General features: G+C 48.1%; 57 protein-coding genes (2 of these 57 running past the window's edge). 20 read left to right on the top strand and 37 right to left on the bottom strand.

From position 1 onward, the window contains the following. Positions 1-302, top strand: partial view of an O-acetylserine/cysteine exporter gene (gene eamA / locus ACLJPQ_RS08735; RefSeq protein ID WP_000987750.1) — the 3' end only. It extends 601 nt beyond the left edge of the window; the window shows 302 of its 903 coding nt (coding positions 602-903); the start codon falls outside the window, past its left edge; its stop codon occupies positions 300-302. Between the two features lie 118 nt (positions 303-420). Here eamA and marB read toward each other — a convergent pair whose 3' ends face one another. Genes marB through marR form a run of 3 tightly spaced genes read right to left on the bottom strand, consistent with a single transcriptional unit; the run spans position 421 to position 1,502 of the window. Further along, the gene (gene marB / locus ACLJPQ_RS08730; RefSeq protein ID WP_000783049.1) at positions 421-636 is read right to left on the bottom strand and encodes a multiple antibiotic resistance protein MarB; all 216 of its coding nucleotides are present in this window, start codon (positions 634-636) and stop codon (positions 421-423) included. A 28-nt stretch (positions 637-664) separates the two neighbouring features. Further along, on the bottom strand, positions 665-1,048 hold the full coding sequence (gene marA / locus ACLJPQ_RS08725; RefSeq protein ID WP_000091194.1) for an MDR efflux pump AcrAB transcriptional activator MarA: 384 nt from the start codon (positions 1,046-1,048) through the stop codon (positions 665-667). Between the two features lie 19 nt (positions 1,049-1,067). Further along, a complete protein-coding gene (gene marR / locus ACLJPQ_RS08720) occupies positions 1,068-1,502 on the bottom strand; it encodes a multiple antibiotic resistance transcriptional regulator MarR (protein ID WP_000843434.1) in 435 nt (144 codons plus the stop codon). A 258-nt stretch (positions 1,503-1,760) separates the two neighbouring features. Here marR and ACLJPQ_RS08715 point away from each other — a divergent pair, with 258 nt between their 5' ends. Beyond that, positions 1,761-2,426, top strand: a complete 666-nt coding sequence (locus tag ACLJPQ_RS08715; protein WP_000968968.1) for a MarC family NAAT transporter — start codon at positions 1,761-1,763, stop codon at positions 2,424-2,426. A gap of 46 nt (positions 2,427-2,472) precedes the next feature. On the opposite strand, the gene ACLJPQ_RS08710 is transcribed toward ACLJPQ_RS08715, so the two are convergent. After that, on the bottom strand, positions 2,473-3,663 hold the full coding sequence (locus tag ACLJPQ_RS08710; protein ID WP_000154621.1) for a sugar transporter: 1,191 nt from the start codon (positions 3,661-3,663) through the stop codon (positions 2,473-2,475). Between the two features lie 115 nt (positions 3,664-3,778). Further along, entirely contained in the window at positions 3,779-4,651 is an 873-nt protein-coding gene (ptrR, locus tag ACLJPQ_RS08705; protein WP_000366539.1) for a putrescine utilization regulator PtrR, read from the bottom strand. A gap of 102 nt (positions 4,652-4,753) precedes the next feature. Between ptrR and sad the strand changes: the two genes are divergently transcribed. The 4 genes from sad to ACLJPQ_RS08685 all read left to right on the top strand — a co-directional run bounded on the left by sad (position 4,754) and on the right by ACLJPQ_RS08685 (position 8,670). Beyond that, a complete protein-coding gene (sad, locus tag ACLJPQ_RS08700) occupies positions 4,754-6,142 on the top strand; it encodes a succinate-semialdehyde dehydrogenase (RefSeq protein ID WP_000178413.1) in 1,389 nt (462 codons plus the stop codon). 72 nt (positions 6,143-6,214) lie between these two features. After that, positions 6,215-7,141, top strand: a complete 927-nt coding sequence (gene glsB, locus ACLJPQ_RS08695) for a glutaminase B (protein ID WP_000090081.1) — start codon at positions 6,215-6,217, stop codon at positions 7,139-7,141. Next, complete coding sequence (locus ACLJPQ_RS08690) at positions 7,141-7,500, top strand: DUF4186 domain-containing protein (RefSeq protein ID WP_000992449.1); 360 nt, start codon at positions 7,141-7,143, stop codon at positions 7,498-7,500. The genes glsB and ACLJPQ_RS08690 overlap by 1 nt, the downstream gene beginning before the upstream one ends. A gap of 255 nt (positions 7,501-7,755) precedes the next feature. Then, positions 7,756-8,670 (top strand): bestrophin family protein, encoded by a 915-nt coding sequence (locus tag ACLJPQ_RS08685; RefSeq protein WP_277751937.1) that lies wholly within the window; start codon positions 7,756-7,758, stop codon positions 8,668-8,670. 55 nt (positions 8,671-8,725) lie between these two features. Here the strand turns inward: ACLJPQ_RS08685 and ACLJPQ_RS08680 are convergent, their stop codons facing one another. Then, positions 8,726-9,268 (bottom strand): YybH family protein, encoded by a 543-nt coding sequence (locus tag ACLJPQ_RS08680; RefSeq protein ID WP_000513122.1) that lies wholly within the window; start codon positions 9,266-9,268, stop codon positions 8,726-8,728. A gap of 716 nt (positions 9,269-9,984) precedes the next feature. Between ACLJPQ_RS08680 and ompC the strand changes: the two genes are divergently transcribed. Next, the gene (gene ompC, locus ACLJPQ_RS08675) at positions 9,985-11,103 is read left to right on the top strand and encodes a porin OmpC (protein WP_000758335.1); all 1,119 of its coding nucleotides are present in this window, start codon (positions 9,985-9,987) and stop codon (positions 11,101-11,103) included. A 140-nt stretch (positions 11,104-11,243) separates the two neighbouring features. Here the strand turns inward: ompC and hypA are convergent, their stop codons facing one another. The 9 genes from hypA to ACLJPQ_RS08630 are packed head-to-tail and all read right to left on the bottom strand — an operon-like array spanning position 11,244 to position 18,474. Further along, the gene (hypA, locus tag ACLJPQ_RS08670; protein WP_000544772.1) at positions 11,244-11,585 is read right to left on the bottom strand and encodes a hydrogenase maturation nickel metallochaperone HypA; all 342 of its coding nucleotides are present in this window, start codon (positions 11,583-11,585) and stop codon (positions 11,244-11,246) included. A 12-nt stretch (positions 11,586-11,597) separates the two neighbouring features. Further along, positions 11,598-12,485 (bottom strand): ATP/GTP-binding protein, encoded by an 888-nt coding sequence (locus ACLJPQ_RS08665; RefSeq protein WP_079897879.1) that lies wholly within the window; start codon positions 12,483-12,485, stop codon positions 11,598-11,600. Beyond that, positions 12,473-13,534: a hydrogenase expression/formation C-terminal domain-containing protein gene (locus ACLJPQ_RS08660; protein WP_076726549.1), complete on the bottom strand. Its 1,062-nt coding sequence runs from the start codon at positions 13,532-13,534 to the stop codon at positions 12,473-12,475. The genes ACLJPQ_RS08665 and ACLJPQ_RS08660 overlap by 13 nt, the downstream gene beginning before the upstream one ends. Before the next feature lie 17 nt (positions 13,535-13,551). Next, on the bottom strand, positions 13,552-13,962 hold the full coding sequence (locus ACLJPQ_RS08655) for a hydrogenase (protein WP_079897880.1): 411 nt from the start codon (positions 13,960-13,962) through the stop codon (positions 13,552-13,554). After that, positions 13,959-14,258 carry a HypC/HybG/HupF family hydrogenase formation chaperone gene (gene hypC / locus ACLJPQ_RS08650; protein ID WP_000334910.1) on the bottom strand — a complete coding sequence of 100 codons (300 nt, stop codon included), beginning with the start codon at positions 14,256-14,258 and terminating at the stop codon, positions 13,959-13,961. Before hypC ends, ACLJPQ_RS08655 begins: the two co-directional genes overlap by 4 nt. Next, a complete protein-coding gene (gene hybD, locus ACLJPQ_RS08645; RefSeq protein ID WP_000852663.1) occupies positions 14,258-14,866 on the bottom strand; it encodes a HyaD/HybD family hydrogenase maturation endopeptidase in 609 nt (202 codons plus the stop codon). The genes hypC and hybD overlap by 1 nt, the downstream gene beginning before the upstream one ends. Before the next feature lie 5 nt (positions 14,867-14,871). Continuing rightward, the gene (gene cybH / locus ACLJPQ_RS08640) at positions 14,872-15,615 is read right to left on the bottom strand and encodes a Ni/Fe-hydrogenase, b-type cytochrome subunit (RefSeq protein ID WP_000924456.1); all 744 of its coding nucleotides are present in this window, start codon (positions 15,613-15,615) and stop codon (positions 14,872-14,874) included. Beyond that, a complete protein-coding gene (locus ACLJPQ_RS08635) occupies positions 15,566-17,368 on the bottom strand; it encodes a nickel-dependent hydrogenase large subunit (RefSeq protein ID WP_000331200.1) in 1,803 nt (600 codons plus the stop codon). Before ACLJPQ_RS08635 ends, cybH begins: the two co-directional genes overlap by 50 nt. A gap of 2 nt (positions 17,369-17,370) precedes the next feature. Continuing rightward, entirely contained in the window at positions 17,371-18,474 is a 1,104-nt protein-coding gene (locus ACLJPQ_RS08630; protein ID WP_001194448.1) for a hydrogenase small subunit, read from the bottom strand. A gap of 428 nt (positions 18,475-18,902) precedes the next feature. On the opposite strand from ACLJPQ_RS08630, the gene ACLJPQ_RS08625 reads away from it, so the two are divergent. Both ACLJPQ_RS08625 and ACLJPQ_RS08620 read left to right on the top strand, forming a co-directional pair. After that, positions 18,903-19,994 carry a choloylglycine hydrolase family protein gene (locus tag ACLJPQ_RS08625; RefSeq protein WP_080184701.1) on the top strand — a complete coding sequence of 364 codons (1,092 nt, stop codon included), beginning with the start codon at positions 18,903-18,905 and terminating at the stop codon, positions 19,992-19,994. Positions 19,995-20,039: 45 nt separating this feature from the next. Next, a complete protein-coding gene (locus ACLJPQ_RS08620) occupies positions 20,040-20,831 on the top strand; it encodes a FadR/GntR family transcriptional regulator (RefSeq protein WP_000388417.1) in 792 nt (263 codons plus the stop codon). 58 nt (positions 20,832-20,889) lie between these two features. Here ACLJPQ_RS08620 and ACLJPQ_RS08615 read toward each other — a convergent pair whose 3' ends face one another. The 5 genes from ACLJPQ_RS08615 to ACLJPQ_RS08595 form a co-directional block, all read right to left on the bottom strand. Beyond that, positions 20,890-21,915 carry a zinc-binding alcohol dehydrogenase family protein gene (locus tag ACLJPQ_RS08615; protein WP_017441360.1) on the bottom strand — a complete coding sequence of 342 codons (1,026 nt, stop codon included), beginning with the start codon at positions 21,913-21,915 and terminating at the stop codon, positions 20,890-20,892. Further along, on the bottom strand, positions 21,890-23,176 hold the full coding sequence (locus ACLJPQ_RS08610; protein WP_000824240.1) for an MFS transporter: 1,287 nt from the start codon (positions 23,174-23,176) through the stop codon (positions 21,890-21,892). Before ACLJPQ_RS08610 ends, ACLJPQ_RS08615 begins: the two co-directional genes overlap by 26 nt. 176 nt (positions 23,177-23,352) lie before the next feature. Then, on the bottom strand, positions 23,353-24,909 hold the full coding sequence (locus ACLJPQ_RS08605) for a PhoPQ-activated pathogenicity-related family protein (RefSeq protein WP_080184702.1): 1,557 nt from the start codon (positions 24,907-24,909) through the stop codon (positions 23,353-23,355). 69 nt (positions 24,910-24,978) lie between these two features. After that, positions 24,979-26,220, bottom strand: a complete 1,242-nt coding sequence (locus ACLJPQ_RS08600; RefSeq protein WP_001728241.1) for an MFS transporter — start codon at positions 26,218-26,220, stop codon at positions 24,979-24,981. Continuing rightward, positions 26,210-27,718, bottom strand: a complete 1,509-nt coding sequence (locus tag ACLJPQ_RS08595) for an FAD-dependent oxidoreductase (RefSeq protein ID WP_080184703.1) — start codon at positions 27,716-27,718, stop codon at positions 26,210-26,212. Before ACLJPQ_RS08595 ends, ACLJPQ_RS08600 begins: the two co-directional genes overlap by 11 nt. A gap of 44 nt (positions 27,719-27,762) precedes the next feature. On the opposite strand from ACLJPQ_RS08595, the gene ACLJPQ_RS08590 reads away from it, so the two are divergent. After that, entirely contained in the window at positions 27,763-28,251 is a 489-nt protein-coding gene (locus ACLJPQ_RS08590) for a MarR family winged helix-turn-helix transcriptional regulator (RefSeq protein WP_001293634.1), read from the top strand. Positions 28,252-28,443: 192 nt separating this feature from the next. After that, positions 28,444-29,523, top strand: coding sequence for an S-adenosylmethionine:tRNA ribosyltransferase-isomerase (locus tag ACLJPQ_RS08585; protein ID WP_080184704.1), 1,080 nt, complete (start codon positions 28,444-28,446; stop codon positions 29,521-29,523). Positions 29,524-29,574: 51 nt separating this feature from the next. Here ACLJPQ_RS08585 and ACLJPQ_RS08580 read toward each other — a convergent pair whose 3' ends face one another. From ACLJPQ_RS08580 to ACLJPQ_RS08560, 5 genes are all read right to left on the bottom strand, one after another. Further along, positions 29,575-29,964, bottom strand: a complete 390-nt coding sequence (locus tag ACLJPQ_RS08580) for a RidA family protein (protein ID WP_000194089.1) — start codon at positions 29,962-29,964, stop codon at positions 29,575-29,577. A 170-nt stretch (positions 29,965-30,134) separates the two neighbouring features. After that, a complete protein-coding gene (locus ACLJPQ_RS08575; protein WP_000221343.1) occupies positions 30,135-30,419 on the bottom strand; it encodes a type II toxin-antitoxin system RelE family toxin in 285 nt (94 codons plus the stop codon). Beyond that, the gene (locus ACLJPQ_RS08570; RefSeq protein WP_000885426.1) at positions 30,409-30,657 is read right to left on the bottom strand and encodes a type II toxin-antitoxin system Phd/YefM family antitoxin; all 249 of its coding nucleotides are present in this window, start codon (positions 30,655-30,657) and stop codon (positions 30,409-30,411) included. Before ACLJPQ_RS08570 ends, ACLJPQ_RS08575 begins: the two co-directional genes overlap by 11 nt. A 412-nt stretch (positions 30,658-31,069) precedes the next feature. Then, positions 31,070-31,423, bottom strand: a complete 354-nt coding sequence (locus ACLJPQ_RS08565; RefSeq protein ID WP_000418733.1) for a hypothetical protein — start codon at positions 31,421-31,423, stop codon at positions 31,070-31,072. A 2-nt stretch (positions 31,424-31,425) separates the two neighbouring features. After that, complete coding sequence (locus ACLJPQ_RS08560; RefSeq protein WP_001044696.1) at positions 31,426-31,815, bottom strand: hypothetical protein; 390 nt, start codon at positions 31,813-31,815, stop codon at positions 31,426-31,428. 887 nt (positions 31,816-32,702) lie between these two features. Here ACLJPQ_RS08560 and ACLJPQ_RS08555 point away from each other — a divergent pair. Then, the gene (locus tag ACLJPQ_RS08555) at positions 32,703-33,035 is read left to right on the top strand and encodes a DUF1493 family protein (RefSeq protein WP_000253156.1); all 333 of its coding nucleotides are present in this window, start codon (positions 32,703-32,705) and stop codon (positions 33,033-33,035) included. 338 nt (positions 33,036-33,373) lie between these two features. Here ACLJPQ_RS08555 and ACLJPQ_RS08550 read toward each other — a convergent pair whose 3' ends face one another. The 4 genes from ACLJPQ_RS08550 to ACLJPQ_RS08535 form a co-directional block, all read right to left on the bottom strand. Next, positions 33,374-34,303: a hypothetical protein gene (locus ACLJPQ_RS08550; protein WP_001518895.1), complete on the bottom strand. Its 930-nt coding sequence runs from the start codon at positions 34,301-34,303 to the stop codon at positions 33,374-33,376. Positions 34,304-34,566: 263 nt separating this feature from the next. Further along, on the bottom strand, positions 34,567-34,830 hold the full coding sequence (locus tag ACLJPQ_RS08545) for a hypothetical protein (RefSeq protein ID WP_129589477.1): 264 nt from the start codon (positions 34,828-34,830) through the stop codon (positions 34,567-34,569). A 309-nt stretch (positions 34,831-35,139) separates the two neighbouring features. Beyond that, positions 35,140-35,475: a hypothetical protein gene (locus tag ACLJPQ_RS08540; protein WP_001519747.1), complete on the bottom strand. Its 336-nt coding sequence runs from the start codon at positions 35,473-35,475 to the stop codon at positions 35,140-35,142. Then, a complete protein-coding gene (locus tag ACLJPQ_RS08535) occupies positions 35,472-35,867 on the bottom strand; it encodes a hypothetical protein (RefSeq protein ID WP_227490246.1) in 396 nt (131 codons plus the stop codon). Before ACLJPQ_RS08535 ends, ACLJPQ_RS08540 begins: the two co-directional genes overlap by 4 nt. Positions 35,868-36,443: 576 nt before the next feature. Between ACLJPQ_RS08535 and tolA the strand changes: the two genes are divergently transcribed. Next, positions 36,444-37,295, top strand: coding sequence for a cell envelope integrity protein TolA (tolA, locus tag ACLJPQ_RS08530; protein WP_000777465.1), 852 nt, complete (start codon positions 36,444-36,446; stop codon positions 37,293-37,295). Between the two features lie 1,292 nt (positions 37,296-38,587). On the opposite strand, the gene ACLJPQ_RS08525 is transcribed toward tolA, so the two are convergent. Further along, positions 38,588-38,776, bottom strand: coding sequence for a DUF29 family protein (locus ACLJPQ_RS08525; RefSeq protein ID WP_001276021.1), 189 nt, complete (start codon positions 38,774-38,776; stop codon positions 38,588-38,590). 401 nt (positions 38,777-39,177) lie between these two features. Here ACLJPQ_RS08525 and ACLJPQ_RS08520 point away from each other — a divergent pair, with 401 nt between their 5' ends. Together ACLJPQ_RS08520 and ACLJPQ_RS08515 are read left to right on the top strand one after the other, a co-directional pair. Beyond that, complete coding sequence (locus ACLJPQ_RS08520; RefSeq protein WP_001176641.1) at positions 39,178-40,086, top strand: LysR family transcriptional regulator; 909 nt, start codon at positions 39,178-39,180, stop codon at positions 40,084-40,086. Positions 40,087-40,259: 173 nt separating this feature from the next. Continuing rightward, entirely contained in the window at positions 40,260-41,240 is a 981-nt protein-coding gene (locus ACLJPQ_RS08515) for an NAD(P)H-dependent flavin oxidoreductase (RefSeq protein WP_017441349.1), read from the top strand. 265 nt (positions 41,241-41,505) lie between these two features. Here ACLJPQ_RS08515 and ACLJPQ_RS08510 read toward each other — a convergent pair whose 3' ends face one another. Beyond that, complete coding sequence (locus tag ACLJPQ_RS08510; RefSeq protein WP_080184705.1) at positions 41,506-42,972, bottom strand: hypothetical protein; 1,467 nt, start codon at positions 42,970-42,972, stop codon at positions 41,506-41,508. A 257-nt stretch (positions 42,973-43,229) separates the two neighbouring features. On the opposite strand from ACLJPQ_RS08510, the gene ACLJPQ_RS08505 reads away from it, so the two are divergent. The 3 genes from ACLJPQ_RS08505 to ACLJPQ_RS08495 all read left to right on the top strand — a co-directional run bounded on the left by ACLJPQ_RS08505 (position 43,230) and on the right by ACLJPQ_RS08495 (position 47,047). Next, a complete protein-coding gene (locus ACLJPQ_RS08505) occupies positions 43,230-44,237 on the top strand; it encodes a LacI family DNA-binding transcriptional regulator (RefSeq protein WP_000201071.1) in 1,008 nt (335 codons plus the stop codon). 143 nt (positions 44,238-44,380) lie between these two features. Continuing rightward, complete coding sequence (gene nhaC / locus ACLJPQ_RS08500) at positions 44,381-45,832, top strand: Na+/H+ antiporter NhaC (protein WP_001276629.1); 1,452 nt, start codon at positions 44,381-44,383, stop codon at positions 45,830-45,832. 12 nt (positions 45,833-45,844) lie between these two features. Continuing rightward, positions 45,845-47,047, top strand: coding sequence for a MalY/PatB family protein (locus ACLJPQ_RS08495; protein WP_000347156.1), 1,203 nt, complete (start codon positions 45,845-45,847; stop codon positions 47,045-47,047). Between the two features lie 112 nt (positions 47,048-47,159). Here the strand turns inward: ACLJPQ_RS08495 and glgX are convergent, their stop codons facing one another. The 6 genes from glgX to ACLJPQ_RS08465 all read right to left on the bottom strand — a co-directional run bounded on the left by glgX (position 47,160) and on the right by ACLJPQ_RS08465 (position 55,770). After that, the gene (gene glgX / locus ACLJPQ_RS08490) at positions 47,160-49,235 is read right to left on the bottom strand and encodes a glycogen debranching protein GlgX (protein WP_001527713.1); all 2,076 of its coding nucleotides are present in this window, start codon (positions 49,233-49,235) and stop codon (positions 47,160-47,162) included. A 56-nt stretch (positions 49,236-49,291) separates the two neighbouring features. Beyond that, on the bottom strand, positions 49,292-51,820 hold the full coding sequence (gene treY / locus ACLJPQ_RS08485) for a malto-oligosyltrehalose synthase (protein WP_042947267.1): 2,529 nt from the start codon (positions 51,818-51,820) through the stop codon (positions 49,292-49,294). Beyond that, positions 51,817-53,601, bottom strand: a complete 1,785-nt coding sequence (gene treZ, locus ACLJPQ_RS08480; RefSeq protein WP_000095546.1) for a malto-oligosyltrehalose trehalohydrolase — start codon at positions 53,599-53,601, stop codon at positions 51,817-51,819. Before treZ ends, treY begins: the two co-directional genes overlap by 4 nt. Before the next feature lie 128 nt (positions 53,602-53,729). Then, positions 53,730-54,515: an OBAP family protein gene (locus ACLJPQ_RS08475; RefSeq protein ID WP_080184706.1), complete on the bottom strand. Its 786-nt coding sequence runs from the start codon at positions 54,513-54,515 to the stop codon at positions 53,730-53,732. A 142-nt stretch (positions 54,516-54,657) separates the two neighbouring features. Next, on the bottom strand, positions 54,658-54,987 hold the full coding sequence (gene hdeB / locus ACLJPQ_RS08470; protein ID WP_001032161.1) for an acid-activated periplasmic chaperone HdeB: 330 nt from the start codon (positions 54,985-54,987) through the stop codon (positions 54,658-54,660). A gap of 351 nt (positions 54,988-55,338) precedes the next feature. Next, positions 55,339-55,770, bottom strand: a complete 432-nt coding sequence (locus ACLJPQ_RS08465) for an OsmC family protein (RefSeq protein ID WP_000152297.1) — start codon at positions 55,768-55,770, stop codon at positions 55,339-55,341. Between the two features lie 511 nt (positions 55,771-56,281). Between ACLJPQ_RS08465 and bdm the strand changes: the two genes are divergently transcribed. Beyond that, a complete protein-coding gene (gene bdm, locus ACLJPQ_RS08460; RefSeq protein WP_000495700.1) occupies positions 56,282-56,497 on the top strand; it encodes a biofilm-dependent modulation protein in 216 nt (71 codons plus the stop codon). Positions 56,498-56,591: 94 nt separating this feature from the next. Next, on the top strand, positions 56,592-56,701 hold the 5' portion of the coding sequence (gene sra, locus ACLJPQ_RS08455; protein WP_000841559.1) for a stationary-phase-induced ribosome-associated protein. It continues 34 nt past the right edge of the window; only the first 110 of its 144 coding nucleotides appear in the window; its start codon is at positions 56,592-56,594; the stop codon falls past the right edge of the window.

The raw sequence follows: 56,701 nt of genomic DNA, 5'->3' as shown, positions 1-56,701 counted from the left end.
ATCACATTACGCAAAGCCTTATTACCATCGATATGACGACGATATTGTCGCTGCTGTATCTGGCTTTTGTCGCCACTATACTTGGCTACGGCATCTGGGGCGCGTTACTGGGGCGCTATGAGACCTGGCGCGTGGCGCCGTTATCATTGCTGGTGCCGGTAGTCGGGCTGGCGAGTGCCGCGGTGTTACTCGGGGAAACGTTGACCGGGATGCAGCTTGCGGGCGCAGTACTGATTATGGCTGGACTTTATATCAATGTGTTTGGATTTCGTGTGCGCCGTACTGCGCGCGTCAGGGGATGAGGCATTATGTTACTAAGAAGACAAACGCTAATTTCAGACCATGCCGCGAGGTAATAGCGGCGGACTTGTCATCGCCAGACGGTACTAAAAAAATGCCCCGCAAAACGGGGCAAAGAGGTTAAAGGTGTTGGTCGTTATAATAGGGCACGCCTAATTCATCTGACTTATCGCTGTTCACGCTCACGGGGTGAAGGTCATTTGGCGGATCGCCCACACAGGGCAGAAGCATCACATCGCGGCTATTTTGCGCCACAGGTAACAAAGTTTGTTCTGCAATGCCATATCCGGAGGCGATAAGTAACAGACCCGGCAGGGCGGGAAACAGCATTTTCATGGTGCTCTTCGCGTGGCGCATAAACAAACTAGTAGTTGCCATGGTTCAGCGGCAGCATATACCGTGATTCGCCATGCATATTGGTGATCCGGTATTTGTGTGGCGGCACATCAAAATAGTTTTTGAACGTCCGGGTCAATGTTTGCTGTGACTCAAAGCCATAGCGTTCCGCCAGATAGAGAATGGGCTCGTTGCTCTCTTTTAATTTTTGCGCGATTTCCGTCATTTTACGGCTGCGGATGTATTGACCTAATGAATGACCGGTCTCTTTTTTAAACATCCGTTGCAGGTGCCATTTGGAATATCCTGAACGCTCAGACACTTTTTCCAGTGAGAGCGGCGACTCCAGGTTATCCTCGATCCAGTCCAAAATGCTATGAATAGTAATAGCGTCAGTGTTGCGTCTGGACATCGTCATACCTCTTTTTTGTCTACGGCAGAATTTTCTTGAGCAAATACTCAAGCGTTGCCACTTCGTCCGCCGTTAAGTTTTTTGTTAATTCCTGATGCAGGTCTTGCCCTGGTCGTTGATGACATTGCTCACAAATTGCCGCGCCGTCCGGCGTTAGCTTCACCAGTACGCCGCGTTTGTCATTAGGATTCGGCAGTCTTTCGATCCAGCCTTTGCACAGCAGGCGGTCGAGCATCCGCGTCAATGCGCCGAGATCGACAGACAGCACTTTTTTAAGTTCAACCGGGGTAATACATCCCGCGCAGCGTATCGAGCACAGCACTTTAAACTGTGTTGCGGTGATATCCAGCGGGGATAAATAGTTATTTAACAGGCGATCTTTTTTTTGATTTACCATGTAGATCAAGCGACCCAGCGGAATGATTTCATTGAACAGATCACTGGTGCTTTTCAAAATGGTTGCCCCGGCAAGTAATTAATTTCGTCAGATACTATTGCCCAGGCAAGTATAAGTCAACTAAATGAATTGACCGATGCCACGATTTGCTAAAAGGCGTCCGGAGTATTGTGTTGTGATAACTTGTAACTAATTGATAATTACAGGTTATATGTTGTAGAGGATATTAATTTGCACACTGGCGAAATGGCGCGCCTGGGCAATTTCACTTTATACTTCCGGTTCATGAAACGCTGATGGGTAAGAGATAGTATTATGATGGATTTGTTTAAAGCGATTGGATTGGGGCTGGTCGTACTGCTCCCGTTAGCCAATCCGCTAACCACCGTGGCGCTGTTTCTTGGCCTTGCGGGCAATATGAATAGTGCGGAACGCAACCGGCAGTCCTATATGGCTTCGGTTTATGTCTTCGCTATTATGATGGTGGCGTACTATGCCGGGCAGTTAGTCATGAACACCTTCGGTATTTCGATTCCAGGGCTACGGATCGCCGGGGGGTTAATCGTGGCGTTTATCGGCTTCAGAATGCTTTTCCCGCAGCAGAAGGCGCATGAGTCGCCGGAAGCGAAAAGCAAATCGGAGGAGCTGGCAGACGAACCGACGGCCAATATTGCGTTTGTTCCACTGGCTATGCCAAGCACCGCAGGACCGGGGACCATCGCAATGATCATCAGTTCCGCTTCCACGGTGCGTCATGGCGGCGAGTTTCCCGACTGGGTCATTATGGTCGCGCCGCCGATTATTTTTCTTGCCGTGGCGGTGATCCTGTGGGGATGCTTACGCAGTTCTGGCGCTATTATGCGGCTGGTGGGGAAAGGGGGGATTGAAGCGATCTCCCGCTTAATGGGATTCCTGCTGGTGTGTATGGGCGTGCAATTTATTATCAACGGCGTGTTGGAAATTATTAAAACGTACCACTAAGGCGCATTTTCGTCTGCCGGAAACCTGTTCCCGGCAGACGAATGTCTTAATGCGGTTGTTCTTCCAGCGTCACTGGCCATTTGCGGAATATGAGCACAGCCCATACCAGCGCGGCACAGGCGGGTATAGCGCCAATATAGCCGATGGCCGACATTGACCAGTGCAAACTCACCTGATTGCCTACCAGCGCGCCAGCGCCAATACCAATATTAAAGATGCCTGAAAATAGCGCCATTGCGACATCGGTCGCGTCCGGGGCCAGCGCCAGTACTTTCACCTGCATACCGAGCCCTATCACCATAATCGCGATGCCCCAGAAAATGCTCAGTATGGCCAGATGCGCTTCGCTCTCCGCCGCAGGCAGCAGCAGAAGCAGACAGACAACCAGCAGGGCAATAGCGATACTGACGAGCGACGAGGCATGGCGATTACCCAGTTTACCAAACACGAGGCTGCCGATGATCCCGGCGCCGCCGAGGATCAGTAACAGGACGGTAGCAAAATTCGCACTGAGCCCGGCGACATTCTGAACGAACGGTTCAATATAGCTATAAGCGGTGTAATGCGCAGTCACCACAACGACGGTCAGTACATAGAGGCTCATCAGCGCCGGACGCCGGAATAGCAAAGGTAAACTTTTTAGTGAGCCGGAATGCTCGCTCGGCAATTTCGGTAGAAGCTTAATCAGACATAGCAGCGTAATTAATGCGCCCATGCCGATGGCAAAAAAGGTGGTGCGCCAGCCAAAATACTGACCAACAACGCGACCTATCGGCAGCCCAAGCACCATGGCCAACGCGGTGCCGGTCGCTATCAGACTTAATGCCTGAGCGCGTTTCCCGGCAGGGGCCAGGCGGATCGCCAGCGAGGCGGTTATCGACCAGAAAATAGCGTGGGCGAAAGCGATGCCAATACGGCTAATGACCAGCACGGTAAAGTTCCATGCCAGAAAGGAGAGCACATGGCTGGCAATAAACAAAACAAACAGACAAATGAGTAGCTTACGGCGCTCCATTTGACTGGTAAGAAGCATAAAAGGCAGCGACATGACGGCAACTACCCAGGCGTAAATGGTTAGCATGATGCCGACCTGCGCGGTTTGCATATGAAAGCTTTCAGCAATGTCTGATAGCAAACCAACCGGCACAAATTCTGTGGTATTGAAAATAAAAGCGGCAATAGCAAGCGTAACTACCCGTAGCCACGCGACCTTGCGGGAAACTGGATTGATTGTCATAAAAATATTTCGGGTTAGTTGCGAGAAGGTGAGACCGCGATCTTAAAACGTTTACTGGCGAAAAGACAATCATTTTGTGACCTGCTTCTCATTTACTTCGCAGGCCGTTTCGTCTTCAGTCGACGCTCGCCAGTTGGGCGTTAAGTAACTCGATAAAGGCCTCAAGCTGACGCGTCATCGCCCCGCGCCGCCACATTAGCCAGGTGTTAAGCCAGCGCCACTTCTCCGCCAACGGCCAGGCTTCCACCTGATGATGTCCTGGCATACTGTTGAGCATACTTGCTGGCATCAGCGCAATACCTGCGCCGGCAATTACGCACGCCAACATTCCATGATATGACTCCATTTCGTGAATCGTACCGGGGGTCGCGCCATCGGCATGAAACCAGCTTTCGAAATGCCGTCGGTAAGAACAGTTGGCGCGAAAAGCATAGATGTTATAACCATTCACCTCGCTGGCCCGCGAAACGACGGAATGGCCGTGTGGCGCGACGATCATCATCTCTTCCTGGTAAGCCGGTATACCTTCCAGCCCCGGATGCATTAGCGGGCCATCAATAAAGGCGGCGTTCAGCTTTCCTTCGAGCACGCCATCCAGCATGGCGCCGGAAGGACCGGTCGTTAACGCGAACTGAATTTTAGGGTAACGCTGGTTATAACCCGCCAGCAGCGCGGGGATACGTACGGCGGCAGTACTTTCTAACGCGCCGAGTGAAAACAGTCCTTGCGGTTCCTCTCCGGCAACCACCATGCGGGCTTCATCAACCAGCGCCAGGATCTGCTGGCTGTAACGTAAAAAGTTATGCCCGGCTGGTGACAGCCTGAGTCGCTGGTTTTCGCGAATAAACAGAGAGACGCCCAGGTCGGCTTCAAGCTGACGGATACGCGTGGTCAGGTTGGACGGAACGCGGTGCACTTTTGCCGCCGCCTGCGTAATGCTGCCCGTCAGAGCGACAGCGTTAAACATTTCCAGTTGCGTCAGGTCCATGGTTTTCTCAATTCGTGAATAGTCTGGTTAATATTATTCATTTTTCAGAAAGGGTAAAGGGCGTCATGATGGTACAACTCCCCTGATAACGAGAGAAAGAACATGACCATGATGACTGCAACACAGGCGTTATCCGTGAATCCTGCGACCGGCCAGACGCTGGCGGCAATGCCCTGGGCTAACGCGCAAGAGATTGAACATGCGCTGAGTCTGGCGGCGAGCGGTTTCAAAAAGTGGAAAATGACATCGGTAGCGCAACGGGCGCAAACATTACGCGATATTGGTCAGGCGCTTCGCGCTCATGCAGAAGAGATGGCGCAATGTATTACGCGTGAAATGGGTAAACCCATAAAGCAGGCGCGTGCGGAAGTGACGAAATCCGCCGCGTTATGCGACTGGTATGCGGAACATGGCCCGGCAATGCTGAATCCTGAGCCTACGCTGGTAGAAAATCAGCAGGCGGTGATTGAATACCGTCCGCTGGGCGTCATCCTGGCGATAATGCCGTGGAATTTTCCTTTATGGCAGGTGTTACGCGGGGCAGTGCCGATACTGTTGGCGGGGAATAGCTACTTGTTAAAACATGCGCCCAATGTCACGGGGTGCGCGCAGATGATAGCCCGAATCTTGACGGAAGCCGGTACTCCCGCTGGCGTCTATGGATGGGTGAACGCCAATAATGAGGGCGTGAGTCAGATGATTAACGATCCGCGAATCGCGGCGGTGACGGTGACCGGTAGCGTGCGCGCCGGCGCGGCGATTGGCGCTCAGGCTGGGGCGGCGCTGAAAAAGTGCGTACTGGAACTGGGTGGCTCGGATCCGTTTATTGTACTCAATGATGCCGATCTCGAACTGGCGGTAAAAGCCGCAGTTGCCGGACGCTATCAAAACACCGGACAAGTCTGCGCCGCCGCCAAACGTTTTATTGTCGAAGAGGGCATTGCGCAGGCGTTTACCGATCGTTTTGTGGCGGCTGCCGCAGCATTAAAGATGGGTGATCCTCTGGTTGAAGAGAATGACCTGGGGCCGATGGCGCGCTTTGATTTGCGTGATGAACTCCATCAACAGGTGCAGGCTTCCGTCGCCGAAGGCGCACGGCTACTGTTGGGCGGGGAGAAAATCGCCGGGGAGGGCAACTATTATGCCGCGACCGTTTTGGCGGATGTCACACCTGACATGACGGCATTTCGTCAGGAACTTTTTGGGCCTGTTGCCGCCATTACCGTTGCAAGAGATGCGGCGCACGCCCTCGCGCTGGCGAATGACAGTGAGTTTGGCCTGTCGGCGACGATCTTTACCGCCGACGATACGCTGGCCGCGGAGATGGCGGCGCGTCTTGAGTGCGGCGGGGTATTCATTAATGGGTACAGCGCCAGCGATGCGCGTGTGGCATTCGGCGGGGTGAAGAAAAGCGGCTTCGGTCGCGAGCTTTCGCACTTTGGTTTACACGAATTTTGTAATGTGCAGACCGTCTGGAAGAACCGCGTCTAATCGCCCTGACGTCGCGTGGCGCCCTCTGCTATACTCGCAGGCCTTTTCAGACCTGCGAGCAAGGAGCATGTTGTGGCCAGGGCCATGGATAATGCAATTTTAGAGACGATTTTACAGCGCGTTCGCCCCCTCATTGGCCAGGGCAAAGTCGCTGACTATATTCCGGCATTAGCGTCCGTCGAAGGTTCAAAGCTGGGGATAGCGATTTGTACCGTGGACGGGCAGCATTATCAGGCGGGCGATGCGCACGAACGCTTCTCTATTCAGTCTATTTCGAAAGTGCTCAGTCTGGTGGTGGCGATGCGTCATTATCCGGAAGAGGAGATCTGGCAGCGCGTCGGAAAAGATCCTTCCGGCTCGCCGTTCAATTCGTTGGTTCAGTTAGAGATGGAACAAGGCATCCCACGTAATCCATTTATTAATGCGGGCGCGCTGGTGGTATGCGACATGTTGCAAGGGCGGCTTAGCGCGCCGCGTCAGCGGATGCTGGAAGTTGTGCGCGCGCTTTGCGGCGTATCGGATATTACGTATGACGCTACGGTCGCGCGCTCTGAATTTGAGCATTCCGCCCGTAACGCCGCGATTGCCTGGCTGATGAAATCATTCGGTAATTTTCATCATGATGTGCCTACCGTGTTGCAAAATTACTTTCACTACTGTGCGTTGAAAATGAGCTGCATGGAACTGGCGAGGACGTTTGTCTTTCTGGCGAATCAGGGCGAGGCGTTTCATCTCGACGAGCCGGTAGTTACCCCCATGCAGGCCCGACAGATTAATGCGCTAATGGCGACCAGCGGTATGTATCAGAATGCCGGAGAGTTTGCCTGGCGGGTGGGATTGCCCGCTAAATCCGGCGTGGGCGGCGGTATTGTCGCCATAGTGCCGCATGAAATGGCGATTGCCGTCTGGAGTCCGGAGCTGGATCCTGCGGGAAACTCTCTGGCAGGTATCGCCGCGCTTGAGCAATTAACACAAACGTTAGGACGTTCGGTATACTGATGAATGCGCTTGAACCGCTCTTTGCCCGCCTGGCGCGATCGACATTTCGTTCGCGTTTTCGTCTCGGGATAAAAGAAAGACAATATTGCTGGGATAAAGGCGCGGAGGTGATTGATAAACACGCCGCCGATTTTATCGCCCAGCGACTGGCGCCAGCTCACCCGGCGAATGATGGTAAGCAAACGCCGATGCGGGGCCATCCGGTATTTATCGCGCAACATGCGACGGCAACCTGCTGTCGCGGGTGCCTGGCGAAGTGGCACCAGATACCTCAGGGAGAACCGCTGAGCGAAGCGCAGCAACAGTATATTGTCAGCGTTATCCATTACTGGCTGGTCATACAAATGAATCAGCGGTAGAGCAGCGCGTCGTTGCTGACGCTTTCCCCGATAAATCACCCTATACCACTGATAGCAGCCGTTGACCGTCATATATCTCATGTGCTGAAGTGTCTTTTTAGTTACAACATACATTTGGTTGTTTTTTTTCAACGCCTGTCAGCACTGTGCAAAAAAATGCTCTACAGGGCAGGGGAGCCGTGTATCACCAGAAGCTTGCAACCTTGATCTGGATCACGTTTAATGACAGTGCTTTTTTACCTGCTGAAGATAATCATGATCGTTAGACCACAACAGCACTGGATTCGCCTGATATTTGTCTGGCATGGTTCCGTGTTATCTAAAATCTTTTCACGACTGCTCCTTAACTTTCTTCTTTCTATCGCCGTTATTATCATGCTGCCCTGGTACACAATGCTGGGTATTAAGTTTACCCTTGCGCCGTTTAGCATACTGGGCGTCGCTATCGCCATTTTTCTTGGGTTTCGCAATAATGCCTGTTATGCGCGTTACGTCGAAGCGCGACATTTGTGGGGGCAGTTGATGATCGCTTCACGCTCAATACTGCGTGAGGTGAAAACAACCTTACCTGATGAACGCGGTATCGAGGATTTTGTTCGGTTACAAATCGCTTTTGCCCACTGTTTGCGTATGACATTGCGTCGACAGCTTCAAACGCAAGTTTTGGGCAACTATCTTGACCAGGGCGCGTTACAGAAAGTTGTCGCTTCCCATTCCCCCGCTAACCGTATCTTATTGCTGATGGGAGAGTGGCTGGCGATTCGCCGCCGCAGCGGAAAGCTTTCCGATATTTTATTTCATAGCCTCAACAACCGTTTAAATGATATGTCGTCAGTGTTGGCCGGCTGTGAACGCATCGCCAACACGCCGGTGCCTTTTGCCTATACGTTAATTTTGCATCGTACGGTTTATCTTTTCTGCATTATGTTGCCATTTGCACTGGTGGTTGATCTGCACTATATGACACCGTTTATTTCGGTGCTTATTTCTTATACGTTTATAGCGCTGGATGCGTTGGCGGAAGAGTTGGAAGATCCGTTCGGTACTGAAAATAATGATTTACCGCTGGATGCGATATGCAATGCGATAGAAATCGATTTACTGCAAATGAATGATGAAAGGGATATTCCGGCAAAACGGATACCGGATAAGCACTATCAACTGACCTGAGATCGTCTTAACTGGCGCAGAATGTTCATCTGCGCCATAACCTGAAGAGCAAAGCTTAATAGCCTTCTCCAACGCCGGTTTTGGCTGGACCGGAGTAGTGGACATGAACGATTCGCCATCCTGTGTTTGGTATCTTCGCCCACACCTGGCTTTCGCGGCCTGTCGTGTGTTGAGTCTGCCCATTATCACGGCGTACCGCGGTAAAATGCCAGTCGAACTCTGCAACGGCGGCATTGCCATACACATGAATAGCAGGGGGAGCGTCCAGTTTTAATGTGCGTTTACTGAAAGTTTTACCCATAGTGGTGCCATAAAAATTTTCAGCGATCTGCGACCATCCGCGTTCGTGACCGCGTGGATGAATAAAACTGGTTTCCGGTGAAACATAAAAAAGCTGTTTGCCTAACGTTGGGTCTGCCTTATCTATTGAATAAAGGTAACGGTTAATGCCTTCTGTAATTTCTTGTTTAACGGTCGACGTAGCTTCATTTTGTGCGGCGGTTGGCGTTGCCGCTGATGCCGATGACGCCATCAGAGTTAACGTTATCGCGGCGGCCGAAAACAATAGTGACGTTTTTTGCATAATAGTTATACCCATATGGTCTGTTTTTGAGACGCTTTATCTTTCCTGTTACGTTCACTTTTATACTAAAGGAGCATGGCTCACGAACAATAAAAAACATCCTTCTATAAAACTACCCCGAAAAGGGAGTAGTGCAATTAAGAATATCGTATTTGTTTGTAACGACATGACTCAAAATATCAACATTTAGAGTTTCAGTATTGTTGTTGTCCATTGACTTAATTTTATGTTTATTACCGCTGGTAAATAGTTAATCTTATGAATAGTGATATGCAAATGACCGTTTGCGCTATGTGATAATTAACCATAGTAAAAATACACGAAGCGAAGAAGTGCTATTTCAGTAGTACTGATATTTTCATAACGCTAATTTAGAAATAAATGTAAACGTAACAAATTATACACAAAAATAAGAAGGACAGTGGCCTCAACTGACTTGATTATGATTCCGTCTTAACGAATGTCAGCCGAGTGTTCAGTGCCATTCTCGCCCTGGCATCCCCGACCGTAAGCCAGTTCTCTACTGGTAACCCCCTTGTTATTACAGCAGAAAACAGGGCATATCATTTATGTAGTCATGCTTAACTTGCATTTTAACATCACTAATATATAGCAAGCTAATATTACACTTTGAAACTTAACGCGCGGTAATTGTTAGTGATATTGTCCTGGACAGTTCCGCGAGCAGGTTTTGCGGAAAGTCCAAAAATAAGACAAATAAGGCATATAAAATGAAAAAAGTAGTGGTGTTATCTGCGGTAGCCGCAGCCGTAATGATGGCTGGAGCCGCCAACGCAGCAGAAATCTATAACAAGGATGGCAATAAACTGGATTTGTATGGCAAGGTCGACGGCCTACATTATTTTTCCAGTAATCATAGTACGGATGGCGATCAATCTTATATCCGTATGGGTATTAAAGGCGAGACTCAAATTACCGATCAACTAACCGGTTTTGGACAGTGGGAGTATCAGGTCAACGCCAATCGTCCGGAAGATGGTGACTCCAGCGGTTCCCCGCAAAGCTGGACGCGTCTCGGTTTTGCTGGTTTGGCATTTGCCGATATGGGGTCTGTTGATTATGGTCGTAACTATGGCGTGTTATACGACATTGGTTCATGGACTGACGTACTGCCTGAATTTGGTAATGATTCGTATGAAGCTTCCGATAATTTTATGACCGGACGCGCGAATGGCGTTCTGACTTATCGCAATAATGATTTCTTTGGTCTGGTTGATGGTCTGAATATTGCGTTGCAGTATCAGGGTAAAAATGACGGCCTGTCGAAAGAAGGCGATCCTTTAAGTAATAATGCCAGAAAAAGTATCGCATACCAGAATGGCGATGGTTTCGGGGCATCAGCGACATATGATTTGGGCATGGGGGTGAGCCTGGGGGCAGCCTATACCAGTTCCAAACGCACGCTTGATCAGATGACGCAAGATAAATACGACAATGGCGACCGCGCTGAAGCCTGGACTGGCGGCGTGAAGTATGATGCCAATAATATTTACCTGGCGGCAAACTACACCCGTACTTATGATATGACCTATATGGGCGATACATTGGGCGGCTTTGCACATAAAACCGATAACTGGGAAATGGTAGGACAATATCAATTTGATAATGGCTTACGCCCATCACTGGCGTTCCTGCAATCCAGAGCCAATGATGTTGATGGACTGGGTTCGTTCGACCTTGTGAAATATATTGATGTGGGTTCCTACTACTACTTCAATAAAAATATGTCCGCGTATGTTGACTACAAAATCAATCTGCTAAAAGATGGTAACCCATCGAATCCTAATACAGACAACACCGTGGCGCTCGGCTTAGTCTACGAGTTTTGATAAAACTTGCTGATTAAGACAGTTTAGGGATACCCTCCTTTTCCCAAAACTGTGTCACTGCTTAACCTTTATTATTGTTAATTTATTCTTTTATTATTTCAGGACGCTTCTGGCGTCCTTTTTTATTGACTATTCGTTGACTATTCGACTTCGATCTCGCGAATGCGCATTCTGCTACTGTCATCTATCTGCACTTTGCCTGAATGACAAAATGGACAACAGAGTGTGGATGTTTGAGAGGTGAAGGGTTGATTACAGGACAGACACCAACCTTGCGCCGGTGCGATAGTAATGTGGAAACGCGCATTGTCAGCAAGGGTATGACGAGCGGCGACGTCCAGGCCAAAATGCAGCGCCGGCACCTCAACACAGGCCATAACGCCAATCTCCAGCCAGACTTGCTTTACCTTGCTGAACTGGTGATTTACTGCCTGTTCCTCCAGCAATTCGATAATATTTTGCGCCAGGGCTAATTCATGCATGGGCCAGCTCCTTCATTCAACAATATTTACGGCGACACAAGGATCAATTACCTGTAACTGTTGCGACCACAATGAGAGTGGAATAGTGGCCAGTTCGCGAGCAATGACGCCGTCAGATTGGGCGTGACGTGTGGTAGGCGAGATAATACGGTAATCAAGAATATTGCCTGACGTCGTCAGTCTGGCCTGATGAACTAACCATCCTCGCGCGGTTTCCACTACCGCTATTTTCCATTCGCCATCATCAAAACGATTCCAGCGCAGGGTAGGAAGGGCGCTCAAACTTCGGGCGAGCGTAATGCAGCGGGCCAGCAGACGTAGCGCAGTCGTTTTTCCGCTAAGACAACAGGCTGACAGTAGCGGATATTCGATAGCCAGAGGCGAGACATCCAGGGGACCAGGGGTTATTAACGTATGGTCCGGGGACGACGCCATCGGTAGTGTTGGTGTAATGATATTCTGTACTGCCGCCAGCCAGCGGGCGGTTTCAGAACGCTCTTGCAAAAACCAGGCTTCCCAGCCCTTTACGCCACCGGCAAGCCAAGTCTGAGGATCATCGTCAAAAAAGATTGTGCTTGCCAGCGGGGATAACTCTCCGCGACGTAACAACGCCCATTCTTCAGCGGTTGCCTGTCGGTGGCTAAACAGGGGGAGCCAGTCGGTCAACGCACGACGGAGCGTTTCTCGCGCCAGCTCTTGTTGTGCGGCCTGCATATCTGGCTTCTCTTCAGGAAACAACAGTAAAGCCGCCGCTACGCTGTGCGCCTGAGCGCACAACGTAAACAAACGTGAAATAAGCGTTTTTGCGTACACCGGTGTTGCGCCCTGTAACAAACGACCGATCGGCGCCTCCTGCCAGATAATCCGTAGCGGGTGAGAATAGACGGTCAATCTTTGCACGAATTATTACCTTCATCGATCACCATAAACCCGGACTTACTGGTTTCGCAAACCGGACAGCACCAGTAATCAGGTAACTGGCTGAAGGGCACGCCGGGTGGAATTTGCCATACATCATCGCCCAGCGCAGGGTCGTAAACCCACCAACATACTTTGCACTCCATGCGCACCACTGGCTCATTTTCTGTGACCGGGTATTCTTTCAACCATTCCAACGTATTTTTTAGCCCCGCGTAGGCATCTTCGATATCGTCGATGCCTGCAACGGCGATATCAGGAATGTCCGCTATCTCAATCATATCTTGCAGTAATGTGTTCATATCATTGAAATAATTGACCCGCCATACGCCGGGAAAATGCGTGCTTACAATCCGGCATTTACCATATCCGCGTGAAAAAATAGCGCTACAGCCTTCGCCTAAAAAATGATCCAGATACTCGCGATCGGCATCGTTTACTGGCAACAGCGTTAAGTTAATGATATGCGGCTCTTTTACCGGCTGTTTTACGCGCTCGGCTATTTCATGCGCGATAAAGGCGCCATTCATCAATCCCGCCGGTTGTGGCGGCAATTCTGGTGTAATCGGCGGCTGCGGATGCGTCTGCCAGATGCTCTCCGGGATCGGGCCAATGATAATTTCATCGGCAACCCGTTGCTGGTCAGCGTTATATTCACGCACACGCCAGACGCCCGTAAAAACCGTCTCCTGAATACGCTGTTCTTTTCCATCGGGTAATAGTACCCGGGCGGATATTTCACCTTCGCCGAGCAGTTGATCCAACAAACCGCTATTCTGTTGCTCAGTGGCACTCAGCTTATAGCTCAGGGGAAAGGGGAGCGTTGCCACCGGGTTATCCATATCGCGAATAAGCGTAGTCAGGATGTGTCTGGCAACACGAAGCTCAGCGGGCAGCGCCTGTTCCGGTAAAACCGGCGTCAGTGGGAGATTAATGCCGGCGGGGATAGGAAGAAAGTTAAAGTCTTCCTCTTCTGGCTGCGAGCCTGGCCCGGCAATATTAACGACTGGAATAGTTCTGGAATGATTCACGTGTGTTACCTTTCATTCTATTGCGTGATAACGGGAATATCCTGACGATAGCCCGGTGTGGTCAGCAATGCGGCCACCCGCTGAGAGTATTCTTGCCAGCTATATAATCCCGCCAGACTGCCGACAAAACGGTGCTGGCGAAAGAAAAGCAGCGCCGGATATTTCAGAATGCGATACTCCCGGGCGATCAGTTCACTCTGTTCGCTATCCGCAAATGCCGCGGTATAAGACGTCGCCGGAAATTGCTTGAGGAGCTCCGGGATGATGACCCAACTGTCGGCGACTTCCGGATGTTTGTTGGGGTCGCTTTGCAGCAAAACCAGCACAGTCGGATGCGCATTAATCAACGACGGGAGCGTTTGTGCATCGGTAACCAGAAAGCCTTTATCCGCCAGTGGACAAACAGAATTTTGGGGTGAGATAGTCATTTTTTTAAATGCTCCGGTAATTCAGGCGTGCGAGACAATAAATCGGCAAAACCGGTCAGCGGATCGCTTTGCGTGAGCATGGCCTGTTCCAGCGAGTCCAGCGCCGCCAGTACCTCAACGGCTTCCGTTTCGTCCATTTCTCGTCGTGCTGCGCCGCCAAATGTCAGCAGCCATGCGCCTGCTAAGGGGGGAGCCACAAGCCGAATATCAACGTCGATAAGCTCGCCGTGTCGGTCGCGGCATTTGGCGAACCACTGACCGGGTGAAATAACCTGCACAGGAACGCCGATACACATTATGATTTCTCTCTCTGTAGCACCCGAATATCGCCGACCCGGCAAGCGCTTTGCGCATCTGGCCGTTCATCTTCGTAGCGTTCCATACACAGGCTGTAATGATTGAGTCTTTCAGTGGGCAAGGCCGCTGAAGAGGCGGTGATACCCCATTGCGCCAGCACTTCCTGCGCGAGACAGACCGCAGGCATCAGTTGCGCCTTTACCTGCGGCGTAAGACTCCCGCCATAGTCATCCAGACATTCCGGCTGCACGCCAATCAGCACAATCTCCGATAACTGGCCGCCGGTTAATTGCAGCAATGCCAGCACTTCAGAAAAACTGGTCTGATGTAAACTGAGTTTTTTCGCCGTCAGATAGGCGGGAACCTGTTCATCACGAAACATCGCCAGCGAACCTGGCGCCATACCAAAATCGATAGCATCCATGATTAACAGTTTTTCGGTTTGTTGCAGCCAGGGCAGCAGCGCCAGCCCCTGCGTACCGCCATCAACAACGTCAACTTTCTCGTTATCGGCATACTGTTCAAACAGCTTTTCCGCCGCTCTGACGCCGAACCCTTCATCTGCCCAAAGCAGGTTGCCAAGCCCTAAGATTGTTACTTCTGCCATTGTTATCACCTGAACCAGCGCCAGCCGCTTATCATGACTGAAATCACGCTTTGTCGGCTCATAATGTCTTCGCGGATAGCGGTATAAACATGCGCAATGACGAAGGCGATAATGAACCACATGCCCAGCCGGTGCCAGAAATGCAGCGCGAGGCTATCATTGCCAGTCAGGCGAATCATCCAGCCAAACCATTGATACGCCCAACTGTCTGTTCCAAGCCCTTCGCCATAGAGCGCAAAGCCGCTACACACCATCAGTACGGACATCCAGAAATAGAACATTACCGCCAGTCCCGCTACCGGATTATGTCCATAGTAACGATGGGCCTCTTTTTCGAGGAAAAAATACCAGCGGATTTCGCTGATGACGCCTTTGCGCCAGGCGCGGCGCCAGAACGGAACCAGAAACATCTCCCTGGCGTACTCATTGCCGACACATGCCCAGTAAATACGAAACAGCAGCGCGACAGTAAAAATATACGCCGTGGTAAAATGGATCAGTCGTATCCAGCCCATCCAAAACATAAAGGTCGCTTCACCTTGAATCGATGGCAGGGGGCGGCCAATGAAATATCCTGTAACAGCCAGGACGACAATGGATAACGCCGTGATCCAGTGCCATAAACGGACCGGCGCTTCATAGATATAGTACCCCTGGCTGGTTATTTCTTTGAGATGCATTGAGACCTCCGAATCGTCGTCATCGTACCTGAACCCTGACCAGCTCCCCTCCATGATTATCAATAACATGGGTGGAGCAGGCCAGGCAGGGATCGAAGCTGTGCAGAGTACGTAAAATCTCCAATGGTTGATCGGGAACGGCGAGTTTAGTCCCCATTAACGCCGCTTCGTACGCGCCAATTTGACCTTTATCGTCACGTGGCCCGGCATTCCAGGTTGTCGGTACCACACATTGATAGCTGTCGATTTTCTGATTTTCAATTTTTATCCAGTGCCCCAGCGCGCCACGCGGCGCCTCGCTGAAACCAACGCCTTTTGCCGATGTAGGCCAGGTATCGGGTTCCCAGAGCGTGACGTTTGCCGTCGCCGTATCGCCGGACTTGAGGTTACGCATCAGACGATCGAAGAAATATTGCAGCGTATTGCCTGCCCATACGGATTCCAGCGCACGCGCGGCAGTACGTCCTAATGTAGAAAAGAGCGCTTCTTTAGGCAGCTTTAATACACTCAGCAGTTGATCCACGGGCTCTTTAAATTCCGGTTTATTTTGATGATATCCAATCAGATAACGCGCCAGCGGACCTACCTCCATCGCATGTCCCTTCCAGCGCGGCGATTTAATCCATGAATATTTAGCGGACTCATCCACCTGTTCGATAAAGGTTTTTGTGCCTTTATAGTGTTCGCCCATGACCAGTTGCGGTTCGGTCAGACCATCCCACGGATGCAGGCCCTTATCGTTATTGCCGTTACCATAGGTATACCAGGAGTGAGTGACAAACTCCTGAATCTCATCGGGGGCGGTTAAATCGACAGGATGAATTTCGTCGAAACGACCGTTAATGATAGCCCCACGCGGAAGCAGAAGATTACTGGCGGAATAATCGTTAGGGTTATCCGGAAACTCGCCATAAGCCAGCAGGTTCATGCTCGATAACCCGCCGCCGATTTTTGCCCAGTCTTTGTAATAACTGGCAATCAGCAAGACGTCCGGAAGATAAACCTGTTCGCAGAACTGGCGAGCTTTTTGGATGATGGAACTGACAAGGTTCAGGCGTTCCATATTCACTGCGCCGACCGCGCCCGTTTCGTCAAGGTTGATGGCGCAAGGAACGCCGCCCACCAGCCAGTTAGGATGCGGGTTTTTACCACCGAAAACGGTGTGAATTTTTACGATCTCTTTTTGAAAATCGAGCGCTTCAAGATAGTGGGCGACCGCCAGCAAATTGGCTTCCGGCGGAAGTTTCATCGCCGGGTGTCCCCAGTAGCCATTACGGAAAGGGCCAAGTTGACCGGACTCGATAAACCGCTTCAGTCGATTTTGCAAATCGCGGAAATATCCCGGCGAGGATAGCGGCCATGCGGAAAGGCTTTGCGCGATGGCGGAGGTCTGATGCGGGTCGGCTTTCAGGGCCGCAACCACATCAACCCAGTCCAGCGCGTGCAGATGATAAAAATGCACCAGGTGATCGTGAACGTGTAGCGTAGCCTGCATCATATTACGGATACAGTTTGCGTTGTCCGGAATCGCGATTCCCAGCGCATTTTCTACGGCACGGATTGAGGTCAGAGCGTGTGTACCGGTGCAGACGCCGCAAATGCGTTCAACGAATGCCCAGGCGTCTCGCGGATCGCGACCTTTCAGGATAACCTCCAGGCCGCGCCACATGGTGCCGGTCGACACGGCGTTAGTAATGACATTATTACTGTCGATATTCACTTCGCAGCGCATATGCCCTTCGATGCGAGTAACCGGATCGACCACAATTCGCCGTCCGCTATTGTCCAGCGTAAAACCCTGAGTCTGATAAGGATATGCCATAATTATTTTTTCTCTTCCGGAGCGTTTTCTGATGACGTGTTGTTTTTATTGCGGGCATGTTTTATGGCGCTCACCGTGGCGTGAGCGATGGCGGCAGCGCCCGCGACGCCAGCAACGCCCAGTCCGATTTTATCGGCGGTAGCCTCAATGCCGGTTTGCGGAATGCCCGTTGCCCGGCTGTAAAAAGAACCGTAATCCCAGAATCCATCTTCCGAACATCCGAGGCATCCATGACCCGACTGGATAGGAAAAGACACGCCATCATTCCAGCGAACGGTTGAACAGGCGTTATAGGTGGTCGGGCCTTTACAGCCCATCTTGTACAGGCAATACCCTTTTCTGGCGCCTTCGTCATCCCACGCTTCCACAAACTGACCGGCATCGAAATGCGCGCGTCGGTAGCATTTGTCATGAATTCGCTGGCCATAAAACATTTTTGGTCGTCCAAGACGATCAAGGGGAGGGATGCGATCAAATGCCAGCATATAGGTGATAACGGCGGACATCACTTCAGGTATAGGCGGGCAGCCAGGCACTTTAATAATGGGTTTATCGGTAATTAATTTGTGAACCGGCGTGGCTTTAGTTGGGTTGGGACGGGCTGCCTGCACGCAGCCCCATGATGCGCAGGACCCCCAGGCGATAATCGCTTTAGCATCCGCGCTGACGCGTTTTAACTTCTCCAGGAACGGCTCGCCAGCCAGTATGCAAAACATCCCATCTTCATTCAGCGGCGCGTTACCTTCCACAGCAACGATATAATTTCCTTTGTACTCACGCATCACATCCGCCAACGCCTGCTCGGCTTGTTGCCCTGCGGCGGCCATAATGGTGTCGTCATAATCCAGGGAAATGAGCGACAAAATGGCATCTTTTGCCAACGGGTGCGCAGAGCGAATGAAAGATTCGGTACAGCAGGTACATTCAAGACCATGCAGCCATATCACTGGCGTACGCGGTTTATTCTCCAGGGCATAAGCTATTTGAGGAATCATCGAACTGCTCAGGCCTAAAGACGTTGCGGTAAGGCTGCAAAACTTGAGGAAGCTACGCCTTGTCACGCCGTGTCTACGCATAACTTGATAAAATGTATCTTGTGTTTGCATAACGTTTATCCCAAACCACTATAGTTAGTGTGGGCATCATATGTTGCATTTCTTGTCTTTCTCAACGTCTTTTAGTAGCAATTATGTTTCTAATTCGTAACAACTGATTACATGTGTGCTACTCACATTACTCAAAAACATAAATTAATTTAATGTTATTGGTGATGTGGAGTAAATATAGCGTTGTGATGGCATCTCTTAATGTTGATAAGAAACCGTGTTTTTTATTTATAACATGATGGGATTTTTTAAAATGGTCACACGGATAACGCGTTTTCATGTTAGTTCGCTGTGTTTAACTCTCCTTTAAACCCGTCAGTTAAATTTATTAGCTTGTAAAATAAGATCACAATTAATTACGTGCTGCATAACCATTGATAGGTTTAATTTAATATATTCGTCCAATCCATTTTACAAACAAGGAGAGCATGATGAAAAAAAGTAAAGCAATGTTATTTATCGCTCCGGCGCTGTTTTCATACGCCCTGGCTGCACAGGCCTGCACAACCCTTGCTATTCAGGATAAACAAGGCGATATTTTTCATGGGCGTACGCTGGAATATATGCAGGATTTAGCCTCATGGTTAACGTATTACCCGGCGGGAACACAGTTTGATAAAAAAACGCCGGATGGCAGCCAGGGGATAAGCTATCAGGCGAAGTATCCGATACTGGCCATTACTTCCACCATTACTGATGGCGATAGCAGAGACATACTTGAAGGCATGAATAGCGCGGGATTGTCATTTAGTGAAAACATGATCATGAATGCGCAGTTGCCGCCATTGCCCGCGAGTGAATATAAACAGGCAATTCCTGTCACCTCGTTGGGAGAATGGGCGCTGGCCCGTTTTGCTACTGTCGGCGAGGTAAAACAGGCAATAAAAGAGGGCAAATTCTGGTCACCAGAACTGCATCGGTTTGGCGATCTGAAATCGCCATTTCATTATGCGTTTTACGACAAGAAAGGAGGAAGCATTGTCGTTGAAGTGGAAAATGGCAAATTCCATGTCTATGACAATCCCACTCGCGTGATGACAAATGGTCCCGCATTCCCCTGGCATCTGACAAATCTGAATAATTATACGCAATTAACCAATGTGGACCGCTCTTCAGGCACACTGGGCGGGATAAAAGTGATGCAGCCTGATAGCGGGATTGCTATTGCAGACTTGCCATCGTCCGATACGTCGGTTTCCCGTTTTATACGCGGCGTTTATTACACCACATATGCACCGCAAGCGACATCCGCCCACGATGCAATGAATACGCTTGCGCATATTATGAGCCGTTTCGATCGTCCGAAAAATATTACGGTTGATTATATGGGGAGTGAAGGGGAAGGCAACGCCACCCGCAAACCGGTCTCAGAATATACGGTCTGGACAACGCTGTCTGACTTAACGCACGGTGAGATGATGGTGCGCGGCTACAATGATATCAACTATAAAACCTGGTCTCTTTCTCAGTTTAAGAACGCGACTGCGCCCGTGTTCGAGAAAATCAACGTCAAAGGATAAATAGCTCGTCTCTGTTTAGTTTCCCCGGTAGTCTCGGCGAAGGTAATGGAGGCTACCGGCGGTTGCTTCTCTTTATCATGCACGGTAATTAATTATCACGATCACCAGCGCCAGGATGGTATGCTAAATCCATTCAAAATCCCCTGGATATGGATTGGAGGGCGCATGGTTATACCTGAGGTCAGGCAGGAGAGGCTCTATCAGAAGATAGCCAACCTCATCATTAAGCTGATCAATGATAATATTTTTCCACCGGGAACTTTTTTACCGCCAGAACGCGAACTGGCAAAACAGCTTGGCGTGAGCCGCGCCTCCTTGCGAGAAGCCCTTATTGTACTGGAGATCTCGGGATGGATCGTGATTCAGTCCGGTAATGGGGTTATCGTTTCAGATAAAAAACACCTTGCCAGCGACTATACCATCGAAGAAATTCTCTCTACTCGCGAGCTGGTCGATAGCCATTGTGCGCGCTTAGCCGCACAAAACGATAACGTTGACGTCATCAACCAAATAGAGGCGATTTATCATCGTATGGATCAAGCCATTAACGATAATAACGTCCACGGCTTTTACTCGCTGGATAAAGAGTTTCACCTTGCGATCTCTGAGGCCAGCCGTAACCGGGTGTTGTTCGATATGTCCCGTATGTTATGGGAACAACGGATTAATATCCCTTATGCCGGGCTTGATGAGCAGTCTGGAGACAGAAATGTTTTACTTAATCTCAACAAACAACATAAAGCGATAGTGGATGCAATGCGCCAGTCTGATGCTGACAGCGCCTATGAGGGATCTCTGGAACATTTACGCTATGTGAGAAAGATTGTCGGCGGCTAAGTTTGTCGGTAAATAACACCGCATGGCGGATATGCCATGCGGTAGAACTCGCCGTAAATCAATGGAAAACAGCATTAATCTTTAAGTAGCGCTCCGGATAGCGATCAAGTTCTTTAACTGCATCAGGGATCTCATCAAGATTGACGACCTTACTGACAACATCTTGCGGATTAATCTCCAGCGTTGACAGCATGCGTAATGCCTCATCAAATTCACCGGCACTGGTGCGGGAGCCGCGTAAATCCAGTTCTTTGTAGGTGATCAGGTTCGTCGGCAGCGACGTTTCCTGTTTTGGCCATCCGGTAAACGAAATACGACCAGCAAACGATGCTAAATCAAGCGTATTTCGAATAGCGCTATTTGCGCCGGAGGCTTCTATCACGACCTGCGCCATGGTGCCGTGGGTGATATTTTTAATAGCGTCGATAACCTGATCGTCAGCGGCGTTCAGTACATAAGGAACGCCAAGCTTTTGCGCATAGCGTAACCTTTCTTCCACAATATCGATCAGAATAGGCGTTGCCTTGTAATGTCGCGCGCTTAATGCCGCCATAAGACCAATGGCCCCCGCGCCGATGATGGCAACATATTCCCCGGCCTTAACGTTTGCCCGGTGCAGCGCGTGCAGAGCGATGGTCAGCGGTTCTGCCAGCGGCGCCATTTCAGAAGGCACATTATCTGGTATTTTATGAATTAAATGTGCGGGATGAGTAACCACCTCCTGCATTGCGCCATCGACATGCACGCCAATGACGTTTAAATTTTCACAACAATTAGTTCTGCCGACAGAGCAAGGGTAGCAGTGACCACAATAAATATAGGGGTCAACAATCACGCGGTCGCCTTTTTTAATATTGCCCGGCATTCCGGCGCCTTCCTGAAGAACAATTCCGGTCACTTCATGCCCAATAATTCTTGGGTAAGTAACCAGTGGGTTCGTTCCACGAAAAGCCCCGATATCCGATCCGCAAATGCCTGCAGCATCAACCTTAATTAATACTTCATTTTCTTTCTTATGGGGATAATCCACCCAGCGGGTTTCAACTTCACCAGGCTTATTAATGAACACAGCTTTGACTTTCATTGGCTTTGAATCCTTTACTTTTTACAAACACGAAGACCAACAGGCTTGAAACGATAGCGATAGCACCAGCCAGATAGAACGCATAGTCATATTTACCGCTAAATTGAACGATAAAACCGGTGACAAGCGGACCGATAATACCGGATATATTAGCCAGACCATGCATGGCTCCGCCGACGCTCCCTACCTTATCTTTATGAACAACATCCTGAATAACCGCCCAATAAATTGGGCCCGTTAAATAGAGCAGGAAGAGTGAAACTGACATGAGCGTAATTGCGCTACCAATAGTGCTAACAGTACCGGAAACGGCAACACATACCGCTGCGCCTGCCAGACATACGCCCAGAATAAGTCGACGTGAGAGCAGAGCATTACCGGTAATCCGATAAATTACATCAGAACAGACACCGCCGAGCACCATACCAATGGCGCCGATGACCCAGGGAATTACCGTAGCGATACTAATTTCTTTAATATCGAGATGTAACGAATGGTTCAGGTAACTTGGGAACCAGGTCAGGAAGAAAAAAAGAATATAGTTGTAGCTGAAAAAAGCCAGAGTTGTCGCCCATACCATTGGTTGTTTCATGTAATAGCCGAGTGAAGGCGTAGCCCGGCCATCATCAGATAAAATAACGTCCTCATGATTTTCAAAATCAATGCGTTCTTCCGGCGCCAGGCGTTTACTCATTGTTGGCTTATCGCTAACGATAAAGTACCACAGCAATACCCAGACCAGGCCAAATAAGAAAATAATGCCAAATGCGGGGCGCCAGCCTAAGGATAACGCCAACAGGCCCACTATCGGCCCGGACACCGCGCCGCCGAGCGGGGAACCAGCGCTAAAAATTCCGATCGCCGTGGCAGACTCCTTTCGGGAAATCCAGTTATTGATGATTTTATTTCCGGCAGCGCTGACCGGTCCTTCAGCCATACCGAAAAGAACGCGCACGATAAGCATTGTCCACAATCCGGTGACTAAACCAGTTAAGCCACAAAATACAGACCATAGTAACGCTGCGATGAGAAAAACCGTTTTTGGCCCAACTTTATCGCTGGCCCAGCCACCAATAAAATTAAACAGGGCGTATCCGATAAAAAATGCGCTGAAGATCATTCCCATCTCCGCGGCGTTAAATCCTAACTCCTTTTCGATCAAGGGGGCAGTTATCGACAATGCTGAACGATCCATATAGTTGAGCATGTAAACTATAAATAGAAGAAAAACGATAAGCCATCCCATTGTTTTTCTTTTCATGATTAATCCTCTTATTGTGGTCTAGCGGCCTGACCACAATATTTTAAGGTTATTTTCAAATCACCTCTCTTGTAGTTAGAACGTGATCAATATAACAAAAATTTATCGCAGAGGATTTTTATCCATCGCAAGCGTGATGGATAAAATTATTTAAAATCAGACAATTACTTGAAAATTCAATCGGGGCTATCGTTTTCCCCTAATCCACGCCCCGGTAACGTTTGACATGCGGCGTTAACGGAAGGTGGTGCTGTCTGTGGGTATTTTTCATCGGGCGTAATATAAACCTGACTCGTGGCGACATAGCCATCATTAAAAGTGGCTTCGATATAGGTAGCTTCCCAACCTGTCTTCGGTTCATTTAACGTAATACTGATCTTATTGTTGGCGGGAATATCTATTGTAAGCGGCTGATAGCGGATGCCACAGGCATAACGGAAATCACGCGCATTTGGATTGTTGGCTGTCCAGCGAACGACTTTTACCGGCGCTTCTGAGAAATAGACCGTAAAAAGATGGTGGTGAATAAGGCCGATCAACTGTGGTAATGTTTTTTTACTTTGAAACCTATTAATAAAAGGAACGAGGCTTTCTTCAGCGAACTGGTTAATTGAGTAGTGGTTCATATTAGGCACTATACGTAATGATTTTACGCCAGGAAGTTTGCTATAATAAAAGCGAGTATTGTCTGGTACGAAAAAATCATCGCCGCTTGCATTAATAATATATTTCGGTATTGCAAGGCGGGGTTGATAAATAGTGTTGAGATATCTTAGCGGATCTATTATTTGCCTTAGCTGGGTAAATGTGGGGGATTTTATTTTCTCATCTATGCCTTGCTGGTAGTAGGGGTAGAATGTAATGGGCCAATTTCCACCGTATGATTGATAAATATGCTCAAGTGAAGCATCAATATCAAGTAGATCAATGGCGAAGGGAACAATTGCTTCAACATCAGGATCGGCAATAGCTGACAACCAGGTGGTCCACCCACGCTTTGAAATACCTGTAATGATAAAGGAATTTATATTCCATTGCGTTAACTCCTTTTTTGCTAATCTCATCGCTTGCGATAGGGCAGTGACCATAGGAATATTTAAAGGCATTAACTCACGTTTCTCCGGCGCTTCCATAAATAATGCCCAGCTTCGGGAAACGCTCTCGTCCTCTTTCAGTGGTTTTTTATCATCCTGAAAGGTTAAATATTGGTTAGGTATATCACTCACTGATATTACGATGGTATTCGTATCACGGGCGATGCTTGCCAGTGTTTCCTGGGGGAAATCACCAGGTTTACCAGTGATTTGTACGCCTTTTTCATAATTAATTCCGTTGTTTACAACCACCAAAGCATGGTGCTCTTTTGCCGTTTCAGGGATATAAATATCAACGTTATGTCGCCATTGTGCAGGGGTTACCATGTCATCTGGCGACCAGTGTTGCGATAGTAATTCATAGTGTCTGACTACCACCTGTGCTAATGGAGCTGTATTAATCAAGGTATATTTTAGCGGTGTGCCTGAAATCTGCTCCCGGTAGTCGGGGAGAACATGAGACAAATCACACTCCGGGCTGTTTCGACAAAAGAAGATGTTGTTATGAAGTAGTGTATAAACTTTTGTAGAAATGAAAAAAAGTACGATAACAACGAGATATATTTTTTTCATGCTTTCCCCGCGCGTTACAAGGGCAAATGCCAGCCAGCATAATTTCCATAAATACCTCCTAAACATTCAATATAAGTACAATACTTTTGATAAATAACGGAAGAAGGGAACAATAATATTTGTGACGTTGTCACATTATTCTGTTTCTGGTTTCACTATTAGCACTGAACTTTTTGAAAGGTAAATCATTGCCGTCACCAGACCAATAATGGCGACAGAGATAGCTATACCGATCCAGACGCCGTACAGGGCATACCCCAGGACCAATCCGCCCAATACGGGGGATATAAAATCAGCGATTGCGATTAATGCCTGTGCCGTTCCGATGACGATACCTTGTCGGGCAGGCGATACATGGACGGACAAGGCGGCAAGATAAGTGGGTTTGGCTAGCGCATCAGCGATGCTAATACAAACAATAGCAAAAATAAGCACTGGTATGGTCGTGGCGATACCCGCAGTGAGAAATCCAGTACAAAGAAGGGCGAAGATGAGGATAATTAGCTTTCGCTCCGAAAAATATTGGCTCACCCAACCTAACAGAAATAGCTGAACGAAAATATTAATAACCCCGTCCGCCATTAACAGGTAGCTTAACGCTTTTGGCCCAAAGGGAAGCCCATTCCAGATGAAGGTGTCAGAAAGAAAAACAGGTAATTGTGAAGAGTACATGCCATAGGCGAAGAAATGACAAAGCATTACGATGATTAAGACGCGAAGGACAGGCATCTTTAAAATAGCGCGGGCAGAGAACGCCGCTATTTTATCTGTGGTACGTGATGTTGTGGAAGGGTCTTTTAACCCCCAAATCGCGACCAGGGCAGACCCAAGGACAAGTATAAAGGCGGCGTAGATCGGCGCGCTCAGACTGATACGCGATAACCACCCGGAAACGCCTGCCCCGACAATACCGCCTAAACCAATGCAGCCTGTGAGGATACCGATTGCCTGACGCCGATTTCTGACGTGCGTACAATCGGCAATATAGGCTGCGGCGGCTGACAAATTCCCGGCGCTAATGCCAAAAAGCGTGCGGGCGAGCAGGATAAACAGGATACATTGCGCGTTGGCGAGTAATAGTAAACTTATCGCCGCAATAGCCAGCGTGACAATCAATATTCGCTTGCGGCCAACGCGATCGGAAAGGTGGCCAATCAGGGGCGCCGCACAAAATTGGCTAAAAGCTTCAGTGGCGATGATGATTCCAATGATAAGCGGCGAACCGCCCATCTCGCGGATATAAAAAGGCAGTACCGACATTACAGCCGCTGTACTGGCGGCGTAAAGGCCGACAAGCAGGAAAACAGGCAAAATACGCCGCTTGTTGAGCGGGGTGATAGTTTCGCTGTCGGTGTTCTCATAGACATTAGTATTCATCTTTAATCCCTATGGCAAAACGAGAGAGATAATTTTCAATATCGTTGCTCTGTTTGCCGTGAAAGAATGCGCCGACATAGCCATCGGGTCGAATCACCACGCATTGACCCGGCGCCAGTTGATAGGACTCCCGGAAGTGCCCCAGGGTATCGATGAGCTCGTCCTGCTCGCCAATGTGATGAATACGCAGACCTCGCCGCGCATCGATGACCTTACCGTGGGTTTCGTAGGCCAACAGATTCCAGTCCGGACCTTGTAGTAACTGAAATAATCGTAATGATTGGCCGCCGGCGCCCAAAAGAGGAGCATCCGGAGCTCTTTCTCCCGCTTGTAACCCATGCTGACGTTCGGGCAACGTGTGGGCTAAGGGGGAGTCGGTATACTGGATGTCAAGTTGTTGAACGTCGCGTTCTCGTTTGATGCCACCCTGTTTTTGAGAGTCAAGTAATCGGGTAGAAAGGTGGAGCAGTGATTCGGCTACCGGGCGGCGTTCCTGTTCATAGCTATCGAGAAGTTCTTCTCCTGCGCCCCGCAGCGAGGCTGCCATTTTCCATCCCAGGTTATAGGCATCCTGGATGCTGGTATTTAACCCTTGCCCACCCGTCGGCGGATGCACATGAGCGGCATCACCGGCTAAAAATACCTTACCCACACGGTAATGTTCCGCTATGCGCGCATTCATCTGGTACTTCGATACCCAGGGAATCGAATGGATGCGAACATCCGTCCGCCCGATTCGTTCAGTAAGAAAAGCCGTGAGCGCGTCGGCTGAGAAATTCTGCGAGTCGTCCGGGGCCAACAACGCCTGGATTTGAAAGAGCTGCGTGCCGGCGAGAGGGCAAATCGTTATCATCCGCGCCATATCGCCATCGTTAAAATGGTGCCATACATCCCGGTTCAGACCGGAAAGCGAAGCGTCAGCCACAAGCGCATGGATTCCCAACGTACGGCCGGGGAAGCTGACGCCTAATTTCTTTCTGACAAAGCTTCCGCCGCCATCCGCGCCTATCAAATAATGAGCGATGATGACCTCTTCTCCAGCCGGCCCGGCAACATACGCGGTGACCGTGCGTGGGGTTTGCGCAAAATGCCGTAACTCGCAGCCGAACTCCACCCGATGTCCCCATGCTTTTAATTGCTCCCGCATAATCGTTTCTGTCACGTTCTGTGGAACCATCAATGGCAGATGGTAGGGTTCGGCGTGGGTCGGTTTTGTATTATGCGCAATATCTGAATCTACATAGCTTCCGTCGTGACGGTAGGTTCGTAATCGGGGATAGAGCCCGCCGGCGGCGACCACTTTATTGAGTATTCCAAGATCCTCGAAGATTTCTTGCGTTCGCGGCTGAATACCTTTACCGCGGGAGCCGATAAAAGGCGTCGTTCTTTTCTCAATCAGGCGAAATGAGACCCCGTGACGCGCCAGTTCGATGGCTAAAGTAAGCCCGGTAACGCCAGCGCCGCAGATCAGTACATCTGTAGTGGTGTATCTTGTCATCGTCTCTCCGATATGTGTATTATGCACATAAGAGGAGACATGCTATGTCAGAAAATAAAAATGTGCAAGATACACATATTTCCGAGCAAATGAAGGCGCTTCACGGTGCGTTGATTCGCGTGGTGAGCGCGCTTAACCGGCCTCGTAATGATGAGAAATTAATTGCAGAGGCGGGGATTCAACTCGATCGCGCGCTATTTTCGATCCTTATTAGTATCGAACGTTTAGGGCCGATTGGCGTTGTTGAGTTAGCCGAACGTGCCGGTCGTGATTATACGACGGTAAGCCGACAGGTCGCCAAACTGGAGAAGCTGGGATTGATAATACGGCAACATAATGCCATCGATCGTCGTATACGCGAGGCCGTTATTTCCCGGACAGGAAAGGCGATGACGGAGCGTATAGACGCTGCGCGAGAGCAAATGGGCAAAGTTGTTTTTAAAGACTGGCCTCAGGATGAACTTGATGTCTTTGTTCGGTTAATGCAAAAGTTTGCCGATGCAATGGATAGCGATGCTTCAATGCCGGAATAAGCAAAAGAAAAGGGCGGTCAAATCCGATCGTCCAGCTTAATATCGGTATCTGACATTGATTAAATAGCCAGCAAAGTAAATATAATAACAACATTTATCGAGTTAATTTTCACCCTTTGAAAGGCCAACGTATACTGCAGAATACGGCTATATAACAATCGCCGTATCAATGGTTTTTCAAAGGGTAAATATATGCTTACCGAAAAATATGATTTTCGCATTACCGATCAGATGACTATCCCACTCAGACCTCATTGGATAGCCAATGATTCATACAGGGAAAAGTGTAAAATGCTTGTCCTCAACCGGAGTAAAGGGGAAATTCATAAGGTAGACTTTAGTAAATTAACAGATTATATCAAAGAAGGTGATGTAATCTGTTTTAACGACAGTACTATAATAAACCATATGTTTATCTGTAAAACAAGACAGAATAGGTTAATTAAAATTGTTTTAGAGGGATTTTTACCAAATAATAGAGTAATTATTTCCGGACTTTTAAAAGAAAGGCTTAACGCGAATGATGTTTTCTATTTGGTTGATAACCCTGAAATTTCCATTAAGATAGAGCAAAGGTTTAGCGAGGAGAGCCAGTACCGGGCCGTCGTGGAAAATCATGAGGCCTTAATTTGCTATTTAGCCAGTCATGGTGAGCGTCTTGATGAGTATGTGGATTCCAGCCTATTTTATAAATATCCAGATGCTTACCGTTCCGTTTTTTCTAAAAAGTATGGTTCTTTGGAAATACCTTCTGCCGGCATTCATTTTACCTGGGATCTTATCCAAAAAATCAAAGATAAAGGTGGGTTAATATCCTTCATCACTTTACATGTTGCATCAACAGAAATGTTGTCCAACAGAAAAATACAAACAAAATGTGTAGAGGAAGTGACTATCAACGAAGAATACTACGAGGTTCCGCAAGCAACAGCGGATATCATTAATACTGCGAAGCAAAATGGCGGACGTATTTTTGCCGTAGGAACTACCGTTACACGATGCCTGGAGTCCGCGTATTCGAGGGAACACAATTGCCTCAAAGCAAGTTCTGGCTGGACTGCGCTTTATATACATCCAGGCTATCAACTGAAAGTGGTTGACTGCCTGCTAACGAACTTACATCAGCCAAAAACGACGCATATGGTGTTAACTGGTCAGTTTGCTGGGGTTGATCTACTCATGAAGGCCTATGCCTCAGAACATATCCAGTCATGTCAGTTCGATATGTTTGGTGATTGCATGTTAATCATACAGGATGAAGGGCAGGGATGAATAAAATAAAACCGGTACACATAATGCTACCGGTTTTACCGAGAATAAGCATCAGGGGATTCGGGCAATAACCTTTATTTCGAAATCAAAGCCGGCCAGCCAGGTAACGCCAACAGCGGTCCAGTTAGGATAAGGGGGATGGGCAAATATCTCCTGTTTCACCGCCATCACGTCGTTAAGTTGTTGCTCTGGATCGGTATGGAAGGTAGTGACATCCACTATGTCATCGAATGTGCATCCTGCTGCAGTCAGTGTTGCTTTCAGGTTTTCAAAAGCAAGCCTCACTTGTTTTTGAAAATCAGGCTCCGGCGTTCCGTCTGTGTGACTGCCTACCTGGCCTGAAACAAACAGTAAATCACCAGAACGGATGGCTGCGGAATACCCATGTTCCTCATACAGAGAATGGCGGTCGGCAGGAAAAACCGCGATACGTTGCGTCATAATGTTATCCTCAGATAGCGTAAACACTCCGGGCGGGAATAAAATGAATGTCACATACACAACGTAGGCCATAGTTTCATATACGTGGCATATGTCAAGGTGCCGTCACATAAAAGAACTGGGCCTGTTTGTCGTATCGCTTGACGGGAAAGAGAGCATTTCCTGAGTGATTAGCTTCTGTGTCGTGTCATTTTGTAGACGGCATCATTTTCACGCTTTCCAACACCAATGACAGTTACCGTGATAATTTCATCTTCGACGCTGTACACCAGTCTGTATCCTGCACCACGCAGCTTAATTTTGTACTGATCCTTTCTTCCATGTAATTGAGAAGCCGGAACCCGAGGGTTTTCAAGCCGTTCCCTTAGCTTTTTTTTAAACTGTTCCTGTATGGTATGACCCAGTTTTTTCCACTCTTTTAGTGCTGATTCGTTAAATGCCAGCTTATAAGTCATCAATGTTGACCTCAATGACGCGTTCATTCGCACGCTCATCGATAATACGACCGAGTTCTTCATCCTCAAGAATATCCATAAGATGAGCATAAAGTGCCGGAGGCACACAGTAGAAAGCCGGTTCATTACGGTTAAGAATGGCAACTGGAGCGCCCTCTCCGGCATTGAAAGTTCCCATTGGATCACGTTTCAGTTCTGTAATGCTTGCTGCAGTAGTCGTTAAAATTTGAAATGCCATAATTTACCTCCTGGTTGATGACTAAATATAGCACCTTTAATAGTACTAATAAAAGCATCCTTCACGAAGGGGATTCAGCTCCAGCCCGGTCAGTGATGCGGGCAGCTGACGGTTTTTTCAAGGCTAAGTTCAGATGTCCAGAACCTCGCTTAGAGCGTCCACATTATGTGAGTAAGATCACACTCGGAAGTGACGGACAGAGATACCCAGGCGCAGCGCGGCCATCTGGGTGCTCAGGACACTGGTCGACAAACCTGGACAAAAATGGCTACAAATAGGCATTAGCATTGGGCCTCTACAATTTAAATGCGCATAATGTACGGCTGTTGAAAAGGCCGCTGCGAAAATCGGATCCCGCAACGGCCTTTTTAGCATAACGTCATTGGGCGAACCAATTGCTATTTTCCAATACCTAATCACCCCTGGAATGATAATAATAAAGATATGCCAATCCAACTGGAGCGATAAATATTGAAAATATCCAACATAAGCACATTGTGATGACCTTAGCCATTAACATCACTATCGCATTGATGAAGAAGACATTTTCACCCATTATGAACGAAACAACCTGCTCATATACGAATCTTGCATATGGATAAAGTAACGCATTGATAACAAAGAATATTACATTACCCACCTTCATCCCAGAAGGATTCTGCATAGAGATGTAAATAAAGAATGTTGAAATTATCGCGCCAAAAATGAAATGGCGAATATAATAACTTGCTTTTAAACCCCCTAAAGTTTTTCGGAATAACTCCATATTTAATAAGCTCCCTTTTCCTTTGCGAGGATTAAAACACCTTCGGTATAAGAGTAACCATATCCGTAACCATATCCACCTCTGCCGGTTCCATTGTTGATAGACCCTGAGTCATATTTAAATCCCCAGTTTCCGGACGTTACTGGCGTTATGCTAATAACTTCAAATCCGTCTTGGTTGAGCTTATCTACTGTGCGTGTAATATCTTCATTCAATCTTTCACCATCAACCTGGCAATCTGACCATCCTTCCTGTACTACCTCTTTTTTGCGGATTTTTTCCTCAATATCAATAAATCCAAGAAATCGTTTTGTATTTCCGGTGGGAACTTTGACCGTTACCTCTTTGTAGATAGGTTGGAAGTAGCTTGGTACATACACGGTTTTGTTCATAATTTACCCTTTCCTTGTGTTTAAAAATCACCCAACCAAGAACATTCAGTGTTGGTAATACTGCACGTTTGTCTCATTCCTGAGGCTGTTAATTTTTTTACACCTCTCCAGACATCGCTTTTTTCATAAATCTTTTGTACTAGTGGTGTATGATCCTCGTGTATCAGGTGCAGATTTACCAATAGCAGCAGGATGATATAGTGAAGTGGCGAATATAATAACTTGTTTTTAAACACCCTAAGATTTTTCGGAAAAACTCCATGTTTAATAGTTATCTACTGCGCGTGTAATATCTTCATTCAATCTTTCGCCATCAACCTGGCAATCTGACCATTCATCCTCAATATCAATAAATCCAGGAAATCATTTCGTTGCCATCAAAACAGTTGAGCAGCAGGATATGAAGGCTCTTCGAAGCACTCGTCAGTTGATGGTGGAGCAGCGGACTGCACTGGCAAACTTCAGAGGGATAGGTAACACATATCCATATGTCCTGCATCTGCTACATATATAATCTGCATATACTGACCCTATGCGGAAACGTATTGGCTGCAGAAAATAGCCGGCATCGGCACGGTGTCGGAAACACATCCGGAAGGGGTAACTATGCGAACTCCGCTGTTCGCTCAACGATTTCCTGGAGCCGATCACAGGTGGAGTAGGGAAGAACAGCGTCATTAAGGCGGAGTTCTTTATGACCATCCGGGTAGTGCCAGACCTCGATATACTTCCCGATAGCCCTGCGGCTTAACTCATCATACCAAAGGCTGATTCAGTCTCACCAAAGCGGAGGTGCATCAGGTGACCGATAGCATCATCAATAAAAACAAGCAGGCAGCATTTCGGCGCTCGTCCTTCAAACGCATTGCCAGGGGAAGCGATAAAATATGGTAAGTGATACTCTTGAACAGCGGATTTATGAACTGGTAAGAAGCCATGATGGAATTTACCTTTTTAAGAAAAAAGAACTGACACCGTCAACAGATTTGGATTCAGATCTACGGTTGGAAGATGATGAAGCACTGGCATTGATGGATGATTTTTTTACGACATTCAATGTAGATAAAGGGAATTTCTCGATCACAACATACTATCCGCCAGAACCACCGCTAAAGCATTTGCTTAATCTGTTTCGCAAAAACGATATTCCTCAGGTGCCGGAGTTCACGATAGGTATGCTCATTGCGTCTGCCAGGGCTGGTCGCTGGTTGTATGACTGATTCACGCTTGGGGGCTGCTTTTCGCCTTTCGCCTTTCGCCTTTCGCTATTATAGTGCGCATAATGTATTGGATTGTGAAATGGCGTGGAACACGCTATTTCCCCTCAAGACTCATAACCAGATGGCTGCACCAATAAGCGACAAGCTGGAAGCTTGAGCGATAAAGAGCGGAGCGACTGGCGACAGAATTGCTTTGCAATTATGGTGACAGATGCGACAGCATCATGTGTCAATATGCGAAGCAAACAGACTTATCCCATAAGTTGTATTTTGAATCTTTATTATTAATCGTTTGTGACTCAATCAAGGCCACCATATTGCAGATGGCCTTTGTTCAATCACACTTCATAGCAATCAATAAATGGATTTCTTTCTGTCCATTGACATTGCAACCACTGGACATACTGGATGAAGACATGAACGTCACCATCAATAATGGAACAATGACGCATTATCTTCTTTGTTAATGGGAAGAATATTGTTGTTCCATAGGGTGTATCAGTGATAATGGTGTGAGTGTTTCCATTCATCACTACTGAGAATTGCATCTCTGAATCTTCCAGTATGACTAACGCATCATCGACAATGACCTTTCGGTTTTTATTGATGGAGTAATAATCTGATTTGGCTATCTTCATCGCCTGATTTCTCAACCCAGCTTCTTTTGCATTATCACTGGTTGGAATGAAACACATTGTATCTGGTGAATAATAACGACGATGGGAATAGTCTTTATCAAACTCATACTTCACTGGATTATCTTTCCAGTTGTTATATCCGGGAATTGCCGGAAGGTCTGAACAGAAGTTCTGAAAGCAATGCCAGTGTTCACACACAACCACACCTTTGTACCCTTTATGAACCTGCTTGCCGTTTCTGGTGTAGTAGCAACGAGCAATCATATTTTGCCAGAGCACATACTCTTTGGTTCGTTGCCCGTATGTCTCAGGAGTGTAGGGGACATATGTCCGATACTGTCCAATTCCGATATAGCCAACACCATGAATAACAGGACGCATTAACGCTTCTCGTCTTTCATCCTCATTGCCGAAGTCATATGAGCGGTCGGCAACTTTTCCAGATTTGATTGCTGAACAATAGGCTTTGGTTGTGTGTCCAGTCTCTTCAAACTGAATGACATAATAACCACGACGATTATGATTGAGAAGCTTGCCAAGAATGCGATAACGACCATAACGATTAGAAGTGAAGACGTTGCCTGAATAATAATGAGGATGATTGTAATCTGTGGTGTAATTGTATTTCATCGGATACTCCATAGAATGAATGAGAATCAACAGAAGGAAGGATGAAGTTGGAATGGGGTCCTACTTTCATCAACACCTTCAATTCAGGCACTCACTTCATGGAGCTAAAAAAAAATTCATAAATAATAACTTGTGGCAATAATGATCAAATAACAATCAGCCATTATTAAACGCTCTGTATGCCATTTTGAGAGCCTTTAATAATGGACAATGAATGACAGGGCTTAACGTCTCACGACGTGCTGTAGCCCTTTCTGTGGTGCTTATTTCTTAGGACGAATGCCCTCTAAACGGTCAGCCTCTGCATGACGGCCACAAGCTCGCAGAGACATAATCTGTAGCTTTAATGGGTCATTGAATACAGCTTTATCAATAGCTGAATTTGCAGCAGTATGACGAACACCTGTTACTACATCAGTGGAACGAGCAGAACGAGCTAATGCAGGAGGAACACGATTCCCATGACGGTCAATGTGATACGCACCATTAGCTTTGTTTGCTTCATGCTGCGCTCTGGATAATGCCATTGTCAGCCTCCTTATATTCTGCTTCGCAGATATGGGATAGTTGTTTTGTTTTCAGGTTGGCTTTACGACTCACGACAGCCTGAGTTTTGGTTTTATTAACCATCTTTCTGAGTTTGCTTTTCATCGTGCAACCAATACTCCATTACTTGTATATTGCATATATGGGATATCACTCTGTGGAGTTGGAGTTTCACGAGGAAGTTTATTTGTAGCCATTGGCTGAACACACTTGCCTGTAGGCAATGGAACCGCGCAAGAGGTAGTTTTCGCATTAAACGTTGGTTTTGTCTGAGACATTGTATTTTTTCCTTATGCGCACAAATTTGAATGAAAAACTTGTGCTGGAAGTGGTTGGGTGAAAGAGATGGATTTGTTTTCTTGTAAAGATAAAGAAAGCAGTTGCCTTGCTCGTTCCATCCGTTTAGTTCCAACTTTGGATTGTAGTTTGTTGCCCTTTGATTCACGAATCCAGACAGGATGAACGCCTGCTTTTATCCATAGATAACGTGGTGCTGTGATATGCCAGCCACAATGCTTGTCACCACTAAAGCTTTTGCTGATAACCAGACGGTCTTCATCTTTTAAAAGACGGGCAATGATTTCATCATTCAGCGCTTTTGCTGAAAAGTAGTGAGGTGAGTTCATTGCATACAACCTCTGGACATATCCTGGTATTGTTCCAGTTGCATTTCTTTCCACGATTTGATTCGATGGTTGCAACGAAACTTCCCATTCCCATCAACGATGGCGTAGTGAACTGAACGGTCTGACATTAAGCGTCTGCGTTGCATTTCATTAAGACGAAGGGAAATCTCTTTCGCATTCATCCAGAAAGAATAGTCATTAGTGATTACTTCAATTTGAAGCTTTCCATCTTTCTCCCGATGACATGGCATATATCCATTCTTACTCATAAATCCACCATCACTTGTCAGGTAGAATAATGAAACAAGAGTGCTATTGATTAGGTCATCAAGATATGAAGTCTGAGAAGTTGAACAGCTTGCATGAGAAGTAGGTGAAGAAATAGAATTCATTTATTTCAGTCCTTGTTTAAAAATAGTATTTTTGGTATTACCAAAGAAATGTGACATTATTAGTGGTTAGACCAGATAAGTAAGCCTCTCAATGTCACGGAGAGAGGTTCTGGAATGAGTTAAGGTGATAATGAGGGTAGGGAAGAGAAAGCCCTGAGAACGCTGTAGAGGCGTGCCAGATGGGGCATTAGTTGGATGTGAAAGGGATTGTATTCTGTATTATCCACCGCACCCGACTTTGACTAAATACTGCACGTACTATCTAACTGGTACAATGAGATCAATAAATGATCATTATTAGGTATTTGTGCGCATTTATATAATTGTTCACAATTTGAGCTAAATTAGCACTTCCGGCTACTGACAGGATTTTTAGCCATTTGTATAATGCCTTTAGCCCTCTGCAAGAGAGCCATGCGGCTTGAGCTGATAATTAAAGATTAAGAAATAAGAATAAAGAAAAAGAAATCACTTCCAACTAATCTTCCAGAACTGCTCTAAAGTTAAGTATTTGCACTATCCCATTCTCACTTCCATTTCTTTTATATATTCCATAATTAATTCTAAGGAAAACAAATGAAACTTTCTAAATGGAAGTTAATGGCTTTGATTATTCCTGCTGCATGGACTTCAATTTCTTACGCTTATGACTGGAATGATGATGTCACCCAAAGAGTTCAGACTCTGATAGAAAATGCCGCTAATAAGTATGTGCAGGGTGATTACGATAGCTACAATTCAGATACTGAAACGGCTATTAATTTGCTATTAACGGTAGAACCTCAACCCCAATCACCAGAACAGATAGATGCAAGAAAGATACTGGCAGCACAACTTGTTGATGAAACGGTAAAGAAAGAAATTATTTCTCTGGAGCAATCTCTCGAGGAAAATCAAGCTAAAGCTGACGCTGAATATCAGAAAATGCAAAGTATGAGCAAAGAAGAAAAAGAACAGGCCGCAGCGGAAGCAGCGAAAGAGAAGGCTTTAGCAGCAAAGGAAGCAGCAGAGAAGAAGGCTGCCGCCGCAGCAATGAAGGCAAATGCAGCGCGAGAAAAAGCAGAAGCCACCTCAGATGTAGATGAAATGCTTGGTGAGCTTGGCTCAGGTAAGAGTGCACCTAAAACACACACCAGTACCAGTTCTGGCGGCGCCTCTATGGAAGAAATATCCGCATATACCGCCCAGGTGTCAGGTATGATTCGCAGTAAACTTCCGGCATGGGATACCTATAAAGGTAAGCAGTGTTCTGTAGTTATTCATACAGGAACAGATGGAACGCTACTTGGGACTGATTCGTACAATGGCGATAATGATTTCTGTAATTACCTTAAGGAAGGTCTAAATTCAATAGACGGATTTCCAAAAGCGCCCAGCCAATCTGTATACAGTATTATTAAAGACGCACCTTTTAATTTCAGACCTTAATTCAAAAGTGAAAGTTGTTGAGTGTGTGTACAATGGAAGCTGGGAACACTCTCCGCTTTTTGGCAGTCATGAATCCACGATACACACACGCACTACTTTCGATACATTTCAAAATACAGGCGCATAACAATTCCTCATAACAAAGAAATGTCATGATAATTGCTTTGGAGCCATGAAAGAGTAGGGTAGCTAGTCCTGAATCTTCCATCCCATTTGCTTTAAGCGAAGCAAGCCAACAGCTTGTATCCAGTGCACCGGAAAGCCGTTAACACTCATCGTCCATCAGCTTGCTTAAGGCTGACAGATTCTGAATCAATGGGTACAGTTAAAACAACAGCTTCGTAGAAGCAATTACTAATGACATTTCACCATCCGTCTAAGTTGTCTTCTTAGTATTCCTACACTACTGGTATGGGAGCCAGCCTGCGACAGATGGTTTTGCTCTCCAGAGAATGCAGCTTGTTAGCTACAGACGTATTTCTACCTTACTAATATGGGAGTTAGCCTAGAATGGAGTGGCCGTTGTCATTACAACAACACGGACAGATTTAGCGTCTGGTCTAAGACAGCCAAAATTGTATAACAATTGTAAGTGTCTAGAATCTTCAAATTGTAAACAAGATTGGCGTGCTTACTGGAATCTCACCAGTGCTACGAAGTTTAACGTTGGGCAGTACAACGAATCTCTGCGCATCAGTTTTTGCGTGGTCATCATTTCCCCCAAATAATGAAACCACAACTGACACATCAGAAGAATTCCAAAATCAACTAATGCCGAAGTGGGCACATAGCCGAAGCAAAGAAGAAGCGTTCCAGTTTGCAATAACCAGAATCACATCCAGCTAATGTCGAGGCTTGCACAAGCTAAAAGACAAAACAGATTTTGATGATGTCGGTCAGGTGAATGAAGAAATCACAACGAGCACAAACTCTCGAACGCAGTGAGAGCTTAGCCATAGGAAGTCCTCAATCTGAATCAGAGGGCGCAAGACAATCCAACTGTTATGCGAACTAACTACTGCACCAATCTAGCTACAATTCTCGTTACCTGACGTTAGTGCGCATAATGTATATTATGTTAAATGCACCAGAACATTTAAAAGACATGTTAAGGCGGCTGGATTCGTGCATGCCAAAAAACTTCTGGCCCATAAGTTTGATCCCTTCCCTGCCGTGACGCTGCGCGAATTCTGTTGATTTGCACCCGCTATCCTGCACACGATTTCACGCAGCACACACCGCGCAGGCATAAAAAAACCGGCCATTGTGACCGATTCGTCAATGTCAGTGTGTCAGTCCGGGATGAAATCGTCGCGCAGCGCATCAGCGAGCGCCCACGGCATTTCAGACGGAAAACTCTTTTCACGCGCTGCAGATAACATGGCATCGCCGTAGGACTCAACAGCCATTTCCGACAGTTCCCGTTTTAATAACGGGCTTTTTTCCAGACGACGGGCAATTTTCCTGCGCTGCGCTGACATGGACTAAAAAATCAATGGGAACCTCATTTCATGAGGTTTGATTATTCACTGTCTGCCAATGTCTTGCATTCACACTCGCCACCTACACTGGCGGCGGTCAAACATAATCGGTTCGTATTTTAGCGTCACGCCTGGCATGACCTGCACATGCGTAACCGTATCGCCTGGCCTGTTTGTTTTTGTATACGACGCCGCCGAACATCCAAAAAAGTTGCGAAGAATTGGTAGCGATTCTACAAATGACATGTCTTACCTCAACCACCCGGTAAAAGTCATATATCGATAGCAGTATGTTACTCCAGATGAAACAATCGGTTCAGAAAGGGATATGTTCCAGCAGACAGGAATGTTATAAGGAGCTTCCCCCTTCGACACAAATAATGGTTGAGGACTGAGAACAGATGCAGCTGAATATGCTGGAAGCCATGAATATTTATGTCAATGTGGTAGAGCAAGGGAGCTTTATCCGCGCGGCGGAAGTGCTTGAGCTGCACCGCCCTGCTGTTACCCGCGCCGTTCAGAATCTGGAACATGATCTGGGCGTTAAGCTCCTGCACCGTACAACACGACAGGTCAGTATGACGGATGAAGGGGAAGAGTTTTACCAGCGTTGCCTGTCGCTCTTAAGCGAGCTGGACGACGTCCGGCGATTATTTTCCAGCACGCAACCGCCGAAAGGCCGCCTGCGCCTTGACGTCCCTATTACGCTCGCCCGGGCAGTCATCATTCCGGCTCTTGGAGATTTTCAGAACCGATACCCGGATATTGAGATTGTACTTGGCACGTCCGATCGCAAGATTGATTTGATTGCCGAGCGTGTGGACTGCGTCATCCGACTTGGTGAGCTTAATGACTCCAGTTTTGTTGCCAGACGTCTGGGAACGGCAGCCATGGTGACCTGTGCTGCGCCATCTTATCTTGCGAAGCATGGCACGCCGCACTCTATCGATGAGCTGATGAAGTCCCACCGGGCTGTAAATTTTTTCAGTAATCATAGCCTGCAGATAATGGAGTGGAAATTCACGGTTGATGGCAGTATCGCGTCAATAAAAATTCCCTCCAGCATCCTGGTAGACAATTCAGAAGCGTTTCTTTCATGCGGGCTGGCGGGGTTGGGGGTTCTACACGGATTGCGTCCGTCTCTTGCACCCTTTATTGCCAGTGGAGAGCTGACAGAGATCCTCACTGATTTCCCGCCCCCGCCAAAACCGGTTTCACTGCTTTACCCGGATCGTCGGTATCTGGCACCTAAAGTTCGCGTATTCATCGACTGGCTGTGCGAGGTTTTTGGTCCGGATGCACATCTCTGATAACGCTCTTTCGTGCATACCCGACCTGAAGATTGTTACTTTATCAGTAATTCTGTTTTAAAGATTGGATGGTTTTTCGTAACAATAAAGAGGTTTAAGATCTTCTTCAGATTAATTAACTACCACAGTCGCCTAAAAGGCTGGCTGAAAATTTGTTCGAAGGAGATCACGTCATGAAGTACAACCGTATCTGCCAGATCCTGGGTATCGAAAAACCTGTTATACAAGGCCCACTGTCCTGGCTTACCGATGCAAGACTGGTTGCAGCCGTAAGCAACGCCGGTGGTTTGGGTGTGCTTGGCCCAAATGCGGGCTTAACAGCGGAAACTGCTGTATCAACGCCTGAAGAAACAGCAGAAAAAATGCGTGAAGAAATTCGTAAAACCAAAAAACTTACCGAAAAACCATTCGGGGTGAACCTTATTCCAACCCCTGAAAACGACATCTGGACTCCGCCTATCCTACAGGTAATAAAGGAAGAGGGAGTAAAAGCTGTTGTTTATACCGGTTACGGAGAAGGAGCTATTATCACTTCGCTGTTTAATGAACTAAAAGAGTCGGGTATTGCAATTATTTACCGCGATATTAATCCGACACCTGAAAATACACGTTTAGCGGAAAAAGCCGGCGCCGACATTATTGTTGCAACTGGTTTTGATGAAGGTGGCACATTGCCTGGCACCGCGCTTGGCACCTTTTCGATCGTGCCGCTGATTGCGGACTCGGTGCAAAGTGTTCCCGTCATGGCTGCAGGCGGGATTGCCGATAGCCGTACCGCCCGTGCTGCCCATGCGCTGGGAGCAGAGGGTGTCTTTGCTGGTTCGGTGTTTATTGGGACAGAAGAAAGCCGTGTGCCGCAGTCAGTAAAGGATAAAATCATTAATGCTAACGGCCTGGATTTGCTGCTTTTCCGTACCCTGCCAGATTACTACCGCTCACTGCCTGGCAAGCTGGCTGACAAGCTCGTGTCGATGGATAAAGCTGGTGCAAGCAATGAAGAACTGGCCCAGACGATGGGAGGTTTACGCGGGTTGCGTATCGGCATGCTGGAAGGTAATACAGATGAAGGATACATTGCGCTGGGCACGGGCATTGGAAATATCCGCAGCATCAAGAGCGTAGCTGAGGTCGTGAACGAGCTGGCCATTTGTTAAGGGCAGTACTGACTGCAAAAGCAATCGAACTTTGCGAAACGGCCTGGCGCGCAGCGGCCCTCTGACACAAGATGTGGTAGTGTTTTCAGACATTGAAACGCCATAGGCTGTATTCCTCCCCTATCCTGTGACTACCGGTTCACCACCGGACAAGCCGCTGTGCTTATCAGCAAAGCCGAAATGATTGTTTGAGTAACTTTACGACAATTGCTTCAAAAACTATCAAATGCCAGACTTCCGCTACCAGACGGTATACACAGTATTACTATTTCTTTTTATATGCCCCATACAAAAGCGATACGGGTGTTTTTTCTAATATCTGGATTTCATTTTTATGTGCTTTATGTTCACTAAAAATATCTGCCAGACTTTTACCTCCAAAGGCCAGGCCAATTCCCGTTGCTGCTGCTGAAAGTAATGTCAATTGCGGCATGGCAAGTGAAGCTATACCTAACGTGGCTGTTCCTGCAAAAATTAATCCAGATGAGATCTTTTTTTTCTTTGAATTCTTAATGGCTGATTCATGCGACTTTCCATACTCTTCGACCACATTGATTAAATGTTTTGAAAAATTATCTGCCGCATCTTGCATTTGATCTGGTGTTTTTCCTTGCAAGTCATGCCTTGAGATTCTTAGTTCATGCCTTAAGGATTCCAGTTGACCTCTTTCTCTAATCTTTTTTAATTCCAGATCGGAAAGCGCAGTAAGGAATTTTACTTCCGCGGCTGAAAGGCCCATTGTAATCGCTTGCTCTTCAGAAGAAAGAGGATTTAATTTACCATAATCCTTGACCAACTGCTCCGTAGTCCATTCATGTAAAAACATATGGTTACTATAAATAACCGGATCAATGCCTAATAGTGTTGCCGATAATTGAGTTGATCGTTGTGCATAAATTGCACCTTCAACCTTACCCAGTAAGGTTGCTATAGCTGACGGCAGATCGTAATCCAGAAGATCTACCTCTCTTGTTGTAAAACTCTTTAAATCTGTATCGTAAACCCAGACTTCTTTTTCGATGTTATTGAAATTATTAAGCAATGTTTTTAATAATTCTTTATTTGTTAGGATCTTCTGGAATGTTTCTTCATTTCTCCCAAAGTGCTCAAGAAACGCTAAATAAGTAGCGTAATCCATTTTTCTATCTTTAAAAAAGAGCTGGCTTAGAAAAGCGGCAGATTGTTCATGATTGCGTTCTTTATCAAAATCCAGTAATTCAGGAACGATTAGAAAAATTGGATAATCATCATCAATAGTCATAAACGGGATGGCGCGAAATAGATTAGAAACATGTTCAAGTAATACCAACCTGCGCATGCGGACATAACTATTATCTGGTGGCAATGACAAAAATGAATGCAGAGAGCTAAGAGAAGGAAAATGTAATGGATCAACCATTATGATGCTATCAAAATAAATCCCCAGAGATCTAAGGTGATTAGATATGTTATAACCAAAGCGTTGAATCGGAAGTAATAATCGATAACTTTTAGACGCCCGCACTTCTGTTATAAGCGCCGCGGCGTGAGTATCCCAAAATTTATTTAGCAACACGATTAGGTTTGTAAGTTGATTATCTAACTCGGGAGAGCTAATTAGCTCTTTCAGGATGAATCTACGTAATTTTTTTAGTTCTAAATTTCTGAATGCATATTTATATTTTTCAGAAAAAGCGTTTTCCATCAATAAAACATATTCATTCTGTATGCTTTTTGTAATACTACTCATCATCTATCTCCGAACCACCACGCAACGATTTCCCAGTGTAGTGGTTCTTATCATGTGTATATTGTTAGTCATGTTATCGTAGAAAATTCAGTGGTCAATAACTCATTGAGGTAGCTACTAAAATTTGCAGTTACCAGGATTTAGGATGATTTTAAAAATGTTTATAAATTCAGGCTGCGCCGCAGTGATTGCACTGATTTCCACGTAACATGATAATCAATGGCTTTGATACCCTTTAAACGAACAAATATGAGCTTAACATGGCGACAATAAAGGATGTTGCATCTTTGGCCGGTGTATCAACCGCGACTGTATCACGTGTCATTAACCAGACCGCGTGGGTTGAACCCGTCACGCGCGAACGTGTAGAGAAAGCCATGCGCGATCTCAATTATCGCCGGAATGCCGCCGCTATCGCGCTGGCGAAACGTAGCGGCGATATGCTCGGATTGTTAACCGGCAATCTGGCTGATCCTTTTTTTGCCCACCTTGCTCGCGGCGTAGAAGATGTTTCTCGTAAGCAGCAGTATCGCTTGATGGTATGTAGCGGCGGCCACGACGAAGAAATGGAAAAAGCGGGACTGGATTTTCTGGTTAATCAAGGCTGTGAGGCTATTGTTGTACACGCCAGCCGATTACCGGATAAAGAGCTGCTGCGCTACGCAGCCCACTTTCCAGCGCTGGTTGTTGTTAATCGTTATATCGCCGGTATGGCCAACCGGTGTATCTGGCTGGAAAATCGCAGCGCCGCCAGGGAAGCGACCCGATATCTCCTGGCGAACGGGCATCGGCGCATTGCCTGTGTGACATCTGACTTGCCAATTATCGATCGTCAGGAACGCCTTGATGGTTACCGTGAGGCGCTGGAAGAATATGGTATTTCTCCAGACCCTCGCTGGGTGATTAGCGTTCCGTTTAACGAAGAAGGCGGCGAGCGGGCCGCGCATCAACTTATTAATAGCGGGCTTCCCCTTACGGCAGCGGTCACGTTTAACGATGTGATGGCCGCTGGCATTATGCGTATTCTTCATCAACGCGGCGTTCAGCTTCCGCAACAGCTCTCTATTGTCGGCTTTGATGATGTGGTGCTGGCCCGGTATCTTTATCCGGCGTTAACAACAATGCATTATCCGGTCGAACAAATGGCGCGTTGTGCCGCGCAACTGGCGATACAGTTATACCAGGGCATTACGCCGCCGCCCAGCAGCAATCATTTCAATGCCGAACTGGTGATCCGCGATTCTGTCGCGCCCTATTTTTCACGATGAATGCGTCGTCAACAGTAAAAACTGTGATGACTATCAAATTAACCCTTCTCATGTAATCGGTTACATGGACGAAAGTAATGGATCACAGTAGTGGGAAGCGTATCCCCCTACCCTTGAGCTACCTTACTGACCGGAGCTCCATTATGAGTGCATCACAAAACAAGAAGAAAACGCTGTCATTGGGTTTAGCGCTAATCCCAGTCATCTCCATGTTGTTATTGTTGATTATCGGTTACGGCATCATGGGGCTACGTATCGAACCGCTCCTTCTGTGCTCTGCGGCGGTAGCGGCAGGCATTGCATGGTGGCAAGGATACTGTTGGGAAGACATCATCAACTCAGTGGTGGATAAGCTGGCTAAAGCAATGCCGGTTATCATGATCCTGATCTGCGTGGGCGGTTTGATTGGCACCTGGATGTTTAGCGGCACCATTCCCTACATGGTGTACTGGGGGCTAAAACTCATAAGCCCGGAATATATTTTGATTGCAGCCTTCTTTTTAACCAGCGTGGTCTCCGTCTGTACCGGTACATCGTGGGGGTCCGCCGGGACGGTTGGCGTTGCGTTAATGGGGGTTGCCGCCGGGCTGGACGTGTCTCTTGCAGCAGCAGCTGGCGCCGTCGTTTCTGGCGCTTATTTCGGCGACAAAATCTCACCGTTGTCCGACTCGACTAACTTTGCCGCGATTGTCGCAGACACTACTCTGTTTGAGCATATTCAGCATTTACTTTGGACGACCCTGCCAAGTTTCCTGCTTGCCGCCGTGGTTTATCTTATCGCCGGACACAGTAATATGCTGGGCGAGGTGGCCACGCCGCAGCGCGTTACGGACATCATCCACTCGCTGGAGTCGCTATACCATTTTAATATTGTTCTTATTTTGCCGCCGGTGATCGTACTGTGGGGCGCAATTCGCAAGAAGCCTGTCATCCCATTAATGTTAAGCGCCTGCGTACTTGCCTTGTTCCTCGGCGTCATCATGCAGGGACTGAGCATCAAACAGGGACTGGACGCTTTCATTGATGGATTTGATATCGCCATGTTCCCACAAGGCGCAGAAGGTGTCGTGGCCGATGTTCCGCGCCTGCTAAACCGGGGCGGAATGTTCTCGATGATGGGAACAATACTGTTAGTTTTCTGCGCTTTTTCATTTGCCGGAGCGCTAACGTTAACCGGCGCGTTAACGATCATCATTAACCGGCTGCTGACTATTATTCATAGCGTTGGTCAGCTCATTGCCGCCACTATCGGCACCACAATTTTGGTCACAGGAGCGACCAGCGACGGTAAACTGGCATTGTTAGTTCCCGCCGAACTGTTTAAAGATGCCTATCGTCGTATGGGGCTGGATACTAAAAACCTTTCACGGACGATAGAAGATGCCGGTACCGTTATCGAACCTCTCCTGCCGTGGACCTCGGCTGGCGTCTACATGGCAACCACGCTGGGCGTTAGCACGCTTGATCTTCTGCCCTGGGCTATCCAGTGCTATGCGGCAATCTTCTTCGCATTAATTTATGGTTTTAGCGGAATTGGTATTGCCAGAACCGCCCCCGCCTCAGAAAAGTCGCCGCAATCGTCAGTGACGGAATAATAAGGAAACAAGATGGATTTTAACCAGATTATCAATCGCAACAATACTGGTTCGGTAAAGTGGGATTTTATTGAGCGCCACTTTGGCGACGGCGCTGGAAAACTGCTGCCGATGTGGGTTTCTGATTTCGATTTTGCCTGCCCGCCTGAGGTTCAGGCGGCATTACATCAGCGAATCGAGCACGGCGTATTTGGCTATAGCGAACGCGATGAGGCCTATTTTAACGCCCTGCTTCACTGGTTTTCGTCACGCCACCAGCTCACGTTAAAACAGGAATGGGTATGCAGCGTGGAAGGCGTCGTACCAGGGTTGGCGCTCTTGGTGCAAATGTTGACGCATCCAGGCGACGGCGTAGTGGTACAGGGACCATACTATGGCTCCTTCGCCAAAATAATCACGCTTAATGGTAGAAAACTGCTGGAGAATCCCCTTAGCGAGTCGCCGGACGACGGCTACCAGATGGATTTTTGCCAACTGGAAAGGCTGTTTCGCCATGAGCGCCCTCCGCTGATGATTTTGTGTAATCCACATAATCCAACCGGGCGTTGCTGGTCGGCCAACGAGCTGGAGCAACTGCTTTTATTATGTGAAGCTTATGATGTCACTCTCATCTCGGATGAAATATGGGCCGATCTATTGCTGCCCGGCGAAACCTTTACCTCGGTACTGCATTTAGGGGAGCGCTGGCATAAACGGGTCATCTCCGCCACTGCGGCCAGCAAAACGTTTGGCTTATCGTCGTTGCGAATTTCTAATTTTCTCATTCCCGATCCTACGCTTCGCCAGCGATTCCTGTCTCGTCTGGACGCTCATGGGCTGGACGTCTTTAACGCCCTCTCCGTTCAGGCGGCGACTACCGCATGGAATGAAAGCAGACAGTGGCTGGATTCGCTACTGGATTACCTGGCGGAAAACCGCCGCTGGTTTGTTGAACAGGCGACAGAGCACCTTCCCTGGGCAAGAATTGTCCCGGCGCAGGGAACCTATTTATTATGGATGGATTGTAAAAAACTGGGACTGGATGACGAACAGCTAAAATGGGTAATGGCGGATGTCGCGGGTATTGCTCCTTCAATGGGCAGCGGCTTTGGCCCGGCGGGCAGCGGATTTATCCGTTTAAATCTGGGATGTCCACGTACCTACCTTGAAATGGCAATAGACGGCCTGAAGCGAATATCGGTGAAGACAATCAAAGGAATACCAACAGGCGGATGAATTTTTCGGGCGGTAAACTAACACCGGTGTTATTTCTGCGGCATGATATCGCCTGAGCGCCAGTAAAAAACCGGCCATCAAGGCCGGTTGGGTCCGGAGCGCGGTTTTACTATCAGGGGCGTCTGAATAACACGATACTGCGCCCGGCCAGATCGAAATCCATTTCTTCGGTAATCCGCATTCCCTGCTGCGCGTTATCGGCAGTCGTCAGTTCAAGTACCCAGCCGCCTTCTCCCCACATCGGAATACGGAACGGTACGCTGCCTTCAAACGGATTGAAAAGCAGTAAGGCGTCATGCCAGATCCCCGCTTCCGGCTGTAGATCGGGTCGACTAATGCATACGCCTATCGTCGATCCCTCATCCCATTGTTCGGATTGCTGCGCCCCTCCGCCGGCGTTAAACCAGCGGATCTCCAGACCGTCACGCCAGCTCTCCCGGCGCAGCAACGGTTGCGTGGCGCGCAGTTGAATCAGATGACGGGTAAACTCTCGTAGCGCATTGGCGGTTTCCGGCAAATTATCCCAGTGGACCCACGATATTTCACTGTCCTGACAGTAGCCATTATTATTGCCCATCTGACTGCGGCCAAACTCATCGCCCGCTAATAACATCGGCGTGCCGTGCGAGAAAAGCAAGGTGGTCAGGAAATTGCGTTTCTGTTGCTCGCGTATCGCATTGATGCCTTCGTCGTCGGTTGGCCCTTCTGCGCCATAGTTACAGGAGCGGTTATCATTATGCCCGTCATTATTATCTTCGCCATTGGCTTCATTATGTTTGTCGTTATAAGACACCAGATCGTTCAGCGTGAAGCCGTCATGGGCAGTAATAAAGTTAACGCTTGACCAGGGGCGACGGCCGCGCAAATCATAGAGATCGCCGGAACCCAGCAGGCGTGCGGCGAAATCATTTGTGACGTTGTCACCTTTCCAGTATTCGCGTACCGTATCTCGGTATTTATCATTCCATTCGCCCCACCCTGGTGGAAAGCCGCCAACCTGATAGCCGCCCGGTCCGATATCCCAGGGTTCGCCAATCAGTTTCAGTTTTGCCAGCACCGGGTCTTGCGTTACCGCATCAAAAAAGCCGCCTCTCTGATCAAAGCCTTCCGGCTCACGACCAAGAATGGTGCCCAAATCAAAACGAAAGCCGTCGACATGCATTGACTCCGCCCAATAGCGAAGGGAATCCATCACCATTTGCAGTACCCGTGGATGAGAGGTATTGACGGTATTACCTGTCCCTGTATCGTTAATGTAATAGCGATGCTGATCGGGCATCGTGCGATAGTAAGAGAAGTTATCGATACCTTTAAATGACAGCGTGGGGCCAAGTTCATTCCCTTCTGCCGTATGGTTATAGACCACGTCCAGTATCACTTCGATGCCGGCATCATGGAAAGCGCGCACCATATCGCGGAATCCCTGAATACCTTTTGGACCATAGTAGCGCGTCGCTGGCGCAAAAAAGCCCAGCGAGTTGTATCCCCAGAAATTTTTCAGCCCTTTATCGAGCAGATGCTGATCGTCCGGGAACCAGTGAACGGGTAAAAGCTCGACGGAGGTAATCCCCAGACTTTTAATGTAATCCACGCTGGCTTTATGCCCCATGCCCTCAAACGTACCGCGTAGAGGCTCAGGGATCGCGGAATTAAGCTGGGTAAAGCCTTTTACATGCGTTTCATAAATAATGGCGTTCGACCACGGTATGGAAGGCCGTTGTCTATCCTCCCAATTCGCCTCAGCCGGATCAATCACCCGGCATTTAGGCGTAAATGGCGCGCTATCCTGGTCATCAAAGGTCAAATCTTTATCGTCATGAAGTAATTGATACGCGAAATGCGCATCGTTCCACTGAATATCGCCCACCAGCTCACGGGCATAAGGGTCAATAAGCAGCTTGTTGGGGTTAAAACGATGACCATTTTCCGGGTCATAAGGACCGTAAACGCGGTACCCATACAGCGCGCCGGGCTGCAACTTCGGGACATAGCCGTGCCATATTTCGTCGGTATATTCCGGTAACTCCAGACGAGCGATTTCATGCTCCCCGCTCGGATCGTAAAGGCAAAGCTCGACGCGTTCCGCATGGGCGGAAAAAATAGCGAAATTCACGCCTTCGCCGTCATAATTTGCGCCAAGCGTATGGCTGTATCCTGATCTGATTTCAAAAGCCCTGTTTGTTGTCATTCTCTTTCTCCACCCACGGTAAACGTTGTCCTGTCACGGCACATCAACACATAAACTCAGTCGCTCATTAAAACCAGTACGCCGCCCTGATGTGAGGCCAACGACAGGCGTTCACCAGGCATTAACCTCTCCTGGGTAAGCACATTGCGATAATGATGCTGATTAAGCTGTCCGGGTATAATAATGTCGGTTCCTGCCCAGAAACCGCTATGCGATTGTGACAATAAGCCGTCACATTCGGCGAACACTAGTCGGGGCGCAACAACAATCAGCGCATCATCATGATTGACTCTGGCGTAAGCGATGACCTTGTCGGCACGCTGACCAACAGCCCGCAGCGGTATATAGTCGCCAAAACGGAAGAGCTCATGATTCTGCTGACGCAAACGCAGTAATGCAGCTGTGACATACTGATTCACCTGCCCGTTCAGCCAACTCTCTTCGCGCGAGAAAACTCCCGGCGTTAGTTGGTCTAACTGCTGCGCCAGCATGGCGAAATCCGGTTCGCGGCGGTTGTCGGGATCGACAAGACTAAAATTCAACGCCTCGCTCCCCTGATAGATATCAGGTACCCCCGGCGCGGTTAATTTGATAACGGTCTGCGTCAGGCTGTTAACCAGCCCTGCGCGGATGAAGGGTTGCAAGGAACGATAAAAATCCTGCAAAAATGTCTGATTATCCGGTGCCAGTAAATAACGGGCGTAATCAAGCATTGCCGTTTCGTAAGCCTCATTACTGTCCACCCAATCGGTACGTAGCTTCGCTTCGCGTAGCGCTTTCTCCACAAAGGCTTCAAAGCGTATTTTCAGCGCGTTTAAACCTGTTTCGTCCTGTGGTTGTAGCATCGGGGGCCAGACGCCGGTCAGCGCCTGATATAACATCCACGTATCCGCCGATTTTGGCGCAGTGCCATCATTTAAAAATTTGACATGGGTCTGGTTCATCTGCCGCCAGCGGGCAAGGCATTCGCTCCACTGTTCCGGCGCTTCGGTAAGCGTATACAGGCGTGCTCGCGCATCCTCGCCTCGCTTGGTATCGTGGGTCGACGTACCGGATAGCGCATCAGGCTGTCGCGCCTGTCGGGTTTTCATCTCATGGTGAAAGCGTTCGATGGAGAAGTGATGCGTAACGGGCTCGGCGCCGACTTCATTTAACGCCAGTCCCATGTTTTGACGAAAGAAAAGCGTATCCTCTACCGATTTCGCCATCAGCGGACCGGTGAGTTGTTGGAACCGAACGCGAAACTGTGTCGCCTCCTCCTGGCTGGAGGCGGGAACATCGCCGGTAAGAAGACGGCTCAGAAATGTAAGCGCTTCTGGCTGCGGAGGATTTTCAAGCGTCTTTACCCGTTCCACAATACGGTGTAACAGGCAAATATCGGTCGGCGGTAGCCCTTCTGCCGTGCCGTAAGTGCGATATACGGGAAAGGCAATTAATAACTCGCGTAACGCCTGCCGAACGACGCTCTCTTCCTGTGCGATCTGTAGCTCGCTGGCAATCGACAGCGCAAGCGCGAGCAGCCGGGTAAATTCCCCCTCGAAATTGCGATCGACCATCAGCAATTTAGCCGCCCGTAATTCCGCCCGCATATCCACTGGCGCGCCTTTAACGGTCTCGTAAGCCTGGCGCAGATTGTCTATCTGCTCATCGTCAACCAGCACCTCCGCCAGCGAGGCGATAAATTCATAGCCTGTGGTGCCGGAAACCGGCCAGTCATCAGGAAGTTGCTCGCCTTTAGCGAGAATTTTTTCCACGGTGATATAGCACGCCGGCCCCACTTCCTGACGTAAACGCGCAAGATAGGCTTTCGGATCGGCAAGGCCGTCGATATGATCGATACGTAAACCGTCAACCGCCCCCGTTCTGACCAGCTCCAGAATCAGCCGATGTGTATCGTCGAAGACGGTTTTATCTTCCACCCGCATTCCTACCAGCCCTGTGACCTCAAAGAAACGCCGATATGAAAGCGAGCGAGCGGCCTCGCGCCAGGACATTAATTTCCACGGCTGGCGCTCATGCAAATCAGCAATAGCGGCTTTATCGGTAAGCGCTAGTATTTCGGCCTCGCGCCCCTGCCACGTCGCCGGCGCAAGCGGATAATAGTTATCATAATAGGCGAACGTGGGTTTACCCGTAGCGGGATCGGGCTTGATCGCAATTTCTCCGTTTTCCAGCACGGCGTCAAACGTGTCGCCTAAAAAAGGCAGCGTCAGTCGGCGCGACCAGTCAATATCGAAATGGCGCGCGTAACGGCTCTCCTTGCCATATTCAAGCACGTCGCGCCACCAGGCGTTTTCCAGCGAGCTGGCCATGTGATTAGGCACAATATCGATGATCAATCCCAGCCCTTGCGCTTTAAGTTCGGCCACCAGTCTTTCAAATCCTTCGCGCCCGCCAATAGAGGGCTCAATCTCATTCGCATCGGTGACATCATAACCATGCGTTGACGCTTTGGTGGCGGTAAAGATGGGTGAGGCATAAAGATGGCTGATACCCAGATTTTTAAGGTAAGGCACCAGCGCCGCAGCGCGATCGAAGGTCATGCCATTGCGAAACTGAAGACGATACGTTGCAGTTGGGATCATGATGCAGACTCTCCCTGGGCTAAGCGGACAATAAGAGAATGTTGGGAAAGCGACCCGGTGGATTCATTCGGCCAGGCGAAGAGAGTCTTACCCGGTAAATCGGGCAGCAATACCGTCGTGGCGCTAATATTCAGCGCCAGTGACAGTGTTCCTCCCGGAAAACGCCAGCTAACGGCAATAAACCCGGGCGCGGTTTGCAATACCGTTCCTGAGCTCTCACGGGCAGCGGACAACAGCGGCACGATATGCTTCTGGCGCAAAAGCAGTAGTTCGCGGGTAAACGCCAGCCACGCTTTACCCTCTTCACTGTGCTGTTGCTTCCAGTTAAGTTTTGAGCGTTGAAAGGTCTCTGGCGCATTCGGGTCCGGAACATTTTCCCCTGCATGATCGGCAAACTCTTTTGCGCGACCTTCACGAACGGCGCGGGCTAAATCCCCATGGAAATCGGTAAAAAAAAGAAAAGGACGGCTTTCGCCATACTCTTCGCCCATAAAAAGCAGCGGAATATGCGGTGAAAGCAGCAACGTGGCGAGCAATACTTTTGTTCGTTCAGCACCCGCCAGGGTTATCAGTCTGTCGCCCTGGGCGCGGTTACCGACCTGATCGTGATTCTGAATAAAATCCACAAAAGCGACCGGGGGTTGTCCGGTACTTTTTACGCCGCGAGGTTCGCCGGTTTGTGGTGAAATTTCTCCCTGATAAGCGAATCCTTCGGCCAGCGCTCTTGCGAGGTGTTTTTCCGGGGCATCAGCAAAATCGTTGTAGTAGGCCTGGGTCTCTCCGGTCGCAAAAACGTGGACGGCATTATGAAAATCGTCATTCCATTCGGCGGTAAACAGAGGCGCATTGCCATCCTGATCTCGGGGATGCAGAGAAATAATATTGCGGCTATCTTCGGTGGTCAGATGAATGGATCTGTCGGTAATGTCTTCCCGAATACGTTGTGCGATTTCAACCAGCACATGCCTGGCGCTACTGTCCTCAATCTGATCGATAGCGTCAAAGCGTAAGCCGTCGAGATGGTATTCTGTCAGCCAGTATAACGGCGCCTCGATGATATAGCGCCGCACGGCGTCGACATCATAGGCGATACCATTTCCCCACGGCGTCATGCGCTCTTTGTGGAAAAACGCTGGCGCCAATAGCGGTAAATAATTTCCCTCCGGGCCGAAATGGTTCAGCACAATATCCAGGACGACGGAAAGACCATACCCATGCGCGGCGTCAATAAACGCCTTGAAATCATCCGGCGTCCCATAGGCAGAATGCGGCGCGTAAAGCAGTACGCCGTCATAGCCCCAGCCACGCTCGCCGCCAAATTGCGCAACGGGCATCACTTCAATAACGGTAACGCCGAGTTCAGCGAGATAAGGCAGCTTCGCTATTGCGGCGCGGAAGGTGCCTTCCGGAGTGAACGTGCCTGTATGCATCTCATACACCACGGCCTGCTCCCAACGGCTACCTTTCCACCCGGTGTTGCGCCACGTGTAGCTGCCTGGATCAACCACATATGACGGACCGTTGACGTCAGTTTTTTGAGCGCGGGAAGCCGGATCGGGGACCACCATGCCATCGCTGAGTACAAAGTTATACTCCGTACCTGGCCTCACCCCGGAGACGTCCAGCGTAAACCAGCCGTCACCGCTCGCCTGCATTTCCTGGTCTTTACCCGCAAGCCTGAGCATAACCTTTTGCTGACCGGTGGCCCAAAGACGAAAGCGGACAACATCAGCGGCGATATATTCAGCTCCCCAGCTTTTGCAAAAAATTTTTGAACTCATTTGTCGCTCCGTTTAACCCATAACCTCTACAGCATCCGAAAAACAAGCATAGACTATGGGGCTAATTTTTACGTGACACTGTCACTTAACAGGCATTCTTTTTCCTATCTGCGTGTAAAACCGTGGAATTATTGTCGGGATTGCTCAGATGTACCGAAGTGCGCGGTATCGCCTCGCCCGTGTTCGCCAGAGCCCTGAACACGCTGTAGCTGGATAACCTCCCCCTGCTCCCAGGCGTTAGCCCCCTTAACAACGGGATGTTCAGGCAGATCCTGCCGCTCGCGTTTAATGGCCTGGGTATCAATTCCCAGACGGCGATCCCGATCGGCCAGCAGCACGGGGTCAAGCTGCCCGTCGCCAGTAAAGCCCATCATCAGCGCAGGGATACCCATTGGCAGGGTTTTATCCCGGTCGGTATGCCAGGTGTGCCAAGTCTTGCCATAAGTATTAACAATCTTACTCATCAACGCCTTATCAGCGACCTGCGGTAAGCCAGGCGCCACCAGGCTACCGGATTTCACCTCGTACTGGTGGCTGTGCCACAGTTTTTTCTCCTCGGGAGGAAGCGTTTTAAATAAACGTTCGTTGATAATGTACTCCACCCCCATCAGGCGCGCGTTTTTCGTATTGCCGTCGTAAATCACCGCCTGCATGACATCTTCGTTCAGGACGGTAACGTAATGGTGCGCTTCCATCTGTCCGTTTTTATCACCGCTATAAAAATGGAACCCGTCAAGGTAGGTACTGATGGCATCGACAGGTGGTCTGGATTGAATAGCCGCCGCGCCTGTTTCCAGGGTACGTAATTTGGCAGAGGTTTTTTCCCCGGGAATAGGCGTTTGCGGCGGCGTATTATTGGCGCCGCATCCGGCCAGAAAAGGAATGATAAAGAGTGCCAGCGGTAAAATTTTCATTAGGTCTCCATATAGTGAAAGGGCTCTAATGAAAATAGTGCAATACCACGTGATTGGTAGGAGAAATGGAAGATGTTATTTGTGACGGCGTCACAAATAGTAAAACCCGACACACAGGCCGGGTTTTGATATCAGTTTACTCTTATTTTGAGAGTTCTTTCTTGATTTCGTCTTTTATTTTGCTTAATTCACTCTGCGGGTTTTTCTTACAAAGCTCAACGGCCAGCGGCACTGCTGTCGTCTCAGTTTCCTGGAAATCAACGTAGTCCCCGCCTTTAAAATCTTCATCTTCATTCAGCACCCAGAAAGCGACTGGCGCCATCGTCTGCGGATTGAGGTCAACAAACTCCTGGCAGCTCATACCTTTAGGCGTAACGTTTGTTTTAGTAGTATCTGTTGCCGCATTCACGCTAACACTGGTTACCAGCGCTGCCACGATAATACCTGCTGTAGCAAGGGAGAATTTATTCATTGTTGTTGCTCCAATAATTATATAAATAACCTCTACATCTGCGCGTTAACCCGTTAATGTAGAACGCAGAAAATAATACCCCTCCTCTCTCAGGAATAAAGATCACCCTCCGCGATATGGCTATTATTGATATTTACGTTGACTGATTTTGATGTTTGATGAATAAAGCAACATGGCGAGCAGATTTTAAGGCGAAAAAGTAGACCACGACAATAGCCACAGACGTGGTCTACGGCGCGTTGAGGTGATAAAAATACGGCAGGATCTCAGATAGACCGGGAGCGAGCCCTCCGCCTGAAGGTATATTCATCAGCCCGATAAACAAGAGTCGTTACCGGGCTGGAGAGGTTATCAGGCGTTAAGCTGGTAGTCGAGGGTGATTTCCGCATTCAGAACCTGCGATACCGGGCACCCGGCTTTTGCTTTCTGGATGATTTGATCGAAAGTTGAAGCATCAATATCTGCTACCGCAACTTTGCTTTGTAGCGCAATTTTGGTAATGGCGAAGCCCGCCTCCACCTTATCAAGCGATACGTCAGCGGTGGTGTCAATGGATGTCGGCGTAAATCCAGCCTCTCCCAGCATAAGTGATAGCGCCATGGAGAAACAGGCCGCATGTGCGGCGCCGATTAACTCTTCCGGGTTGGTTCCCTGCGCGCCTTCGAACCGGGTATTGAATCCATACGGTTGTTGATTAAGCACGCCGCTTTCTGTTGATACAGTACCTTTACCCCGTTTGATGTCGCCTTCCCAGTGTGCCTGACCTTTCTTATGGATTGTCATTTTTGCTCTCCTGTTGGCTCAAAAAATAAAGTATAGACCATGCTGCAAATCTGCGTTGTCCATGCCGATGGAGGTAGCATGTTGTCGATTACCCGCACTTCAGATATAGAAAATAGTTGTATGCTTTTTCAGTGATGAATATTAAACCAACAGGCCTCCCTTTCTTTAAAGAATATATCCCTCCTTTTATCCTTACTTTTTCTTCCGGAAGCGTATTCCATTATGTATATTTTCATTCAAATTAAGATTTGTCTTATCTCGTTGTAATAAAGGATAAAAATCGCAATAAGTAGCCTTTTAAATGTATATTTATTGTCCACTACTCGTATGAGGATATGTAATTGGCAAACGTAATATATTTTCTTCTGGGGTAAACAATTAGAGTTCCGCCTTGCGTTAAAATAACTCCAGGACTAATCTTAACCACAGCCGCAAAAATATTTGCCATGCTGAATACGAATTAATTTTCTGCGAGCCGTACTAAATAAATACATGTTCACGGAGGCATTATATGTTTACTTATCACTCAGCAAATACCTCAGCAGCACAACCGGCCCTGGTCAACGCGATTGAACAAGGATTACGCGCGGAGTTAGGCGTTGTCACCGAAGATGATATTTTAATGGAGCTGACCAAATGGGTTGAGGCTTCCGACAATGACATCCTCAGTGACATCTACCAGCAGACCATCAACTATGTGGTAAGCGGGCAGCACCCGACTCTGTAAAACCTGCTATGCTGTATCGGCAACCTTAGGGGTTACGTTTCTTTCGCGTAAGCGAATTTGTCCTTAAAACTAGCAACAGGATTGAGGAGTTAACATGAAATCGAACCGTCAGGCTCGTCATATACTTGGACTGGATTACAGAATTTCCAACCAGCGTAAGGTTGTTACTGAAGGCGACACCAGCAGCGTGGTGAATAACCCAAC

Source organism: Salmonella sp. SAL04213 (genome assembly GCF_046550535.1).
GTDB classification, from domain to species: domain Bacteria; phylum Pseudomonadota; class Gammaproteobacteria; order Enterobacterales; family Enterobacteriaceae; genus Salmonella; species Salmonella enterica.
The sequence above is the reverse complement of the archived record's forward strand: the minus strand, read 5'-3'. Positions and strand labels throughout refer to the sequence as shown.

Excerpts from the sequence above, each read along its gene's own strand:
- ACLJPQ_RS08595 (WP_080184703.1), bottom strand. The coding sequence starts at position 27,718 with ATGACAAGATACACCACTACAGATGTACTGATCTGCGGCGCTGGCGTT.
- ACLJPQ_RS08525 (WP_001276021.1), bottom strand. The coding sequence starts at position 38,776 with ATGTCAGCGCAGCGCAGGAAAATTGCCCGTCGTCTGGAAAAAAGCCCG.
- ACLJPQ_RS08565 (WP_000418733.1), bottom strand. The coding sequence starts at position 31,423 with ATGGAGTTATTCCGAAAAACTTTAGGGGGTTTAAAAGCAAGTTATTAT.
- hybD (WP_000852663.1), bottom strand. The coding sequence starts at position 14,866 with ATGGCAGAAGTAACAATCTTAGGGCTTGGCAACCTGCTTTGGGCAGAT.
- ACLJPQ_RS08535 (WP_227490246.1), bottom strand. The coding sequence starts at position 35,867 with ATGAATTCTATTTCTTCACCTACTTCTCATGCAAGCTGTTCAACTTCT.
- ACLJPQ_RS08625 (WP_080184701.1), top strand. The coding sequence starts at position 18,903 with ATGATGAAAAAAAGTAAAGCAATGTTATTTATCGCTCCGGCGCTGTTT.
- ACLJPQ_RS08475 (WP_080184706.1), bottom strand. The coding sequence starts at position 54,515 with ATGAAAATTTTACCGCTGGCACTCTTTATCATTCCTTTTCTGGCCGGA.
- ACLJPQ_RS08685 (WP_277751937.1), top strand. The coding sequence starts at position 7,756 with ATGATCGTTAGACCACAACAGCACTGGATTCGCCTGATATTTGTCTGG.
- ACLJPQ_RS08585 (WP_080184704.1), top strand. The coding sequence starts at position 28,444 with ATGCTTACCGAAAAATATGATTTTCGCATTACCGATCAGATGACTATC.
- ACLJPQ_RS08655 (WP_079897880.1), bottom strand. The coding sequence starts at position 13,962 with ATGACTATCTCACCCCAAAATTCTGTTTGTCCACTGGCGGATAAAGGC.
- ACLJPQ_RS08680 (WP_000513122.1), bottom strand. The coding sequence starts at position 9,268 with ATGGGTATAACTATTATGCAAAAAACGTCACTATTGTTTTCGGCCGCC.
- ACLJPQ_RS08590 (WP_001293634.1), top strand. The coding sequence starts at position 27,763 with ATGTCAGAAAATAAAAATGTGCAAGATACACATATTTCCGAGCAAATG.
- hypA (WP_000544772.1), bottom strand. The coding sequence starts at position 11,585 with ATGCATGAATTAGCCCTGGCGCAAAATATTATCGAATTGCTGGAGGAA.
- glgX (WP_001527713.1), bottom strand. The coding sequence starts at position 49,235 with ATGACAACAAACAGGGCTTTTGAAATCAGATCAGGATACAGCCATACG.
- cybH (WP_000924456.1), bottom strand. The coding sequence starts at position 15,615 with ATGTTATTGATAATCATGGAGGGGAGCTGGTCAGGGTTCAGGTACGAT.
- ompC (WP_000758335.1), top strand. The coding sequence starts at position 9,985 with ATGAAAAAAGTAGTGGTGTTATCTGCGGTAGCCGCAGCCGTAATGATG.
- ACLJPQ_RS08615 (WP_017441360.1), bottom strand. The coding sequence starts at position 21,915 with ATGAAAGTCAAAGCTGTGTTCATTAATAAGCCTGGTGAAGTTGAAACC.
- ACLJPQ_RS08495 (WP_000347156.1), top strand. The coding sequence starts at position 45,845 with ATGGATTTTAACCAGATTATCAATCGCAACAATACTGGTTCGGTAAAG.
- ACLJPQ_RS08620 (WP_000388417.1), top strand. The coding sequence starts at position 20,040 with ATGGAGGCTACCGGCGGTTGCTTCTCTTTATCATGCACGGTAATTAAT.
- ACLJPQ_RS08560 (WP_001044696.1), bottom strand. The coding sequence starts at position 31,815 with ATGAACAAAACCGTGTATGTACCAAGCTACTTCCAACCTATCTACAAA.
- treY (WP_042947267.1), bottom strand. The coding sequence starts at position 51,820 with ATGATCCCAACTGCAACGTATCGTCTTCAGTTTCGCAATGGCATGACC.
- sad (WP_000178413.1), top strand. The coding sequence starts at position 4,754 with ATGACCATGATGACTGCAACACAGGCGTTATCCGTGAATCCTGCGACC.
- ACLJPQ_RS08710 (WP_000154621.1), bottom strand. The coding sequence starts at position 3,663 with ATGACAATCAATCCAGTTTCCCGCAAGGTCGCGTGGCTACGGGTAGTT.
- marA (WP_000091194.1), bottom strand. The coding sequence starts at position 1,048 with ATGTCCAGACGCAACACTGACGCTATTACTATTCATAGCATTTTGGAC.
- ACLJPQ_RS08575 (WP_000221343.1), bottom strand. The coding sequence starts at position 30,419 with ATGACTTATAAGCTGGCATTTAACGAATCAGCACTAAAAGAGTGGAAA.
- hypC (WP_000334910.1), bottom strand. The coding sequence starts at position 14,258 with ATGTGTATCGGCGTTCCTGTGCAGGTTATTTCACCCGGTCAGTGGTTC.
- ACLJPQ_RS08510 (WP_080184705.1), bottom strand. The coding sequence starts at position 42,972 with ATGATGAGTAGTATTACAAAAAGCATACAGAATGAATATGTTTTATTG.
- ACLJPQ_RS08505 (WP_000201071.1), top strand. The coding sequence starts at position 43,230 with ATGGCGACAATAAAGGATGTTGCATCTTTGGCCGGTGTATCAACCGCG.
- ACLJPQ_RS08515 (WP_017441349.1), top strand. The coding sequence starts at position 40,260 with ATGAAGTACAACCGTATCTGCCAGATCCTGGGTATCGAAAAACCTGTT.
- ACLJPQ_RS08690 (WP_000992449.1), top strand. The coding sequence starts at position 7,141 with ATGAATGCGCTTGAACCGCTCTTTGCCCGCCTGGCGCGATCGACATTT.
- ACLJPQ_RS08545 (WP_129589477.1), bottom strand. The coding sequence starts at position 34,830 with ATGGCATTATCCAGAGCGCAGCATGAAGCAAACAAAGCTAATGGTGCG.
- ACLJPQ_RS08635 (WP_000331200.1), bottom strand. The coding sequence starts at position 17,368 with ATGGCATATCCTTATCAGACTCAGGGTTTTACGCTGGACAATAGCGGA.
- ptrR (WP_000366539.1), bottom strand. The coding sequence starts at position 4,651 with ATGGACCTGACGCAACTGGAAATGTTTAACGCTGTCGCTCTGACGGGC.
- ACLJPQ_RS08550 (WP_001518895.1), bottom strand. The coding sequence starts at position 34,303 with ATGAAATACAATTACACCACAGATTACAATCATCCTCATTATTATTCA.
- tolA (WP_000777465.1), top strand. The coding sequence starts at position 36,444 with ATGAAACTTTCTAAATGGAAGTTAATGGCTTTGATTATTCCTGCTGCA.
- hdeB (WP_001032161.1), bottom strand. The coding sequence starts at position 54,987 with ATGAATAAATTCTCCCTTGCTACAGCAGGTATTATCGTGGCAGCGCTG.
- ACLJPQ_RS08520 (WP_001176641.1), top strand. The coding sequence starts at position 39,178 with ATGCAGCTGAATATGCTGGAAGCCATGAATATTTATGTCAATGTGGTA.
- ACLJPQ_RS08580 (WP_000194089.1), bottom strand. The coding sequence starts at position 29,964 with ATGACGCAACGTATCGCGGTTTTTCCTGCCGACCGCCATTCTCTGTAT.
- ACLJPQ_RS08570 (WP_000885426.1), bottom strand. The coding sequence starts at position 30,657 with ATGGCATTTCAAATTTTAACGACTACTGCAGCAAGCATTACAGAACTG.
- treZ (WP_000095546.1), bottom strand. The coding sequence starts at position 53,601 with ATGAGTTCAAAAATTTTTTGCAAAAGCTGGGGAGCTGAATATATCGCC.
- ACLJPQ_RS08465 (WP_000152297.1), bottom strand. The coding sequence starts at position 55,770 with ATGACAATCCATAAGAAAGGTCAGGCACACTGGGAAGGCGACATCAAA.
- ACLJPQ_RS08540 (WP_001519747.1), bottom strand. The coding sequence starts at position 35,475 with ATGAACTCACCTCACTACTTTTCAGCAAAAGCGCTGAATGATGAAATC.
- ACLJPQ_RS08605 (WP_080184702.1), bottom strand. The coding sequence starts at position 24,909 with ATGTTTAGGAGGTATTTATGGAAATTATGCTGGCTGGCATTTGCCCTT.
- nhaC (WP_001276629.1), top strand. The coding sequence starts at position 44,381 with ATGAGTGCATCACAAAACAAGAAGAAAACGCTGTCATTGGGTTTAGCG.
- ACLJPQ_RS08610 (WP_000824240.1), bottom strand. The coding sequence starts at position 23,176 with ATGAAAAGAAAAACAATGGGATGGCTTATCGTTTTTCTTCTATTTATA.
- ACLJPQ_RS08630 (WP_001194448.1), bottom strand. The coding sequence starts at position 18,474 with ATGCAAACACAAGATACATTTTATCAAGTTATGCGTAGACACGGCGTG.
- ACLJPQ_RS08600 (WP_001728241.1), bottom strand. The coding sequence starts at position 26,220 with ATGAATACTAATGTCTATGAGAACACCGACAGCGAAACTATCACCCCG.
- ACLJPQ_RS08555 (WP_000253156.1), top strand. The coding sequence starts at position 32,703 with ATGGTAAGTGATACTCTTGAACAGCGGATTTATGAACTGGTAAGAAGC.
- bdm (WP_000495700.1), top strand. The coding sequence starts at position 56,282 with ATGTTTACTTATCACTCAGCAAATACCTCAGCAGCACAACCGGCCCTG.
- ACLJPQ_RS08715 (WP_000968968.1), top strand. The coding sequence starts at position 1,761 with ATGATGGATTTGTTTAAAGCGATTGGATTGGGGCTGGTCGTACTGCTC.
- marB (WP_000783049.1), bottom strand. The coding sequence starts at position 636 with ATGAAAATGCTGTTTCCCGCCCTGCCGGGTCTGTTACTTATCGCCTCC.